At 72.4% G+C, this 57,671-nt stretch carries 48 protein-coding genes, 1 tRNA gene and 4 pseudogenes (2 of these 53 cut by a window edge); 36 read left to right on the top strand and 17 right to left on the bottom strand.

Translation table 11 applies throughout. The features are described 5' to 3' along the window. Window positions 1-554, bottom strand: the 5' portion of a protein-coding gene (locus CG747_RS06260; protein ID WP_100600621.1) for a methyltransferase domain-containing protein. Its footprint begins 184 nt before the window's first position; the window shows 554 of its 738 coding nt (coding positions 1-554); it begins with the start codon at window positions 552-554; the stop codon falls past the left edge of the window. A 200-nt stretch (window positions 555-754) separates the two neighbouring features. Between CG747_RS06260 and CG747_RS06250 the strand changes: the two are divergent. Further along, window positions 755-1,372 (top strand): annotated as a pseudogene (locus tag CG747_RS06250) (SDR family NAD(P)-dependent oxidoreductase); the annotation flags it as partial. A 4-nt stretch (window positions 1,373-1,376) separates the two neighbouring features. Here the strand turns inward: CG747_RS06250 and CG747_RS50940 are convergent. The 3 pseudogenes from CG747_RS50940 to CG747_RS50930 form a co-directional block, all read right to left on the bottom strand. After that, window positions 1,377-1,934, bottom strand: a pseudogene (locus tag CG747_RS50940) (transposase). Next, window positions 1,908-2,132: pseudogene (locus CG747_RS50935) on the bottom strand (transposase); the annotation flags it as partial. The pseudogenes CG747_RS50935 and CG747_RS50940, both read right to left, overlap by 27 nt. A 103-nt stretch (window positions 2,133-2,235) precedes the next feature. Further along, window positions 2,236-2,457, bottom strand: a pseudogene (locus tag CG747_RS50930) (transposase); the annotation flags it as partial. A gap of 138 nt (window positions 2,458-2,595) precedes the next feature. Here CG747_RS50930 and CG747_RS06235 point away from each other — a divergent pair. Together CG747_RS06235 and CG747_RS06230 are read left to right on the top strand one after the other, a co-directional pair. After that, a complete protein-coding gene (locus tag CG747_RS06235) occupies window positions 2,596-3,621 on the top strand; it encodes a hypothetical protein (protein WP_257980250.1) in 1,026 nt (341 codons plus the stop codon). Between the two features lie 101 nt (window positions 3,622-3,722). Then, complete coding sequence (locus tag CG747_RS06230; protein ID WP_180985412.1) at window positions 3,723-4,028, top strand: transposase; 306 nt, start codon at window positions 3,723-3,725, stop codon at window positions 4,026-4,028. Between the two features lie 392 nt (window positions 4,029-4,420). Here CG747_RS06230 and CG747_RS06225 read toward each other — a convergent pair. Then, window positions 4,421-4,494, bottom strand: a tRNA-Gly gene (locus CG747_RS06225). A 568-nt stretch (window positions 4,495-5,062) separates the two neighbouring features. On the opposite strand from CG747_RS06225, the gene dcd reads away from it, so the two are divergent. The 3 genes from dcd (at window position 5,063) to CG747_RS06210 (ending at window position 7,945) form a co-directional block, all read left to right on the top strand. Beyond that, the gene (gene dcd / locus CG747_RS06220; protein WP_100600909.1) at window positions 5,063-5,638 is read left to right on the top strand and encodes a dCTP deaminase; all 576 of its coding nucleotides are present in this window, start codon (window positions 5,063-5,065) and stop codon (window positions 5,636-5,638) included. Window positions 5,639-5,706: 68 nt separating this feature from the next. Next, window positions 5,707-6,204 (top strand): phosphoribosyltransferase, encoded by a 498-nt coding sequence (locus CG747_RS06215; RefSeq protein ID WP_018539917.1) that lies wholly within the window; start codon window positions 5,707-5,709, stop codon window positions 6,202-6,204. Window positions 6,205-6,358: 154 nt separating this feature from the next. Then, window positions 6,359-7,945: a ricin-type beta-trefoil lectin domain protein gene (locus tag CG747_RS06210; protein ID WP_100600617.1), complete on the top strand. Its 1,587-nt coding sequence runs from the start codon at window positions 6,359-6,361 to the stop codon at window positions 7,943-7,945. Between the two features lie 126 nt (window positions 7,946-8,071). On the opposite strand, the gene CG747_RS06205 is transcribed toward CG747_RS06210, so the two are convergent. Beyond that, the gene (locus CG747_RS06205) at window positions 8,072-8,998 is read right to left on the bottom strand and encodes a Yip1 family protein (RefSeq protein WP_100600616.1); all 927 of its coding nucleotides are present in this window, start codon (window positions 8,996-8,998) and stop codon (window positions 8,072-8,074) included. Window positions 8,999-9,258: 260 nt separating this feature from the next. Beyond that, window positions 9,259-11,529: a (Fe-S)-binding protein gene (locus tag CG747_RS06200; RefSeq protein WP_100600615.1), complete on the bottom strand. Its 2,271-nt coding sequence runs from the start codon at window positions 11,527-11,529 to the stop codon at window positions 9,259-9,261. A gap of 333 nt (window positions 11,530-11,862) precedes the next feature. On the opposite strand from CG747_RS06200, the gene dnaK reads away from it, so the two are divergent. From dnaK to CG747_RS06180, 4 genes are read left to right on the top strand one after another with little or no spacing between them, the layout of a single operon-like run. Beyond that, window positions 11,863-13,722 carry a molecular chaperone DnaK gene (dnaK, locus tag CG747_RS06195; RefSeq protein WP_100600614.1) on the top strand — a complete coding sequence of 620 codons (1,860 nt, stop codon included), beginning with the start codon at window positions 11,863-11,865 and terminating at the stop codon, window positions 13,720-13,722. After that, window positions 13,719-14,405 (top strand): nucleotide exchange factor GrpE, encoded by a 687-nt coding sequence (gene grpE / locus CG747_RS06190; RefSeq protein ID WP_100600613.1) that lies wholly within the window; start codon window positions 13,719-13,721, stop codon window positions 14,403-14,405. Before dnaK ends, grpE begins: the two co-directional genes overlap by 4 nt. 45 nt (window positions 14,406-14,450) lie before the next feature. Further along, window positions 14,451-15,629, top strand: a complete 1,179-nt coding sequence (dnaJ, locus tag CG747_RS06185; RefSeq protein ID WP_100600612.1) for a molecular chaperone DnaJ — start codon at window positions 14,451-14,453, stop codon at window positions 15,627-15,629. Between the two features lies 1 nt (window position 15,630). After that, window positions 15,631-16,086, top strand: a complete 456-nt coding sequence (locus tag CG747_RS06180) for a heat shock protein transcriptional repressor HspR (RefSeq protein ID WP_100600611.1) — start codon at window positions 15,631-15,633, stop codon at window positions 16,084-16,086. 78 nt (window positions 16,087-16,164) lie between these two features. Here the strand turns inward: CG747_RS06180 and CG747_RS06175 are convergent, their stop codons facing one another. The 3 genes from CG747_RS06175 to CG747_RS06160 all read right to left on the bottom strand — a co-directional run bounded on the left by CG747_RS06175 (window position 16,165) and on the right by CG747_RS06160 (window position 18,070). After that, window positions 16,165-16,569 carry a hypothetical protein gene (locus tag CG747_RS06175; protein WP_100600610.1) on the bottom strand — a complete coding sequence of 135 codons (405 nt, stop codon included), beginning with the start codon at window positions 16,567-16,569 and terminating at the stop codon, window positions 16,165-16,167. A gap of 481 nt (window positions 16,570-17,050) precedes the next feature. After that, window positions 17,051-17,455, bottom strand: a complete 405-nt coding sequence (locus tag CG747_RS06165) for a pyridoxamine 5'-phosphate oxidase family protein (protein WP_100600609.1) — start codon at window positions 17,453-17,455, stop codon at window positions 17,051-17,053. Between the two features lie 42 nt (window positions 17,456-17,497). Then, window positions 17,498-18,070, bottom strand: coding sequence for a Uma2 family endonuclease (locus tag CG747_RS06160; RefSeq protein ID WP_100600608.1), 573 nt, complete (start codon window positions 18,068-18,070; stop codon window positions 17,498-17,500). A 199-nt stretch (window positions 18,071-18,269) separates the two neighbouring features. Here CG747_RS06160 and clpB point away from each other — a divergent pair, with 199 nt between their 5' ends. Then, a complete protein-coding gene (clpB, locus tag CG747_RS06155; RefSeq protein WP_100600607.1) occupies window positions 18,270-20,921 on the top strand; it encodes an ATP-dependent chaperone ClpB in 2,652 nt (883 codons plus the stop codon). 122 nt (window positions 20,922-21,043) lie between these two features. Further along, window positions 21,044-21,580: a YbjN domain-containing protein gene (locus CG747_RS06150; RefSeq protein WP_180985411.1), complete on the top strand. Its 537-nt coding sequence runs from the start codon at window positions 21,044-21,046 to the stop codon at window positions 21,578-21,580. Window positions 21,581-21,667: 87 nt separating this feature from the next. Here the strand turns inward: CG747_RS06150 and CG747_RS06145 are convergent, their stop codons facing one another. Then, window positions 21,668-22,861 carry a pyridoxal phosphate-dependent aminotransferase gene (locus tag CG747_RS06145; RefSeq protein ID WP_100600605.1) on the bottom strand — a complete coding sequence of 398 codons (1,194 nt, stop codon included), beginning with the start codon at window positions 22,859-22,861 and terminating at the stop codon, window positions 21,668-21,670. A 200-nt stretch (window positions 22,862-23,061) separates the two neighbouring features. Between CG747_RS06145 and CG747_RS06140 the strand changes: the two genes are divergently transcribed. The 14 genes from CG747_RS06140 to CG747_RS06075 all read left to right on the top strand — a co-directional run bounded on the left by CG747_RS06140 (window position 23,062) and on the right by CG747_RS06075 (window position 37,694). After that, a complete protein-coding gene (locus CG747_RS06140) occupies window positions 23,062-23,415 on the top strand; it encodes a hypothetical protein (RefSeq protein ID WP_100600604.1) in 354 nt (117 codons plus the stop codon). 452 nt (window positions 23,416-23,867) lie between these two features. After that, a complete protein-coding gene (locus tag CG747_RS06135) occupies window positions 23,868-24,386 on the top strand; it encodes a DUF2617 family protein (RefSeq protein ID WP_100600603.1) in 519 nt (172 codons plus the stop codon). Window positions 24,387-24,519: 133 nt separating this feature from the next. Further along, complete coding sequence (locus CG747_RS06130) at window positions 24,520-26,217, top strand: polyamine aminopropyltransferase (protein WP_100600602.1); 1,698 nt, start codon at window positions 24,520-24,522, stop codon at window positions 26,215-26,217. A gap of 110 nt (window positions 26,218-26,327) precedes the next feature. After that, window positions 26,328-27,275, top strand: coding sequence for an SRPBCC domain-containing protein (locus tag CG747_RS06125; RefSeq protein WP_180985410.1), 948 nt, complete (start codon window positions 26,328-26,330; stop codon window positions 27,273-27,275). A gap of 94 nt (window positions 27,276-27,369) precedes the next feature. Next, window positions 27,370-28,215 carry an aldose epimerase gene (locus CG747_RS06120; protein ID WP_100600600.1) on the top strand — a complete coding sequence of 282 codons (846 nt, stop codon included), beginning with the start codon at window positions 27,370-27,372 and terminating at the stop codon, window positions 28,213-28,215. Window positions 28,216-28,268: 53 nt separating this feature from the next. After that, the gene (gene pyrE / locus CG747_RS06115; protein WP_100600599.1) at window positions 28,269-28,811 is read left to right on the top strand and encodes an orotate phosphoribosyltransferase; all 543 of its coding nucleotides are present in this window, start codon (window positions 28,269-28,271) and stop codon (window positions 28,809-28,811) included. A 250-nt stretch (window positions 28,812-29,061) separates the two neighbouring features. Further along, window positions 29,062-30,084: a class II fructose-bisphosphate aldolase gene (fbaA, locus tag CG747_RS06110; RefSeq protein ID WP_100600598.1), complete on the top strand. Its 1,023-nt coding sequence runs from the start codon at window positions 29,062-29,064 to the stop codon at window positions 30,082-30,084. 127 nt (window positions 30,085-30,211) lie between these two features. Continuing rightward, window positions 30,212-31,777, top strand: a complete 1,566-nt coding sequence (locus CG747_RS06105; protein WP_100600597.1) for an MFS transporter — start codon at window positions 30,212-30,214, stop codon at window positions 31,775-31,777. A gap of 171 nt (window positions 31,778-31,948) precedes the next feature. Beyond that, window positions 31,949-32,362, top strand: a complete 414-nt coding sequence (locus tag CG747_RS06100) for a DUF3151 domain-containing protein (protein ID WP_100600596.1) — start codon at window positions 31,949-31,951, stop codon at window positions 32,360-32,362. 201 nt (window positions 32,363-32,563) lie between these two features. Then, window positions 32,564-33,454, top strand: coding sequence for a tryptophan 2,3-dioxygenase family protein (locus CG747_RS06095; RefSeq protein WP_100600595.1), 891 nt, complete (start codon window positions 32,564-32,566; stop codon window positions 33,452-33,454). Continuing rightward, complete coding sequence (locus tag CG747_RS06090) at window positions 33,447-34,796, top strand: kynureninase (protein ID WP_257980249.1); 1,350 nt, start codon at window positions 33,447-33,449, stop codon at window positions 34,794-34,796. Before CG747_RS06095 ends, CG747_RS06090 begins: the two co-directional genes overlap by 8 nt. Beyond that, window positions 34,793-35,605, top strand: coding sequence for a S9 family peptidase (locus tag CG747_RS06085; RefSeq protein ID WP_100600594.1), 813 nt, complete (start codon window positions 34,793-34,795; stop codon window positions 35,603-35,605). The genes CG747_RS06090 and CG747_RS06085 overlap by 4 nt, the downstream gene beginning before the upstream one ends. A gap of 68 nt (window positions 35,606-35,673) precedes the next feature. Beyond that, window positions 35,674-37,041: a sensor histidine kinase gene (locus CG747_RS06080; RefSeq protein WP_257980248.1), complete on the top strand. Its 1,368-nt coding sequence runs from the start codon at window positions 35,674-35,676 to the stop codon at window positions 37,039-37,041. Beyond that, complete coding sequence (locus CG747_RS06075; protein ID WP_100600593.1) at window positions 37,038-37,694, top strand: response regulator transcription factor; 657 nt, start codon at window positions 37,038-37,040, stop codon at window positions 37,692-37,694. The genes CG747_RS06080 and CG747_RS06075 overlap by 4 nt, the downstream gene beginning before the upstream one ends. A gap of 110 nt (window positions 37,695-37,804) precedes the next feature. On the opposite strand, the gene CG747_RS06070 is transcribed toward CG747_RS06075, so the two are convergent. After that, entirely contained in the window at window positions 37,805-39,463 is a 1,659-nt protein-coding gene (locus CG747_RS06070) for an ABC transporter permease (RefSeq protein WP_100600592.1), read from the bottom strand. After that, window positions 39,460-40,437, bottom strand: a complete 978-nt coding sequence (locus CG747_RS06065) for an ABC transporter ATP-binding protein (protein WP_100600591.1) — start codon at window positions 40,435-40,437, stop codon at window positions 39,460-39,462. The genes CG747_RS06070 and CG747_RS06065 overlap by 4 nt, the downstream gene beginning before the upstream one ends. Before the next feature lie 92 nt (window positions 40,438-40,529). Here CG747_RS06065 and CG747_RS06060 point away from each other — a divergent pair, with 92 nt between their 5' ends. Then, the gene (locus tag CG747_RS06060; RefSeq protein WP_100600590.1) at window positions 40,530-41,090 is read left to right on the top strand and encodes a GbsR/MarR family transcriptional regulator; all 561 of its coding nucleotides are present in this window, start codon (window positions 40,530-40,532) and stop codon (window positions 41,088-41,090) included. Window positions 41,091-41,133: 43 nt separating this feature from the next. Here the strand turns inward: CG747_RS06060 and CG747_RS06055 are convergent, their stop codons facing one another. Next, entirely contained in the window at window positions 41,134-42,162 is a 1,029-nt protein-coding gene (locus CG747_RS06055; RefSeq protein ID WP_100600589.1) for a hypothetical protein, read from the bottom strand. Between the two features lie 237 nt (window positions 42,163-42,399). On the opposite strand from CG747_RS06055, the gene CG747_RS06050 reads away from it, so the two are divergent. Beyond that, window positions 42,400-43,686 (top strand): adenylosuccinate synthase, encoded by a 1,287-nt coding sequence (locus tag CG747_RS06050; protein ID WP_100600588.1) that lies wholly within the window; start codon window positions 42,400-42,402, stop codon window positions 43,684-43,686. Window positions 43,687-43,770: 84 nt separating this feature from the next. On the opposite strand, the gene CG747_RS06045 is transcribed toward CG747_RS06050, so the two are convergent. After that, window positions 43,771-45,339: a serine/threonine-protein kinase gene (locus CG747_RS06045; protein ID WP_100600587.1), complete on the bottom strand. Its 1,569-nt coding sequence runs from the start codon at window positions 45,337-45,339 to the stop codon at window positions 43,771-43,773. 364 nt (window positions 45,340-45,703) lie between these two features. Here CG747_RS06045 and CG747_RS06040 point away from each other — a divergent pair, with 364 nt between their 5' ends. The 4 genes from CG747_RS06040 to CG747_RS06025 all read left to right on the top strand — a co-directional run bounded on the left by CG747_RS06040 (window position 45,704) and on the right by CG747_RS06025 (window position 49,684). After that, window positions 45,704-46,504 (top strand): polyphosphate polymerase domain-containing protein, encoded by an 801-nt coding sequence (locus CG747_RS06040; protein WP_180985409.1) that lies wholly within the window; start codon window positions 45,704-45,706, stop codon window positions 46,502-46,504. A gap of 237 nt (window positions 46,505-46,741) precedes the next feature. After that, complete coding sequence (locus CG747_RS06035; RefSeq protein WP_100600905.1) at window positions 46,742-48,100, top strand: aspartate aminotransferase family protein; 1,359 nt, start codon at window positions 46,742-46,744, stop codon at window positions 48,098-48,100. A gap of 153 nt (window positions 48,101-48,253) precedes the next feature. Then, window positions 48,254-48,937, top strand: coding sequence for a GntR family transcriptional regulator (locus CG747_RS06030; protein ID WP_100600585.1), 684 nt, complete (start codon window positions 48,254-48,256; stop codon window positions 48,935-48,937). Window positions 48,938-49,033: 96 nt separating this feature from the next. Next, window positions 49,034-49,684: a hypothetical protein gene (locus CG747_RS06025; protein WP_100600584.1), complete on the top strand. Its 651-nt coding sequence runs from the start codon at window positions 49,034-49,036 to the stop codon at window positions 49,682-49,684. A 60-nt stretch (window positions 49,685-49,744) separates the two neighbouring features. Here the strand turns inward: CG747_RS06025 and CG747_RS06020 are convergent, their stop codons facing one another. Beyond that, the gene (locus CG747_RS06020) at window positions 49,745-50,557 is read right to left on the bottom strand and encodes an SLATT domain-containing protein (protein ID WP_100600583.1); all 813 of its coding nucleotides are present in this window, start codon (window positions 50,555-50,557) and stop codon (window positions 49,745-49,747) included. Window positions 50,558-50,845: 288 nt separating this feature from the next. Here CG747_RS06020 and purD point away from each other — a divergent pair, with 288 nt between their 5' ends. The 3 genes from purD (at window position 50,846) to CG747_RS06005 (ending at window position 56,128) form a co-directional block, all read left to right on the top strand. Continuing rightward, a complete protein-coding gene (gene purD / locus CG747_RS06015) occupies window positions 50,846-52,102 on the top strand; it encodes a phosphoribosylamine--glycine ligase (protein ID WP_100600582.1) in 1,257 nt (418 codons plus the stop codon). Window positions 52,103-52,534: 432 nt separating this feature from the next. Then, window positions 52,535-54,466 carry a hypothetical protein gene (locus tag CG747_RS47795; RefSeq protein WP_257980247.1) on the top strand — a complete coding sequence of 644 codons (1,932 nt, stop codon included), beginning with the start codon at window positions 52,535-52,537 and terminating at the stop codon, window positions 54,464-54,466. 180 nt (window positions 54,467-54,646) lie between these two features. Then, complete coding sequence (locus tag CG747_RS06005; RefSeq protein ID WP_100600904.1) at window positions 54,647-56,128, top strand: N,N-dimethylformamidase beta subunit family domain-containing protein; 1,482 nt, start codon at window positions 54,647-54,649, stop codon at window positions 56,126-56,128. A gap of 60 nt (window positions 56,129-56,188) precedes the next feature. Here CG747_RS06005 and CG747_RS06000 read toward each other — a convergent pair whose 3' ends face one another. Next, window positions 56,189-57,097: a LysR family transcriptional regulator gene (locus CG747_RS06000; protein WP_100600581.1), complete on the bottom strand. Its 909-nt coding sequence runs from the start codon at window positions 57,095-57,097 to the stop codon at window positions 56,189-56,191. Window positions 57,098-57,198: 101 nt separating this feature from the next. Here CG747_RS06000 and CG747_RS05995 point away from each other — a divergent pair, with 101 nt between their 5' ends. Further along, window positions 57,199-57,671, top strand: partial view of an MFS transporter gene (locus CG747_RS05995; protein ID WP_100600580.1) — the 5' end (the start) only. It continues 763 nt past the right edge of the window; the window shows 473 of its 1,236 coding nt (coding positions 1-473); its start codon is at window positions 57,199-57,201; the stop codon falls past the right edge of the window.

Genomic DNA, 57,671 nt, shown 5'->3' with positions numbered 1-57,671 from the left:
AGGTTGACGAGGTCGAGTTGGGTGTTGATGTCACTGCGGCAGTCGCGCTTGGCGTACCAGCGCTCGACCATCTCGTCGGCGGGGTTCAGCGGCCCGGGGTACTGGCTGAGGGCGAAGGCGGCGTCGGGGACGCCCGTGATGATCTGGCCGGCCGGTGTGAGTGCGCGGTGGGCCTCGCGGACGTAGCTCTTGACCGAGCGGGGGTAGTCGATGTGCTCCAGGAAGTGCTCGGAGAAGATCAGCTCGACGGTGTCGTCGTGCAGGGGGATGCCTTCGCGGACATCCCAGAGCAGGTCGGCCGGCGGGACGGCGTCGATGTTGAAGAAGTCCTCGATGCGGTGGGTTCCGCCGCCGATCTGGACCTTGGTGGGCTTTTGGTCGATGCGGCTGTCGGGCCAGGCCCGCTGGCTGGCGTGGTGATAGCGGTGGAGTTCGATCTCCCAGGCCGCTGTGCGGAGTGCTCGGGCCAGGCCGTGGGTGGTGGAGGGGTCGCTCAGTAGGGCGTCGATCTGCTCGCCGAGGAGGTCGACGGAGGGCAAGCCGAAGTAACTCATGGCGGGGCTCCTGGGAAGAAGAGGCAGCAGAGCAGCTGTTGGTGAAGGCGGCAGTGGTTACGCGGCGCTGGGTGCCGGGGCGGTCCACTGGTTGTTGCGCATGAGGGTGTACTTGATGTCCACCAGCCGCGGGGCGATGGTCAGGGCGAGCTGCTCGGCCGGATGGAGGTGGCCGGCGTTGTCCTGTTCGGCGCGCCAGCTCCCGCGACCCCGGGCGCGGACAGCGGGCCGTCGAGGAGATCGGCGCCGGCGCCCGCCTGCTGGTCCTCGACGTGACGGATCCCGACGGCATCGCACAGGCCGCGGCTCAGGTGGACCGCCTGGACGTACTGGTCAACAACGCCGGCATCTCAGCGTCACTCGCCCCGCCGGCCGAAACCGACGTCGAGGAGTTCCGGCGCACGTACGAGACCAACGTGTTCGGGGTGCTGGCGGTGACCAACGCCTTCCTGCCCGCCCTGCGCCGGTCCCCGCACCCCCGCATCGTCAACATCTCCAGCGGCACCGCATCGCTGACCTGGAGCACCAACCCCAACCCCCAGTTCACCCCCGGAAGCGGTGGCGCCGCCGCCTACCGGTCGTCCAAGGCCGCCCTCAACGCCCTCACCGTCTTCTACGCTCAGACGCTGGCCGAGGAGGGCTTCAAGGTCAACGCGCTCGCCCCCGGCCTGCGGGCCACCGACCTCAACCCCCGAGCCGCCGCTGCCGGCGGCGACCCGGCCGAGGCCGCCCAGGGAGCTCTCCGCCTGGCCCTGCTGCCGGACGACGGCCCCACCGGTGGCTTCTTCTCCTGGGACGGAGCGCCCGTGCCCTGGTGATCAGTCATGGGCAGCGTCGGGGACGGGCACCCCAGCGGTGGGTGGTCCAGGCTCGGCGCAGCAGGCTTCGGACGGTGATGATCATGTCTGCAAGGTCGAAGAAGGCGTTGATGACGGTCGCACGGCGCTCGTAGCAGCGGGCAAGGCGATGGAAGGCGTTCTACCAGGCGTGGGTGCGTTCGACGTGCCGCCGCTGACTGGCCTGGATCGGCGCCTTCTCGCCCCTGTGCGCGATGCGACCGTGCAGGTTGCGGGCGGTGAGGATGATCCGGTCCTAGGACTCCAGCGCGATCTGCTTGACCCGGGCGAAGAGGCCGAGCCGGATCCACTCGTCGCGGCGGTTGCGGATGGTGGTCGCCGAGCAGGTCGTGTCGGCGATCGCCTGGTAGGAGCAGCCGAAGCGCAGTAGCTGCAGCAGCTTGTCGAACACGATCCGGTCGCTGATGCGGGGCCGGTGGCAACCCAGCGGGTGAGACGGATCGATCGTCGGGCGCTCGGGCAGCAGCACCGTGAATTGGGCCCAGAGGTGATCGGCGGAGTAGTACGCCTTGTCCGCGCGGATCTTGGCCGGCCGTCTTCGGCGCAGTCCGCGCCTTGAGCGGATGGCGGGTATGCCGAGGATCAGCGGCTTGAACGCCTGGCTGTCGTGCACGTTCGCGCCCGAGACCGCGAGGGCCCGTGGGACGCCCTGGGCTTCGGACAGGACATGTAATGTGCTGCCCTTCTTGCCGCGATCGACCGGGTTCGGCCTGGTCAGCACCCCCCCTTTTCGCGCGGACGGAGGCTGCGTCGGTGATTGCTGAGGTCCAGTCCAGCTCGCCCCGGGCGCCGAGTTCGTCCAGGACTGCCCGGTGCAGTCGGCGCCACAGCCCGGCCTCGGTCCACGCCGTGAACCGGCGGTGCGCTGTTGCCGGGGAGACGTCGAACGTCGGCGGAAGACGGCGCCAGGCGCAACCGCTGGTCGGCACGTACACCACCGCCGTGAACAGCGCCCGCTCGTCCACCGGACTCGTACCCCCGCCCTGCGGGCGGGACGTGAACTTCGGCAGCAGCGGTGCCGCCAACTCCCACAACCCGTACGGCACAAGCCGACGGGACAGATCAACAGCCACAGTGCAGCATCATCCCGCATCAGCAACTCGCCACGTGAGACGTCCTCTTGGTCAGGAGGAATGTCCGGCCTTCTTACATTCTTCTCACAACTGTGCTGCACCGTGGGGTTCATGGCGACCAAGCGAATTGCTGTCGGTGTCGGAATTCTCGTGGCGATGGGCCTGACGGGCGTGGCCGCGGTGGCCTCTGGGGCTCCCGCTCCGGTGTCCGGTAAGGCTTCCGCCGCAGTGCCCGGAAAGAAGGCGAAGAACTATCTTTACGCCTCCATCGGTGATTTCGACGCAAATGTGATGCCATTGATCGATCGCCCCGATGTCGCCGGCGTGCAGCTGGTGGTGCCGTGGAAGGCGCTGGAGCGGGAGAGGAATCAGTACGACTTCTCTGAGATCGACCGGGCGCTGGACGTCCTGCAGTCCCGCCACAAGAAGCTGTTCATCCAGGTCCAGGACCGGTTCTTCGCGCTGCCGGCGAGGCTCCCGGACTATCTGTTGAAGGATCCGGAGTACAAGGGAGGCGCGGCTCCGACAAAGAACGAGAACGGCCTCGGCCCCGGTGAGCCCGGGGCGGTCGCGGCGCAATGGAACCCGCAGGTGCGGGGTCGTTTCCAGCAGCTGCTGAAGGCGATGTCACAGCGGTTCGACGGTCGCCTCGCTGGGGTGAACCTGCCGGAAACCGCTACCGAGGTGGACACCAAGAAGGACCACACCGGCTACAGCGACGACGCCTACTTCAAGGCAGAACTCGACAACATGGCCTACGGCAAGAAGGTCTTCACCAAGACGCCGTTCATCCAGTACGTCAACTTCTGGCCCGGTGAATGGAACAACAGCCGCAAGTACATGAGCCGCACCTTCGAGTTTGCCAAGGCGCACGGAATCGGCCTGGGGGGACCGGACATCCTGCCGGACCGCCCGGCGCAGATGGAGAACTCGTACCCGTTCTTCAAGAAGTACCGGGGGCAGCTCCCCATGGTGGCCATGGCCGTACAGGAACCCGACTTCCAGTACGAGAACCCCAAGACGAAGAAGCCGTACACCCGGAAGGAGTTCACCGACTTCGGCACGAACACCCTCGGAGCCGACGTCATCTTCTGGGCCACCAGCGCGCCCTGGCTCCACCAGCCGACGGCACGATAGAGCCCCCATCCCTCGCGGCTGGGGAAGGTGCCTTGTCACCTGAGGTCATGAGGTGACCTGACGCCCGTCGGCCAACCCACCCGGTGGGGCAAGTTGGGAAGGTGAGAAGGCGCGGACTGCGCCGAAGACGGCCGGCCAAGATCCGCGCGGACAAGGCCTACTACTCCGCCGATCACCTCACATGGCTCCGCGGCAGGCGGCTCGTCGCGCGGATCGCGCGCCCGGGCATCGAGTCCGGCGAACGGCTCGGCCGCCACCGCTGGAAGATCGAGCGGTCGATCTCCTGGCTGTTCGGCTACCGCCGGCTCACCGTCCGATACGAGCGAAAGGGCAACCACTTTCTCGCGTTCCTCGGCCTCGCGGCTGCCCTGGCCTGCTACAAGAAGCTTGCGAAACTCACCACGTGAGACACCCTCTAAGGCGTCGGTTTTCCCCAACCCAGAGGGCAATGCGCAGTGTAGGCAGGACCGTTCAGTAGCTGAACGGTCCTGCCTACACTGCGCTGTGTTTTAAGCGGAGTGCGTTCGCCGTCCGGAGCGCGGGCAGGGGCCCGACGAACTCCCTTGCCAAGAGCCCATTTTGCATCCGTAATCTCGCGACACCTCAGGAGTGAGTGACCCAAGTCACAGAAAATGCGTCTCGCTATTTGAGAAGGTCGACTCTCAAGGTGCCTGGCTCGGTGTGGGAGTGGGTGAAACTTACGCCTCGGCTGGCAGATGGGGCTGGTGGGGGGGCTGGTTGGCCCGAGAATGGTCTAGACAGCAATGAAGGCCCAAGTCTCTGACCTGGGCCTTCGCTATGGAGCGGGTGACGGGAATCGAACCCGCGCTCTGAGCTTGGGAAGCTCATGTTCTACCATTAAACTACACCCGCGTAACACCGCCCCAAATCTGGAGGCGGAGCGTCGTCGCACACTCTACCCCATCACCGCGTCGCGGTGTCTTCGGCATGTCCGGGGGTGGGTCGGGGTGCTTTTGAGGTGTCGCCGAGCGGGGCGCGCGGAGGTGTCCCTCGGGGCGGGACGCGGGTGCGCGGAACGGGAGTTGGGGCGTACGGTGGGGCACCGGAGTGCCGCCTGCGAGTGCACCCAGTTCATCCCCTAATGTGGCTTTTGTTGTCCACGCAGTTGGGAGAGGGACTTGATGGAGCGCACCGTCGTACGTTGTGCTGAGGGGCACGTCTTCAGCACCGCTTCGTTCCCCATGCAGACCACCGGCCGGCTCGGTCCCGGGCGTCTGCTGCGCTGCCCGCGCTGTGCTCGGCTGCGGCATTCGGTGCCGGTGGAGCACGCCAAGCGGTAGTGGCGGTCGCGAGGTCGCGGTGAAGGTCGGCGGTGATCTTCGGACGCGACGTCGAGGTGAGCGTGTTGTGGCCCGGTCCCTGATGGGGGCCGGGCCCTCGTCGTACGGCGGGGGGTGTGCGGGCGCGTATCCTCGTCTGCGTGCTTCTCTCAGACAAGGACATCCGGGCCGAGATCGACGCCGGTCGGGTGCGCATCGACCCCTACGACGCGGCGATGGTGCAGCCGTCCAGCATCGATGTGCGGCTCGATCGCTATTTCCGGGTGTTCGAGAATCACCGCTACCCGCACATCGACCCCGCCGTCGAGCAGGCCGACCTGACCCGCGAGGTCGTGCCGGAGGGCGACGAGGCGTTCATCCTGCACCCCGGTGAGTTCGTGCTGGCCTCGACGTACGAGGTCATCTCGCTGCCCGACGACATCGCCTCGCGGCTGGAGGGCAAGTCCAGTCTGGGGCGGCTGGGGCTGCTGACGCACTCGACCGCAGGGTTCATCGACCCGGGGTTCAGTGGGCACGTGACGCTGGAGCTGAGCAATGTCGCGACGTTGCCGATCAAGCTGTGGCCGGGGATGAAGATCGGTCAGCTGTGCATGTTCCGGCTGACCTCGCCGGCGGAGCACCCGTACGGCAGCGAGCGCTACGGCTCGCGCTACCAGGGGCAGCGCGGTCCGACCCCGTCCCGGTCGTTCAAGAACTTTCACCGTTCGCAGGTGTGAGGCACCTTTCGCAGGTGTGAGGCAGGGCCGGTGCGGGCCCGGAGACGAAGGGAAGGTCTGGGAGAGTCGTGGGTGACGTGCGGGAGAACCTGACGTACGAGCGGTTCGGCGGAGCCATCCGCGAGCTGGCGCAGACGATCGCGGATGACGGGTACGAGCCCGACATCGTGCTGTCGATCGCCCGGGGCGGCGTGTTCGTGGCCGGCGGACTGGCGTACGCGCTGGACTGCAAGAACATTCACCTGGTGAATGTCGAGTTCTACACCGGGGTGGGCACCACCCTGGAGATGCCGGTGATGCTCGCGCCGGTGCCGAACGCGATCGACTTCTCGGACAAGAAGGTGCTGATCGCGGACGACGTCGCCGACACCGGCAAGACGCTCAAGCTGGTGCACGACTTCTGCCTGGGCACCGTCGCCGAGGTCCGCAGCGCGGTGATCTATGAGAAGTCGCACTCGCTGGTGAAGTGCGAGTACGTCTGGAAGCGCACGGACGACTGGATCAACTTCCCGTGGAGCGTCGAGCCGCCGGTGGTCCGGCGCGAGGGCCAGATCCTCGACGCCTGAGGCACCGCCCCACGGTCTTTTCCGCGAGCCCGCGCTTTCTGCGGGCTCGCGGCATTTTGTGGCACGCCTTTCGGCCAGTTCTGTTCCGGGTGTTCCACCGGTCACTACCTCCGAGTAGAAACCGGCGGTAACAGCAGACCGGAGGGGAGCCCCAATGGTGCGTGCGAGACGCGGGCCGCGGTGGAGCGGACGTGGACGAGGGCGGCGGTTGCGGGCCGCCGTGGCGGTGTCGGCGGCGGCGCTGACCGCCGCTTTCACGGTGACGGCGGCCGGTGCGAGCGCCGTCGGCGTCGGAAGTCCGGCGGCGGGAACCGCAACGGCGGCCGGGCGGCCGGCCGCCCAGCCGCTGTCGCCGGAACTGGAGCGGATCCGGGCGCAGCAGGCGACGAAGCTCTACGGCGACTCCGCCGTGCGGCCGCTCGACGAGCGGAAGACCTCGCTGATCTCGCTGGGCGACAGCGAGATCTCCGGGGAGGGCGTCGGGACGTACGAGGCGGGGACCGACGGGCCCACCAACTGGTGCCACCGGTCGCCGGATTCGGCGATCCACCGGACCGGTATCGCGGCGGACGTGACGTACAACGTCGCGTGCTCGGGCGCGTACACCGGCAACATCCGGATCGGCGGCAGCAAGCAGTACCCCGATGAACTGGTGCAGAGCGACAGCCTGGCCGTCGCGGCGCGCAACACCCGGCTGAAAATGGTGCTGCTGGTCGCCGGGGCCAACGACGACCTCCAGTTCGGGCCGGTGATAACCGACTGCGTGGAGCGCTGGTTCCTGCTCCAGGGGACCTGCGAGCCCAAGTACCAGCCGGGCTGGCAGTCCCGGGTCGACGGACTGGTGCCGAAGGTCGAGGCGACGGTGCGGGACCTGCGGACCGTGATGCGGGGCGCCGGGTACGCCGACGGCGACTACCGGTTCGTGGTGATGTCGTACCCGAGCCCGATCGGCCCGGACGTCGAGGACAATCCGAACTTCCCCGGGAAGATCCCGGGCGGGTGCACCGGGTACACCTCGGACTCCGGCTGGGGGCGCGACTCGGCGGTGCCGGCCTTCGAACGCGGTGTGCGCAAGATCGCGCAGGACACCGGTGTCACCTACCTCGACTCCTCGCGGCTCTTCCACGGGCACGAGGTGTGCATGCCGGAGACCTGGGCCCGCGGGCTGTACGTCAACGTCTCCAACCCCTTCCCGCCGGACGCCAATTCGGTCCGCCAGTCCTTCCACCCCAACGTCCGCGGGCACGGCGCGTTCGCGTCCTGCCTGACGCAGCTGTACGCGGCGCCGCAACTGCGGGAGGCGTCCTGCGCCGATCCGGCGAACACCGGGCAGCCCAAGCTGTACCCGGGCGCCTGGGACGACGCCTACCGGCCGCTGAAGAACGCCGCGACCGGTACCTGCGTGGACGCCACCGGCGGGCTGTCCCGCAACGGCACCGCGGTCGGCGGCTGGGACTGCAACGGGCAGCGCAACCAGGGCTGGTGGTACGACCAGGACCGGCAGTCGCTGCACGTGGAGCTGAGCCAGGCGAGGTGCCTGGACGTGCCGGGCGCCCGCTACGAGGCCGGCGCCGCGCTGGTGCTGTGGAACTGCTCGGGCGGGGCCAACCAGCAGTTCGCCCGGGACGGCGGCACCCTCCGCCCGACCGCGGCCCCGTCGCTGTGCCTGACGCTGGGCGCGGCGAAGGACCCGCTGCGGCTCCAGAAGTGCGACGGTTCGGCGGGCCAGCGGTTCGCCTGACCGGCCGCCGGAAGCGGTGACCGGGCCCGCCCCCGGTACGGCGAGGGGCCCGTTGCGGGAGGTACGTCGTGGACGTCTCCCGCAACGGGCCCCTCTTCCGTGGGCCGGACCGCGCCGCGCGCTCGGCTACAGCGTGCCGAGCTTCACCAGCGCCAGCAGCGCGACCAGTTGGATCGCGGCGGCGCCCAGGGCCTTGGGCCACGGCAGGTCGTGCGACTTGCTGACCATGGAGGTCAGCAGGTAGCCGGTGGCGAGCCAGGTGGCCCACCCCAGCACCTGGACCAGCGGACTGTCGCCGCCCAGGAAGATGGCGAAGAGCAGCCGCGGCGCGTCCGGGATCGTCATGATCAGCATGGACAGGCCGATGGTCGGCTGCCAGGCACCGTCGCCGCCCAGCTGGCGGGCCATGGTGTGGGTGACCGCGCCCAGGATCAGGCTGCCCAGGATGAACATCGCCGAGGTGATCAGCACCCAGGGGATGCTGTTGCCGATCGTCTGGTTGAGCACGTCCTCGCGGGCCTTGTCGAAGCCGAAGACCGCGAGCAGGCCGTAGACGAAGGTGACGATCAGCGCCGGGGCCCACAGCGCGTGGTCCCGCATCTGCCAGAACGTGGGTGTGGGCCGCAGCACGATGCCGGACAGCAGCTGCTTCCACGGCAGCCGCGGACCGGCCGGGGGCGCGCTGCTCTGGCCGGCGCGGTAGGTGCCGCCCTGCGCGTACTCGCCGTCGCCCGCCCCGTCCCCGTACGGGCCGTAGGCGTCCGCCTCGTTGACGCTGAACTGCTGGGTGTGCCCCGGTGCGTTGTTGCGGTTGTCGTAGGGCGCGTACGGGGGCTCGGACGCCTGGTAGCCGCCGTCGCCGTCGCCGAAGTACTCGGGCTGCCCCTGCGGGCTCGGCCCGCCCTGGGGAGCGCCGTACGCCGGCGGCGCGGGCTGCCACTGCCCCTGCGGGGGCTGCTGCCCGTACGACGGGGGCGGCCCGTACCCGTGCGGCCCCTGCTGCCCCACCTGCTGTCCGTCCTGCGCGGGACGGGCATCCCGTCCGCGACCCATCCTGAATCCAGCCACGCTTTCGAAAGTACCTGGTCCCGTGGCATGGGTGGGGCCGCGATGGAGGAGTGGTGGCCCTTTGGAGCCGAGCTGTGACATCCCCTAGGGGGTATCCCCTGGGGGTCCTCGCACGTCGCCGGGCGTCCCGCCGCGGGGTTGCCGTATCCGCGCCCGCAGCCCCGGCCCCTCCCGTTGATGGCCGGAAAAAAGGCGAAGACGGCCGGTCCCCGAGGGGACCGGCCGTCTTCCTGGTGTGGCGAGGGTTACTTCACCGGTGCCGGCTCCGGTGCGTCCGCCGGCTCCTCCTCGTCCGCCGGCGGGTCCAGCGGGGTCTTGACGGAGTCCAGCAGCAGCTGGGCGACGTCGACGACCTGGATGGACTCCTTGGCCTTGCCGTCGTTCTTCTTGCCGTTGACGGAGTCCGTCAGCATGACGAGGCAGAACGGGCAGGCCGTCGAGACGATGTCGGGGTTGAGCGAGAGGGCCTCGTCGACGCGCTCGTTGTTGATGCGCTTGCCGATCCGCTCCTCCATCCACATCCGGGCGCCGCCGGCGCCGCAGCAGAAGCCGCGCTCCTTGTGGCGGTGCATCTCCTCGTTCCGCAGGCCCGGGACCTTTTCGATGATCTCGCGCGGCGGCGTGTAGATCTTGTTGTGGCGGCCCAGGTAGCACGGGTCGTGGTACGTGATGATGCCCTCGACCGGGGTGACCGGGATGAGCTTGCCCTCGTCGACCAGGTGCTGCAGCAGCTGCGTGTGGTGGATCACCTCGTAGTCGCCGCCGAGCTGCGGGTACTCGTTGCCGAGCGTGTTGAGGCAGTGCGGGCAGGTCGCGACGATCTTCTTCGACGCCTTGGGCTTCTTCGTCGACTCGTCCTCGCCGTCCTCGCCGAAGGCCATGTTCAGGGCCTCGACGTTCTGCTGGCCGAGCTGCTGGAAGAGGAACTCGTTGCCCAGGCGGCGGGCGGAGTCACCGGTGCACGCCTCGTCGCCGCCCATGATCGCGAACTTCACGCCCGCGATGTGCAGCAGCTCGGCGAACGCCTTGGTGGTCTTCTTGGCGCGGTCCTCCAGGGCGCCGGCGCAGCCGACCCAGTAGAGGTAGTCGACCTCGGTGAGGTCCTCGATGTCCTTGCCGACGACCGGGATCTCGAAGTCGACCTCCTTGGTCCAGGCCAGACGCTGCTTCTTGGCCAGGCCCCAGGGGTTGCCCTTCTTCTCCAGGTTCTTGAGCATCGTGCCCGCCTCGGACGGGAACGCGGACTCGATCATGACCTGGTAGCGGCGCATGTCGACGATGTGGTCGACGTGCTCGATGTCGACCGGGCACTGCTCGACGCAGGCGCCGCAGGTGGTGCAGGACCACAGGACGTCGGGGTCGATGACGCCGTTCTCTTCGAGGGTGCCGATCAGCGGGCGCTCGGCCTCGGCGAGGGCGGCCGCCGGGACGTCCTTGAGCTGCTCCTCGGTCGCCTTCTCCTCGCCCTCCATGTCCTTGCCGCCGCCGGCGAGCAGGTACGGGGCCTTGGCGTGCGCATGGTCGCGCAGCGACATGATCAGCAGCTTCGGGGAGAGCGGCTTGCCGGTGTTCCACGCGGGGCACTGCGACTGGCAGCGCCCGCACTCGGTGCAGGTGGAGAAGTCCAGCAGGCCCTTCCACGAGAAGTGCTCGACCTGGGAGACGCCGAACTGGTCGTCCTCGCCCGGGTCTTCGAAGTCGATCGGCTTGCCCGCCGACGTCATCGGCTGGAGCGCGCCCAGCGCCGTGCCGCCGTCCGCCTCACGCTTGAACCAGATGTTGGGGAAGGCCAGGAACCGGTGCCAGGCCACGCCCATGTCGGTCTTGAGGGCGACCGTGATCATCCAGATGAACGAGGTGGCGATCTTCAGGCCGGCGAAGAAGTAGGTGAGGTTCTGCAGCGTGCCGACGCTCATCCCCTTGAAGGCCGCGACCAGCGGGTACGAGAGGAAGTACGCGGGCTCGTAGTGGTCGACGCCGTGCTGGGCGCCCTCTAGGGCGTGCAGCGTGACGATGCAGATGCCGACGATCAGGATGACGGTCTCGACGAAGTACGCCTGGCCGGTGTTGGACCCCGAGAAGCGGGACTTGCGGCCCGCCCCGCCAGGACGGTTCAGCTGCCGGATGACGATCAGGACGACGATGCCGACGGTCGTCAGGGTGCCCATGCCCTCGACATACAGCTCCCAGGGCAGCCAGTTGCCGATGACGGGCAGGAGCCAGTCGGCCTTGAAGAGCTGGCCGATGGCGTTGACGATCGTCAGCAGCAGCGTCAGGAAGCCCACCGCCACGAACCAGTGCGCCACGCCGACGACGCCCCAGCGGTTCATCCGGGTGTGGCCGACGAACTCCTTGGCCAAGGTGACCGTGCGCTGCACGGGCTCGTCGGTGCGGGAGCCGGCGGGCACGGGCTGACCGAGCCGGACCTGGCGGAAGATCTGCAGGATGGCACGGCCGAACAGCGCGACGCCGACCGCGATTAGGACCAGCGACACGATGATCGCGGCGAGTTGCATTTGGGGGCTCCTCGGACCTGCGAGAGCGGGCGAAAGACGGAGGGAACCGCGCGATCGGAACGGCCGGGCGCGGAGATCTGAGCGGAATTACTAAGCGGTAACTTTTTGGGTCTGCGCTGAGGTTACCCAGTATTCCGGGCCCCATGAAGGCGCCCGGCCGGTGATCTGTGTCGCGCGGGCAACCGCCCGCCCGTCCCCAGCGTCCTCCGGAATGGCCTGGTGACGATAAGGGCGACATAAAAGTTGAGCGGCCCCGACTCAGGTCTGTTGACAGGTCCGGATCGGTGTTGCACCCTTGAGCCTGTTCCACTCAAGTCAGCTGGAGGAATCGAAATGGCACGTGCGGTCGGCATCGACCTGGGCACGACTAACTCCGTCGTCAGTGTTCTCGAAGGCGGTGAGCCCACCGTCATCACCAACGCCGAGGGCGCCAGGACCACGCCGTCCGTCGTCGCCTTCGCCAAGAACGGCGAGGTGCTGGTCGGCGAGGTCGCGAAGCGTCAGGCGGTGACCAACGTCGAGCGGACGATCCGTTCGGTCAAGCGCCACATGGGCACTGACTGGAAGATCAACATCGACGACAAGGACTTCAACCCGCAGCAGATGTCTGCGTTCATCCTGCAGAAGCTGAAGCGGGATGCGGAGTCCTACCTCGGCGAGAAGGTCACCGACGCGGTCATCACCGTCCCGGCGTACTTCAACGACTCCGAGCGCCAGGCCACCAAGGAGGCCGGTGAGATCGCGGGCCTCAACGTCCTGCGCATCGTCAACGAGCCCACCGCCGCCGCCCTGGCCTACGGCCTGGAGAAGGAAGACCAGACCATTCTCGTCTTCGACCTCGGTGGCGGCACCTTCGACGTGTCGCTGCTGGAGATCGGCGACGGCGTCGTCGAGGTGAAGGCCACCAACGGCGACAACCACCTCGGTGGTGACGACTGGGACCAGCGCGTCGTCGACTACCTGGTCAAGCAGTTCGCAGGCGGCCACGGCGTGGACCTCTCCAAGGACAAGATGGCGCTCCAGCGCCTGCGCGAGGCCGCGGAGAAGGCGAAGATCGAGCTGTCGTCGTCCAGCGAGACGACGATCAACCTGCCCTACATCACCGCCTCCGCCGAGGGCCCGCTGCACCTGGACGAGAAGCTCACCCGCTCTCAGTTCCAGCAGCTCACCGCGGACCTGCTCGACCGCTGCAAGACCCCGTTCCACAACGTGATCAAGGACGCCGGCATCCAGCTGGCCGAGATCGACCACGTGGTCCTGGTCGGCGGCTCGACCCGCATGCCCGCCGTCGCCGAGCTCGTCAAGGAGCTGACCGGCGGCAAGGAGGCCAACAAGGGCGTCAACCCGGACGAGGTTGTCGCCATGGGCGCCAGCCTCCAGGCCGGTGTCCTCAAGGGCGAGGTCAAGGACGTCCTCCTGCTGGACGTCACCCCGCTGTCGCTTGGTATCGAGACCAAGGGCGGCATCATGACCAAGCTGATCGAGCGCAACACCACGATCCCGACCAAGCGCTCGGAGATCTTCACCACGGCCGAGGACAACCAGCCGTCCGTGCAGATCCAGGTCTACCAGGGCGAGCGCGAGATCGCGGCGTACAACAAGAAGCTCGGGATGTTCGAGCTGACCGGTCTGCCGCCGGCCCCGCGCGGCGTCCCGCAGATCGAGGTCTCCTTCGACATCGACGCCAACGGCATCATGCACGTGACCGCCAAGGACCTGGGCACGGGCAAGGAGCAGAAGATGACCGTCACCGGCGGCTCCTCGCTGCCGAAGGACGAGGTCAACCGGATGCGTGAGGAGGCCGAGCGGTACGCGGAGGAGGACCACAAGCGCCGCGAGGCCGCCGAGACCCGCAACCAGGGCGAGCAGCTGGTCTACCAGACCGAGAAGTTCCTCAAGGACAACGAGGACAAGGTGCCCGCCGAGGTCAAGACCGAGGTCGAGTCCTCCGTCGCCGAGCTGAAGGAGAAGCTCAAGGGCGAGGACACCGCCGAGATCAAGACCGCCTCGGAGAAGGTCGCGGCCGTCTCCCAGAAGCTGGGCCAGGCCATGTACGCCGACGCCCAGGCGGCCCAGGGTGCGGCCGGTGCCGAGGGTGCCGCCGCCGGCGGCCAGCAGGCCAAGGCCGAGGACGACGTCGTCGACGCCGAGATCGTCGACGACGAGAAGCCGAAGAAGGACGGTGCGGCGTGACGGAGGAGACCCCGGGCTTCGACGAGAAGCCCGACGTCCCTTCCGATGCCGCTTCCGAAGACGCGGCACAGGCCGAGTCCGCCGACAAGGCGGGCTCGGCCCCGGCCGGGGACGTCCAGGACGTAGCGCTCCAGGCCCAGTTGGACCAGGCGCGCACCGCAGTCAACGAGCGCACCGCTGATCTCCAGCGGCTCCAGGCGGAGTACCAGAACTACCGCCGCCGGGTGGAGCGCGACCGCGTGACCGTCAAGGAGCTCGCCGCGGCGAACCTGCTGTCCGAGCTCCTGCCCGTGCTCGACGACATCGGTCGGGCCCGGGAGCACGGCGAGTTGGTCGGCGGCTTCAAGTCGGTGGCCGAGTCGCTGGAGACCGTGGCCGCCAAGCTCGGTCTGCAGCAGTTCGGCAAGGAGGGCGAGCCCTTCGACCCGACGATCCACGAAGCGCTGATGCACTCGTACGCGCCCGATGTCACGGAGACGACATGCGTCGCCATCCTGCAGCCCGGGTATCGCATCGGTGAGCGCACGATCCGCCCCGCGCGGGTCGCGGTCGCCGAGCCGCAGCCGGGCGCGCAGAACGCCAAGTCCGCCTCCGAGGAGGAGACCAAGGGCGCCAAGGGCGGCAAGGGAGCCAAGGGTGCCAAGGGTGCGGACAAGGAGAGCGGTGGCCCGGACAAGGGCTGACGTACGGGCCGACGAGAGAACCGCCCGGAAGGAGGGACGTCGAGGATGAGCACCAAGGACTTCGTCGAGAAGGACTACTACAAGGTCCTCGGCGTCCCCAAGGACGCCACCGAGGCGGAGATCAAGAAGGCGTACCGCAAGCTCGCCCGCGAGTTCCACCCGGACGCCAACAAGGGCGACGCCAAGGCCGAGGAGCGCTTCAAGGAGATCTCCGAGGCCAACGACGTGCTCGGCGACGCCAAGCGCCGCAAGGAGTACGACGACGCCCGCGCACTTTTCGGCAACGGCGGCTTCCGGCCCGGCCCCGGCGGCGGGGGAAGCTTCAACTTCGACCTCGGCGACCTCTTCGGGGGCGCCGGGGGCGCGGGCGGAACCACCGGGTCCGGTGGCTTCGGCGGCGGGATCGGGGACGTCTTCGGCGGCCTCTTCAACCGCGGCGGCGCCACCACCCGCACGCAGCCGCGCCGCGGCCAGGACATCGAGTCCGAGGTGACGCTCAGCTTCACCGAGGCGGTCGACGGGGCCACGGTCCCGCTGCGGATGTCCAGCCAGGCGCCCTGCAAGGCGTGTTCCGGCACCGGCGACAAAAACGGTACGCCTCGGGTCTGCCCGACCTGTGTCGGCACCGGCCAGGTCAGCCGGGGCGCGGGCGGCGGCTTCTCGCTCACCGACCCGTGCGCCGACTGCAAGGGCCGCGGCCTGATCGCCCAGGAGCCCTGCGAGGTCTGCAAGGGCAGCGGGCGCGCGTCCAGCGCCCGCACGATGCAGGTCCGCATCCCGGCGGGCGTCTCGGACGGGCAGCGCATCCGGCTGCGCGGCAAGGGCGCCCCGGGCGAGCACGGCGGCCCGGCCGGCGACCTGTACGTGGTCGTCCACGTCGACGAGCACCCGGTCTTCGGCCGCAAGGGCGACAACCTCACCGTCACGGTGCCGGTCACCTTCCCGGAGGCCGCGCTCGGCGGCGAGATCAAGGTGCCGACGCTGGGCGGCCCGCCGGTCACGCTGAAGCTGCCGGCCGGCACACCCAACGGACGCACGATGCGGGCCCGCGGCAAGGGTGCGGCCCGCAAGGACGGCACCCGCGGTGACCTGCTGGTCACCATAGAGGTGGTCGTTCCCGGGGACCTCGGCGACAAGGCGAAGGAAGCGCTGGAGTCCTATCGCGAGGCGACCGCGGGCCCGGACCCGCGGGCGGAGCTGTTCCAGGCCGCGAAGGGAGCATGAGATGGACAGCCGGGGCGGGCAGCGTCGTAACCCCTATGAACTGACCGACGAATCACCGGTGTACGTCATCTCCGTCGCGGCCCAACTCTCCGGCCTGCACCCGCAGACCCTGCGGCAGTACGACCGCCTGGGCCTGGTCTCCCCCGACCGCACGGCCGGGCGGGGCCGCCGCTACTCCGCCCGCGACATCGAACTGCTGCGCACCGTCCAGCAGTTGTCGCAGGAGGAGGGCATCAACCTCGCCGGCATCAAGCGCATCATCGAGCTGGAGAACCAGGTCGCGGCGCTCCAGCAGCGGGTCGCCGAGCTCCAGGGCGCCCTGGAGGGCGCGGCCAGCGCGATGCGGCAGCGGGAGGCGGCGGTGCACGCCTCCTACCGCCGCGACCTGGTGCCGTACCAGGACGTGCAGCAGACCAGCGCGCTGGTGGTCTGGCGGCCCAAGCGGTCGCCGGAGTGACGCCGTAGCGGACGCGGCGAAGGGCCGGGGTGGGCGGACCACCCCGGCCCTTCGTGTGCCGTTGCCCGCTGCGTGCGGTCAGCAGCCGTTGTACCCGGCCGTCGGCATCGAGAGCCGGCGGTGCACATGCGACTTCATCGCCAGGGTGTAGACCGGCTCGTCCAGGTCGGCGGTCTCCAGCCGGACGCCCGCCGCCGCGCACCGCGCGGTGAACTCGTCGGCGCCGTCGATGGCGTACTCCAGTGCCCGGCGGTTGGGCGTCACGAACACGTCGACCAGGCCCTCTTCGACGTCGTGCCACAGCGCGCTGTGGTCGGCGCGCAGCTGGTGCAGGCTGAGCTGGCAGGTCAGGCGGTAGTCACGGGCTGCCGCCCACTGCTTGCACATGGCGTGCTGGCTGCGGTCGTCGACCAGGAACGGATCCTCGTCCAGCTCGGACAGCGGCATCAGGCAGGCGATCGCCGTCACTCGGACCGGGTTCATCGTGCCCTCCGGGGCGTGGCGACTGTGGGGGCGACGATACCCCCGCGAAGGGCCCGGGGAGGAGGGGCTGCGCCGGGCGGCGACGCATATCCGCAGGCATGGCAGATCTTCCAGCCGTCCTGGTTCACGGCCAACTGGCCTCCGCACCGCGGGCAGTTCTCGGCGGACGGGCGGGGGCGGGCCGTCCGTTTCCGGGGCAGGCGGCGCGGAACGGTCGTCGTGGTGCCCATTGCCGACGCCATGCGGCCTCCAGCTGCCGTCTTTTTGCCCGGGACAGGGCCGATGCCGCTCGCCGATGCGCGGAGGTGTTCGGTTCCTGCCGTTCTTGAGTACCAGGTGGGCGCCGGATGACGGATCCGGAGGATGCGGTTTCGGCCAGGTCCGGACCTGTCGGGGGCGGTAGCCGTACGGGCGGTGAACGGGGCCTGGGTACGGGCGGTACGGCGCCGGTGGCGCGGGCGTGGCGTCGGCGGGCGGGCGCTCAGGCCCGGCCGAGGGCCTTGGTCACCGCGATCTCGATCATCACGCGGTCGGGGTTGGGCTCCGGGGTCCGGCCGTACCGCTCGGCATACCGGCGCACCGCGTCGGCCACCGTCTCCGCGTCCGTCCGCACCCGGGCGACGCCCTCCAGGGTCGCCCAGCGGCCGCGGTCCACCTGGCACACCGCCACCCGCGCCCCGCCGGGGCCGGCGGCGAGGATGTTCTTGACCTTGGTGCTGTCCTTGCGGGTGATGATCCGCGCGATCCGCTGCCCGGCGTCGAAGGTGACGCCGACCGGGACGACGTGCGGGGTGCCGTTGGCCCGCAGGGTCGTGAGGGTCGGCATCTGGTACTCGCCCCAGAAGGCGAGGTACTCGGGGGGCAGCGCGCTCAGGTCGTGGGCCATGGGGGCCAGGGTAGTTGGCGCGGTCCGCGGCCCGGCAGGCGCTCAGAGGAAGTCGGTGGTCTCCAGGTCGAAGGAGAAGGGGGCGGGGAGGGGGAGGGGATCGCCGAAGGGGGCGGTGTGCGTGGTGAGGTAGTCGTCGCCCTTCGGCTCGCTGAAGGCCGTGACTGCGGACTTGCCGCGGTCGACGAGAAGACAGAGGGGGATGGCGGCACGTGCGTAGGCGTGGCGCTTGGCGACCCGGTCGTTGCGGGGCCTGCTCGATGTCACCTCGACGACCATGGCGACGCCCTCGCTGGGCATCCACGGCTCCGCACCCCGGAAGAGACGCAACGCGTACGGGGCGATGGTGGCGTCGGGGATCACGTGGTCCGCGGGCTGGCCGTCCGCACGGGAAAGGACGAGTCCCTTGTACCCCGAGATCTGCATGTCGGTCGCGGGCCTTCGTGTCACCTGCCTGCCGACGATGCCCAGGTAGTCCTCATGGCCGCCATCCGTCGGCGGTGTCACGACGATCTCTCCCTCGATGGGCTCGGCCCGGAAGCCGGTCGGAGTTTCCAGGGCCAGGAAGCCCTTGAGGAGGGAGTCGTCCTGCGTGGGCATCGGCTCGTGTGCCATAGCCGTCATGCTGCACCTCCTTGTGGTCGAAGGCCAGCGTTGTCGGCGCGGCCAATGACAGGGGCATATTCACGGCCGGTTTCGCTCGCACGAGTGGACATTGAGTGGAGTAGACTCAACTTATTGCACGTTGAGCAAGGCAGGATTGGATAAGGGGAGCGCGCGGAGCGCCGGAACGCACGAGGAGGACCAGGCAGACGTGGACGCCGAGCTGACCAACAAGAGCCGGGAGGCGCTGAGCGCCGCCAGTGAGCGGGCGGTCGCCGCCGGGCACGCGGACATGACGTCCGCGCATCTCCTGCTCGCACTGCTCGCGGGGCAGGACAACGAGAACATCATGGATCTGCTGGCGGCCGTCGAGGCGGACGCCGCACAGCTGCGCTCCGGCGCGGAGCGGCAGCTCGCCGGGCTGCCCAGCGTCCAGGGCTCGACCGTGGCCCCGCCGCAGCCGGACCGCGAGCTGCTCGCCGCCATCGCCGACGCCGCCCAGCGCGCCAAGGACCTGGGCGACGCCTACATCTCCACCGAGCACCTGCTCATCGGCATCGCCGCCAAGGGCGGCCGCACCGGTGAGCTGCTGGAGCAGCAGGGCGCCACCGCCAAGAAGCTGCTGGCCGCCTTCGAGGCCAGCCGCGGCGGGCAGCGGGTGACCGGTCCGGACCCGGAGGGCACGTACAAGGCGCTGGAGAAGTTCGGTACGGACTTCACCGCCGCGGCCCGGGAGGGCAAGCTCGACCCGGTCATCGGCCGGGACCAGGAGATCCGCCGGGTGGTGCAGGTGCTCTCCCGCCGGACGAAGAACAACCCGGTGCTGATCGGCGAGCCGGGCGTCGGCAAGACCGCGGTCGTCGAGGGGCTGGCCCAGCGCATCGTCAAGGGCGACGTGCCCGAGTCGCTGCGCAACAAGCGGCTGGTCGCGCTGGACCTGGGCGCGATGGTCGCGGGCGCGAAGTACCGGGGCGAGTTCGAGGAGCGGCTGAAGACCGTCCTGGCCGAGATCAAGGCCAGCGACGGCCAGATCATCACCTTCATCGACGAGCTGCACACCGTCGTCGGCGCGGGTGCCGGCGGCGACTCGGCGATGGACGCGGGCAACATGCTCAAGCCGATGCTGGCCCGCGGCGAGCTGCGGATGGTCGGCGCGACCACCCTGGACGAGTACCGCGAGCGGATCGAGAAGGACCCGGCGCTGGAGCGGCGCTTCCAGCAGGTGCTGGTCGCCGAGCCGACCGTCGAGGACACGGTGGCGATCCTGCGCGGCCTCAAGGGGCGCTACGAGGCGCACCACAAGGTCCAGATCGCCGACTCCGCGCTGGTCGCCGCGGCCACCCTCTCCGACCGCTACATCACCTCCCGCTTCCTCCCCGACAAGGCCATCGACCTGGTCGACGAGGCCGCCTCCCGGCTCCGGATGGAGATCGACTCCTCGCCGGTCGAGATCGACGAGCTCCAGCGCGCCGTGGACCGGCTGAAGATGGAGGAGCTGGCGCTGCGCAACGAGACCGACGCCGGCTCCGTGGCGCGGCTGGAGAAGCTGCGCAAGGACCTCGCCGACAAGGAGGAGGAGCTGCGCGGTCTGACCGCGCGCTGGGAGAAGGAGAAGCAGAGCCTCAACCGCGTCGGTGAGCTCAAGGAGCGCCTGGACGACCTGCGCGGCCAGGCCGAGCGCGCCCAGCGCGACGGCGACTTCGACACCGCCTCCAAGCTGCTGTACGGGGAGATCCCGTCCCTGGAGCGGGAGCTGGCGGAGGCCGCGGAGGCGGAGGCCGAGCAGGAGGCGGCCAAGGACTCCGGCGGCGCCAAGGAGTCGATGGTCAAGGAGGAGGTCGGCCCGGACGACATCGCGGACGTGGTCGGCGCCTGGACGGGCATCCCGGCCGGGCGGCTGCTGGAGGGCGAGACCCAGAAGCTGCTGCGCATGGAGGAGGAGCTCGGCAAGCGGCTGATCGGCCAGACCGAGGCGGTCCGCGCGGTCTCCGACGCGGTGCGCCGCACCCGCGCCGGGATCGCCGACCCGGACCGGCCCACCGGCTCGTTCCTCTTCCTCGGCCCGACCGGCGTCGGCAAGACCGAGCTGGCCAAGGCGCTGGCGGACTTCCTGTTCGACGACGAGCGGGCGATGGTCCGGATCGACATGTCGGAGTACAGCGAGAAGCACAGCGTGGCCCGGCTGGTGGGCGCGCCCCCCGGCTACGTCGGCTACGAGGAGGGCGGCCAGCTCACCGAGGCGGTCCGCCGCCGCCCGTACAGCGTCGTCCTGCTGGACGAGGTGGAGAAGGCGCACCACGAGGTCTTCGACATCCTCCTGCAGGTGCTCGACGACGGGCGCCTCACCGACGGCCAGGGCCGCACCGTCGACTTCCGCAACACCATCCTCATCCTCACCTCCAACCTCGGCTCGAACTTCCTGATGGACCCGCTGCTGAAGGAGGAGCAGAAGAAGGAGAAGGTGCTGGAGACGGTCCGCAGCGCGTTCCGCCCCGAATTCCTCAACCGCCTCGACGACCTGGTCGTCTTCCACCCGCTCGGCACGGAGCAGCTGGAGCGGATCGCCCGGATCCAGCTGGACCACCTCCAGAGCCGCCTGAGCGACCGGCGGCTCACCCTGGACGTCACCGACCGGGCCCTGGCCTGGCTCGCCTGGCTGGGCCAGGAGCCGGCCGCGGACGCCCCGGCCCCGGACCTCTCCTACGGCGCCCGTCCGCTGCGCCGCCTGGTCCAGAGCGCCATCGGCGACCAGCTGGCACGCGCCATCCTGGCCGGCGACGTGCTCGACGGGGACACCGTCCGGGTGGACGTGGCCGGCGACGGGGAGAGCCTCACGGTCGAGGCGGTCCGCCCCACCGGCTGAGAGACCGGCACCGCGCGGTCCGCCCGCCGACCCCCGTACGCGCCCGTCCGCCGGTCCGGGGTTGCCAGGACCGGGCGCGTATGGGGGAGGATGGGCAAGGACCATACGAAGGGAATTCCACGGTGAGCATCGACCCGTCCTCGATTCCGAATTTCGGGGGCCAGCCCGAACCGCAGCCGTCGGGGCCTGATGGTCCCGTCGTCCCCGACCAGGACCTGGTCAAGCAGCTCCTTGAGCAGATGGAGCTGAAGTACGTCGTCGACGAGGAGGGTGACCTCGCCGCCCCGTGGGAGCAGTTCCGCACGTACTTCATGTTCCGCGGTGAGGAAGAGCAGGAGATCTTCTCCGTCCGCACGTTCTACGACCGCGTCCACGGCATCGACGAGAAGTTGAAGCTGCTGGAGGCGATCGACGACTGGAACCGTCGGACGCTCTGGCCCAAGGTGTACACCCACACCCATGACGACGGCAGCGTCCGTCTGATCGGTGAGGCATCGATGCTGGTCGGCACCGGTGTCTCGCTTGAGCACTTCGTGTCGAGCACGGTCAGCTGGGTACGTGCCTCGATCGAATTCGACAGGTGGATCGTCGAGCAGCTCGGCCTGGAGGCCGAGATCGAAGGCGACTCCGACGAGAAGCCGGGCGACGACGAGGCCTGAAGCCCCGTCCGTGCCCCGGCTGCCCGGGCCCCGAACCGACCATCGGTTCGGGGCCCGGGTCGTGTCAGCGGCCGGCAGCGGCGGCGGTCACAGCCGCTTCAGTCGTCCCGCCGCCTCCTCCAGGACGGCGACGCTCTTGCAGAAGGCGAAGCGGACGAAGGGCGCGCCCTGGTCCTGGTGGTCGTAGAAGACGGCGTTGGGGATGGCGACGACGCCGGCGCGCTCGGGGAGGGCGCGGCAGAAGGCGAAGCCGTCCCCGTCTTGGGACAGCGCAGCGCCGAGCGGGCGGATGTCGGTGGTGATGAAGTAGGTGCCGGCAGGGCGGAAGACCTGGAAGCCGGCGTCGGTGAGGCCGGCGGCGAGGATGTCGCGCTTGGCGCGCAGGTCGTCGCGGAGCCCGGTGAAGTAGGAGTCGGGCAGGGCCAGCGCCTCGGCCACCGCGTACTGGAAGGGGCCCGCCGAGACGTAGGTGAGGAACTGCTTGGCGGAGCGGACCGCGGTGATCAGCGCGGCGGAGGCGGTGACCCAGCCGACCTTCCACCCGGTGAACGAGAAGGTCTTGCCGGCCGAGCCGATGGTGACGGTGCGCTCGCGCATGCCGGGGAACGACGCCAGCGGCAGGTGCTCGCCCTCGAAGACCAGGTGCTCGTAGACCTCGTCGGTGACGACGAGGAGGTCGTGCTCGACGGCCAGCGCGGCGATGGCGGCGAGCTCGTCACGGGAGAGCACGGTGCCTGTGGGGTTGTGGGGTGTGTTGAGGAGGATGAGGCGGGTGCTGTCGGTGATGGCGTCGCGGAGCTCGTCGAGGTCGAGGTGGTACGTGCCGGTCTCCGCGGACGGGCGCAGGGTCACCGGCACGCGGCGGCCGCCGGCCATCGCGATGCAGGCGGCGTACGAGTCGTAGTACGGCTCCAGCGCGATGACCTCGTCGCCCGGTTCGAGGAGGGCGAGGAGCGAGGCGGCGATGGCCTCGGTGGCGCCGGCGGTGACCAGGACCTCGGTGTCGGGGTCGTAGGACAGTCCGAGGTGCCCGTAGAAGCGCTGCTGGTGGGCCGCGACGGCGGTGCGCAGCTCGGGGATGCCGGGGCCGGGTGGGTACTGGTTGCCGCGGCCGTCGCGGAGGGCGCGCACCGCGGCCTCCCGGACTTCCTCCGGGCCGTCGGCGTCGGGGAAGCCCTGGCCCAGGTTGATGGAGCCGGTGCGTTGGGCGAGCGCCGACATCTCGGCGAAGATCGTGGTGCCGAATGCGGCGAGGCGTCGGTTGAGCAGCGGTCGGTCCATGCGCGCCATCCTCCGTCGAACCTCTGGAGTTCCTCAACTGTGCTTTGCGCCGCCGGAGTGCCGGGCATCAGCCCCGAACCAAGGACGAGGGCGGCCGCCGGCCAGGGCGGTCTTGCGGCGCGGACGGCGCCGCGGCGGCGCACGGGGCGCCGACCGAGCGATGCCTCGCTTCGGGGGAACGAAAGGAGAGTGGGGCGAAGATGCCGGGATTCGGGGTGTTCGCGGTGCTGGCGGTCGTCGTGCTGCTGGTGGTGGCCGCGGTCGTACGGGGCCGCTCCCGCAAGGGGAGCCGGGGCCGCTCCCGCAAGGGGAGCCGCTCGTACAGCAGGTACAACGGGTACAAGGCGTCCCGTCGCGTCGGCAACAGCGGCGGCGCCGGGGGGAGTTGGTGGGTCGCCGGCGGTGGCGACGGGGGCTCCGTTTCGAGCGGCGGGCACCACTCCCACCACTCCCACCACTCCTCGTGCGGCGGCGGGGGCGGCCATCACGGCGGACACTCCTGCGGCGGGGGTTCTTCCTGTGGCGGCGGGGGTGGCTGCGGCGGCGGTTCCTGAGAGGGACGCCAGGGGGCGCTGAGACGCCCCGACAGGCGCTCGCACGCATGTGCCCACGACTGCGGAACGCATCCGTCCGCGGTCGTGGGCACGCCGCTTTCCGCGCCCCGTCCGGCCGTCGCGCGACGGCCGTGCGCCCCCTGTGCCGGCACACATGCGGCCAGCTCATGCGGCCTCGCATATGCGTCCGGGGGGTGGCGTGAATTGATTCAACGCTCCTTGTGCGATGGGGTGTTGAACAGGTGAACTGCATGGCCCTCTAGGGGATGGAAACCAGGGCGAAGATGGGTAAAAACGCTGTGGGCGCCACACCATCCGTGATTCCCTCTCCCTTGAGAATCCCCCAGTTCTCGGACCCCGCGTGGGCACGAGCCGGCAGGCAGTCGTTCATCCCTGATCCCCATCTCGGGCGGGCTGGCCCACCATCCACTGCGTGCTTGCGGAGCCGACCCATGCTCACCACTCTGAAAACGGCGTACACCGATACCCGCGCGTCCGACCTGGCCTGGGCGCTGGGCAGGGAGCCCCTGCCGGCGCTGGCCGTACTGGACCTCCAACTCGACGACGCCCGCGTGCAGTTGAGACTGCTCGGGGCTTCGCATCAGGTGCTGCTCGAAGAGGAGCACGGCAATTGTTCCGAGACCGTCGCCTGTATGCCGGGCAGCAGCACGCCGCTGCCGCTCGGCGTGGCCAAGCGGCTGGGCGACTGGGAGTACGAGTTCGCCGCGCACGTCGAGACGCTCTCCCGCGGCTCGTTCGCCGGCCGGGCACAGGAGTTGCTGGCGCTGGTCGCCGAGCATCCGCACGGCCTCGCCGGCACCTTCCCCGGTTCGCCGCACGCCTTCACCGCGATGCTGGCGCAGCGGCAGCAGGGGCAGGTGCGGTGGCGCACCTGGCACGCGTATCCCCAGGAAGGGCGGCTGGTGGTCACCCGTACGCGGGTGGGCGTGCGGGCGGCGGTCGCCGTCTGACGGCGGTGGCACCCGGGGCTCGGAAGGGTGCGGGGCGCCCTCTCCGTGGACGTTTCAACTGGTGTGTACCGCACGCAGACTGCACTCGTGTGGGTGACCGAGAGCCACCGGAACGTCACGTAGCGTTCATGTCATGATCGACCCGCCAGAGTCTCTCGTCGCCGGCGCCCTCGGGTCACCGGGGACGCTGACGCCGGCGCGACTGCCGGTGCCGTCCGGGCTCGGCCGGCTGCTGGTGCTCGCCGCGGTCTTCGTCTGCGCGGCCTGCGGCCTGGTCTACGAGCTCGAACTGGTCGCCCTGGCCAGCTACTTGATCGGCGATTCGGTCACCCAGGCGTCGGTCGTGCTGTCCTTCATGGTCTTCGCGATGGGGGTCGGGGCGCTGCTGGCCAAGCGGCTGCGCTGCCGGGCCGCGGTCGGTTTCGGTGCGGTCGAGGCGGTGCTGGCGCTGGTCGGCGGCGGCTCCGCGATGGCGCTCTACGCCTGCTTCGCCTGGCTCGGCCAGTCCCGGATCGCGCTCGTCGGCTTCTCGCTGGGCATCGGCGTGCTCATCGGCGCCGAGATACCGCTGCTGATGACGCTGATCCAGCGGGTGCGCCGGCAGGACGCGGGCGGTGCGGTGGCCGATCTGTTCGCCGCGGACTACATCGGCGCGCTGGTCGGCGGACTGGCCTTCCCCTTCCTTCTGCTGCCCGGCTTGGGGCAGTTGACGGGGGCGCTGGTCACCGGGGCGGTCAACCTCCTCGCCGGTGCGGTGCTGGTGCTGTGGCTCTTCGGCCGCGATCTGACCACCCGGGCCCGCTGGGCGCTGTTCGGCGTCAACGCCCTGGTGCTCGCGCTGCTGGGCGCGGGGATCGCGCTGGCCGGGCCGTTCGAGCAGGCCGCCCGCCGGGCGGTGTACGGGGCGCAGGCCCGGGTCGCCGAGCAGACCGGCGTCCAGGAGGTGGTGCTGAGCGGCGGCGTGGGCGGTGCGCACGACGGCGGAGCCGCCTCCGGACGGGGGAGGAAAGGTTCCGGCAGACCGCTGGAGCTGTTCCTCGACGGACGGCTGAAGGTCAGCTCGGAGAACGAACGCGTCTACCACCAGGCCCTGGTCGGCCCCGTGATGTCCGGCGGTCCGCACGGCCGGGTGCTGGTCCTGGGCGGCGGCGACGGCCTGGCCGTGCGCGAGCTGCTGCGCTACCGCACGGTCCGGTCGGTGACGGTCGTCGAGATCGACCCCGAGGTGGCGCGGCTGGCGCGCACCGACCCGGGGCTGTCCGCCCTCAACCAGCACGCGTTCAGCGATCCCCGGGTGCGGGTGGTCGCCTCCGACGCCTTCGACTGGCTGCGCCGGCAAGGCCCTTCGGGCGGCCGGCGGCCGGCGCCCTACGACGTGATCGTCTCCGACCTCCCCGACCCCGGGATCACCGCCAGCACCAAGCTGTACTCCCAGGAGTTCTACGGCCTCACCGCGCGGGTGCTGGCCGCCGACGGCCGGCTGGTGGTGCACACCGGGCCGCTGCGCACCCGGTCGCGGACGTACTGGACGGTGGTGGCGACGCTGCGCTCGACGGGCCTGGCGACCCTGCCGTACCGGATCCCCGGCCGGTGGGCGGACTTCTCCGGCGGCCCAGACCGTTCGGTCGCACAGGTCCCCCCGTCGGACGGGGAGCGGTACTGGGGCTTCGTCCTGGCCGCCCGGCGACCGCCGCGGCTCGGCACCGCCCCGGACGCCCCGCCCACCGTCGTCCCCCTGAGCGAGCTGCGGGCCGGCTGGCGGCGGCAGATGCGGGAGTGGATCCCCGGGCTGCCGCCCTCGACGCTGATGCATCCCCGGTATCTCCGGTGAGCGGGGGCGGCGCCCACCGCGCCGGGGTGCGGTGCGGTCCGGGACCGCCGGTGAAAAGTTCCCGCCGCGGCGGGCACGGGCGCCGCGGGTGCTGGGTAGGCTCCCATGCCATGGAGCATGAGGTGTACGTTCCGTTTCCCGTCGGGACCGTGCGGCAGGCGCTCACCGAACCGGAGCGCGTGGCGCGCTGTGTCCCAGGAGTCCAACTCGACGCCGATGCGGCCCCGAACCGCCCCGAGGGGCGGCTGCGGCTGCGCGTCGGAGGCTCCACCATCACCTACCGCGGCACGCTGACCGTCGCCGGCGGCTCGGCCGACGGCCCGGGGGACGGCTCCCCGGCGACCGGCGACGAGGCCGCCCCGGTGACCGTCGAGGCGAGCGGCACCGAGACCCGGGGCGACGGGACCGTGACGCTGACGCTGACCGTGCGGCTCGCCCCGGCCTCCGAGCCCGGCCCCGGCACGACCTTGGTGTGCGCCGGCACGGTGCGCAGCGAGGGCCGGCTGGCCGCCGCCGACGACCAGTCGGTGGCGACCGCCGGGCGGCGGCTGCTGGACCGCTTCGCGGAGAACCTCGCGGCGGATCTGACGGACCGGCCGGTCGCGGAGGCGTCGGAGGAGGCCCCCGGGCCGGTGCCGCAGAGCGTCTTCGACACCGAGGTGCCGCCTCCGTCGCTCGATCCGCTCAGTGACGCGGAGGACGACGTCAGCGTGGTGGCGGACCCCGACGAGCCGGCCGAGCTCGCGGCGGACGACGTCCCCGAGGTGGCTCCCTTCGATGCCGACGCCGACGACGAGGACGAGGACGGGCTCGGTGCCCTGGGCGGTCCGGAGGAGGTGCCCGGGGTGGTGCCGGCGGAGGCCGCGCACGCCCGTCGGACGATGATCGGGCGCAGCGCGGAGGAGGTCGACCACGCTCCGCCGCGCGGCCGGTACGCGCCGGTGCCGGCGCCGGAGCCCGGCGGGAGTTCGGTGCCGCTGCGCTGGGCGGCGCCCGCCGCCGCGGTGGTGCTGGCCTCGGCGGTGGTGGTCGGGCGGGTGCTGCGGCGACGCCGGTGACCGGGCGGCCCGCGGGCGCGGCCGGGGCACCGGCGCGGTCCGCCGGGCGCCCGGGTCCCGGCGTGCGGGCCGTCGCACCGTTAGGGTCGCTTCCGTGAGTACCGAGAACACCACGCAGAGCGCGGCGCGGCAGCGCGGCGCGGACGGCGTACGGCTGTCCGCCGGGGACACCGAACTGACCGTTCACCCGGACCACGGCTGCCGGCTCGGCAGCCTGCGCGTCGGCGGCACGGAACTGCTGCGGCAGGGCGCTAAGTACGGCTGTTTCCCGATGGTCCCGTGGTGCGGCCGGATCGACCACGGGCGGTTCCGCAACGGCGGCGAACTCCACCAGATGCCGGTCAACTCGCCGCCGCACGCCATCCACGGCACCGGCCGCGACCTCCGCTGGCGCACCGCGCGGACCAGCGGCACCGCGGCGGCCTTCACCTACGAGCTGACCGACCCCGCGGCCCCCTGGCCCTACCCGGGGACCGTCACCCAGCTCGTCGAACTGGCCGAGGACGGCGGTTCGCTCACGCTCACCATGGGCGTCGAGGCGGTCGGCGACTCCTTCCCGGCGCAGGCCGGCTGGCACCCGTGGTTCCTGCGCAACCTCGGCGAGGGCGAGGACGTACGGATCGACTTCAACCCCGAGTGGCAGGAGGAGCGGGGGCCGGACCACCTCCCGACCGGCCGCCGGATCACGCCGCGGCCCGGACCGTGGGACGACTGCTTCGGCATGCCGCGCGGCGTCGAGGTGACGCTCACCTGGCCGGGACGGCTCCAGCTGACGGTCGCCAGCCGCGCCGAATGGGTCGTGGTCTACGACGAGCAGCAGGAGGCGGTCTGCGTCGAGCCGCAGTCCGGCCCGCCGAACGGTCTGAACACCGCCCCCCGCCTGGTCACCCCGATCGACCCGCTGGAGGTCTCGACGACCTGGAGCTGGCGCGCCCTGTAGCCGGCGGACGCCGTGGTGAGGGCTGTCTTGGAGCAGGCCCTAAGCTCGTGCGCATGACTGACGACGTGCGCGGCGAGCTGCTGCAGCAGATCAAGGACAAGGCCGTGGTGCACGGCAAGGTGACGCTCTCCTCCGGCAAGGAAGCCGACTACTACATCGACCTGCGCCGGATCACCCTCGACAGCGAGGCGGCGCCGCTGGTCGGTCAGCTGATGCTCGACCTCACCGCGGACCTGGACTTCGACGCGGTCGGCGGGCTGACGCTCGGCGCCGACCCGGTGGCCACGTCGATGCTGCACGCCGCCGCCGCCCGCGGCCGCCGGCTGGACGCCTTCGTCGTCCGCAAGGCGCAGAAGGCCCACGGCATGCAGCGCCGGATCGAGGGCCCGGACATCACGGGCCGCCGCGTCCTGATCGTCGAGGACACCTCCACCACCGGTGGCTCGCCGCTGACCGCCGTCGAGGCGGCGCGGGAGGCCGGCGCCGAGGTGGTTGCGGTTGCGACGATCGTCGACCGGGGTGCCGGTTCGGCCATCGCCGACGCCGGGCTGCGGTACCTCACCGGCTACCAGCTCGACGATCTCGGCCTGAGCTGACGACCCGATCGGGTCGTTCTCACTGACCTGCGGCGTTGTCCCGGGCTCGGTGTTTCACGTGAAACCTGGGGCAGGTTTTCCCGTGAAACACCGGGCCCGGTTTCACGTGAAACCGTGCGCTCTTCGCGGGCAGCGGCCGTACGGGCGATGTGGAGCAATCCAGTGAGTCTGGGAGGATGTGCCACGGCGAAGTCGTCGCCCCCTGGTCAGGGCCAAGAACGCACACCCCGCACACACAAGGAGCGGACAGATGCCCATCGCAACCCCTGAGGTCTACAACGAGATGCTGGACCGGGCGAAGGCAGGCAAGTTCGCCTACCCGGCCATCAACGTGACGTCCACGCAGACGCTGCACGCGGCGCTGCGCGGTTTCGCCGAGGCTGAGAGCGACGGCATCATCCAGATCTCCACCGGTGGTGCGGAGTTCCTGGGCGGTCAGTACAACAAGGACATGGTCACCGGTGCGGTGGCGCTCGCCGAGTTCGCGCACGTGGTCGCCGAGAAGTACGGCGTCAACGTCGCCCTGCACACCGACCACTGCCCCAAGGATAAGCTGGACGGCTACGTCCGCCCGCTGATCGCGGTCTCCGAGGAGCGCGTCAAGGCCGGCCGCAACCCGCTCTTCCAGTCGCACATGTGGGACGGCTCGGCCGAGACCCTCGCCGACAACCTGGCCATCGCCCAGGAGCTGCTGCCCCGCGCCGCCGCCGCCAAGATCATCCTTGAGGTCGAGATCACCCCGACCGGTGGCGAGGAGGACGGCGTCACCCACGAGATCAACGACGAGCTCTACACCACGGTCGAGGACGCGCTGCGCACCGCCGAGGCACTGGGCCTGGGTGAGCAGGGCCGCTACCTGCTCGCCGCCTCCTTCGGCAACGTCCACGGCGTCTACAAGCCGGGCAACGTCGTGCTCCGCCCCGAACTGCTGAAGGACCTCCAGCAGGGCGTCGGCGCCAAGTACGGCAAGGCCGCCCCGTTCGACTTCGTCTTCCACGGCGGCTCCGGCTCCACCGAGGAGGAGATCGCCACCGCGCTGGAGAACGGCGTGGTCAAGATGAACCTCGACACCGACACCCAGTACGCCTTCACCCGCCCGGTCGCGGACCACATGTTCCGCAACTACGACGGTGTGCTGAAGGTCGACGGCGAGGTCGGCGACAAGAAGACCTACGACCCGCGCAGCTGGGGCAAGCTGGCCGAGGCCGGCATGGCCAAGCGGGTCACCGAGGCGTGCGCCAACCTGCGCTCCACGGGCACCCGGCTCAAGTAGGCACCGGGCCGCTCGGCGGCTTCCGAAGGGCCCCGCAGCCGTACCGGTCGCGGGGCCCTTCGGCGTCCGGTTCGCCGTCGTCGCCGATCGGGGAGCGGGCGGCCGCGGAACGGGGCATGCTCACCGTATGGATGATCCGGCCAGGAGTGAGCCGGGCGGGGCGGTGTCCGGCAGCGCGCCGGGCCGGGTCCGGCTGGCCTCGTCGCAGGGCCGCTGGGTGCTGACCACCACCGTCCTCGGCTCGGGCATGGCGATGCTGGACAGCACGGTCGTCAATGTCGCGCTGCCGAGGATCGGCGCGGACCTCGACGCGGACCTGGCGGTGCTCCAGTGGACCGTCACCGCCTACATGCTCACGCTCTCCGCGCTGATCCTGCTGGGCGGGGCGCTGGGCGACCGGTTCGGCCGGCGCCGGGTGTTCGTGATCGGCGTGGTGTGGTTCGCGGTGGCCTCGCTGCTGTGCGGGCTGGCGCCGGGCCCCGGGATGCTGATCACCGCCCGTGCGCTCCAGGGCGTCGGCGGGGCGCTGCTCACCCCCGGCTCGCTGGCGCTGATCCAGGCGGTGTTCCACCCCGACGACCGGGCCCGGGCGGTCGGCGCCTGGTCGGGTCTGGGCGGGGTGGCCGCGGCGATCGGCCCGTTCGTCGGCGGCTGGCTGGTGGACGGCCCCGGGTGGCGCTGGGTGTTCTTCCTGAACGTGCCGGTGGCGGCGGCCTGCGTGCCGATCGCGCTGCGGCACGTCCCCGAGACCCGCGAACGGGGGGCGGGCGGGGTGCACGGCTTCGACGTGGCCGGGGCGGTCCTGGGCGCGCTGGCACTGGCCGGGGTCACCTACGCGCTGATCGCGGCACCGGGGCGGGGCCTCGCACCCGGGGTGATCGTGCCCGCGGTGGCCGGGGTGCTGCTCGGGGTGGTCTTCCTCCATGTCGAGCGGCGGCGGGCCGACCCGATGCTGCCGCCGAAGATCTTCGCGATCCGCCAGTTCAGCGCCGTCAACGCGGTGACGGTGTGCGTCTACGCCGCGTTCGGCGGGTTCTTCTTCCTCTCCGTGCTCCAGCTCCAGGTCGTCGCCGGCTACTCGGCGCTCCAGGCCGGCACCGCGCTGCTGCCCACGACCGTGCTGATGCTGCTGCTGTCGGCCCGCTCCGGCGAACTGGGCCAGCGGATCGGACCGCGGATCCCGCTCACCGTCGGCCCGGTGCTCTGCGCGGTCGGCATGCTGCTGATGACCCGGGTGGGCCCCGGCGCGTCCTACTTCACCGACGTGCTGCCGGCGCTGGTGGTGCTGGGCGCCGGAATGGTGACCCTGGTCGCCCCGCTCACCGCCACCGTGCTGGCGTCGGTGGACGTCGACCGGGCCGGTCTGGCCAGCGGCATCAACAACGCGGCGGCCCGGGCCGCCGGACTGGTGGCGGTGGCCGCACTGCCACTCCTCGCGGGGATGGGCCCGGAGGCGTACCGCTCGGCCCCGGCGTTCGCCGCGGCCTTCCACCGCGCCATGCCCCTGTGCGCCGCGGTACTGCTGCTCGGCGCCCTGATCGCCTGGCTGACCGTCCGCAGCGACGTCCTCCACCCCACCGAACCCGAGACCGCCGAGCCCTGCCACGCCGAGTGCACCTACCACTGCGGCGTGTCCGCCCCACCCCTGGACCCGGGCGAACACACCACGGACCACCCCCCTCCACCTCCGTAACCACCCGCACCGACCCACTCCCCCAAGCCCCCACCCACCTTCCATCCCCACCACAACGGGAGGGGGCGCACCCGACAGCCCCGCGCCGCAGGCGCAAACAGCGAACCCCCACGGCGGGAAAGCCGACCACGTGGGACGCAGCCAAGCGCAGCGAACGGGCAGACTGGGTACATGCCCATTCACGAGAACCTGCTCGGGGGACCGCCCCCGACCCACCTGCCCGACGACCCGGAGCCCCGTGCGCTGCTCGCCTCGGGCACCGCGCCGACCGATGTCGCCGCAAAGTACCCGGCGTCCTCCCTGGCCTGGGCCCAGCTCGCCGACGACGCCTTCGAGGGCGGCCGGGTCGTGGAGTCCTACGCCTACGCCCGCACCGGCTACCACCGCGGTCTGGACGCGCTGCGCCGGGCCGGCTGGAAGGGCCACGGCCCGGTGCCGTTCGAGCACGAGCCGAACCGCGGTTTCCTGCGCGCCCTGCACGCCCTCGCCCGCGCCGCCCAGGCGATCGGCGAGCAGGAGGAGTACGAGCGCTGCGCGAGCTTCCTCCGCGAATCCTCGCCGACCGCGGCCGACACGCTCAGCTGAGCCGCCGCGACGGCCCGCCCCGGTCTCCCGGGGCGGGCGCAAGGGCCGGCCGCAAGATCGCCGCCGGCCCTTGCGCGGTCGTGGTGCAGCACCGATGATTTCAGTGGGCCGGGCCATCCCGCGCCCGAGGGGACCGGGGCTCCCGAGCCGACAAGGAAGGGGCGGACCGCTACCCGGTAGTTCGCACCTGAGGAGTCCCTCATGTCGCAGCCGTCTCCCACCCATTCCGCGGACCGCGCCCCCGCGCCGGACCCTGCGGCCGCCGAGCCGGACCCGCCGTTCGGCCCTGATCTGAGCATCGGCGCCGGCACCACCACCCCGTACGAGGACTACGTCCGCGCGAGCGTCCTCACCCATCTCCAGCAGCTCCAGTCCGACGACCCGGGCGAGATGGTCTTCCTGGTCACCACGCAGGTGATGGAGCTGTGGTTCACGGTCATCGTCCATGAGTGGCACACCGCCGCCGAGGCGCTGCGCCGGGACGACCTGCCGGTGGCGATGGACGCGCTGCGCCGTTCCACGTGGGAGCTGGAGGCGCTGAACGCCGCGTGGAAGCCGCTCGCCCGGCTGACGCCGGCACAGTTCAACGCCTACCGCGACGCGCTCGGCGAGGGCAGCGGCTTCCAGTCCGCGATGTACCGGCGGCTGGAGTTCCTGCTCGGCGAGAAGTCCGCGTCGATGCTGGTGCCGCACCGCGGCAACCCGGAGGACCATGCCGCGCTGGAGAAGGCGCTGCAGGAACCGAGCCTGTACGACGAGGTGCTGCGGCTGCTGGCCCGCCGCGGCCATCCGATACCGGAGGCCGTCCTGCGGCGCGACCCGTCCCGGCGGCACGAACCGGACCCGGCCGTCGAGGAGGTCTGGGCCGCGGTCTTCACCGGCCCGCAGGACTCCGAACTGGTGCGGCTCGGCGAGCTGTTGACCGATGTCGCGGAACTGGTCTGGCGCTGGCGCAACGACCATCTGGTGGCGACCCGACGGGCGATGGGAGCGAAAATGGGTACCGGCGGATCAGCGGGGGTCGCCTGGCTGGAGAAGCGGGCCCGCAAGAACGTCTTCCCCGAGCTGTGGACGGCGCGCAGCCATGTCTGAGAGCCGCGAAACCCCGCAGGGCCCCGGTCCGACCGCCGCCGGGACGCGCAAGCAGGCGGTCCGCGCCGCGGAACTGGACGCGGTCGGGCCGCTGGCGGCGACCCGTGACCGCTTCGTCCTCGACGACACCGTCTACCTCGACGGCAACTCGCTCGGCGCGCTGCCCCGGTCGGTGCCCGGCCGGATCGCCGAGGTGATCAACCACGAGTGGGGCGAGCTGCGCATCCGCTCCTGGACCGAGAGCGGCTGGTGGACCGCGCCCGAGCGGATCGGCGAGAAGATCGCCCCGCTCATCGGGGCCGCCCCGGGCCAGGTCGTGGTCGGCGACTCCACCAGCATCAACGTCTTCAAGGCGGTGACCGGCGGCATCCGGATGGCCGGAAAGGGCTGTACGGAGATCCTGGTCGACGCCACGACCTTCCCCACCGACGGCTACATCGCCCGCTCCGCGGCCCGGATGGCCGGTCTCGCGGTCCGGCCGGTGGAGCCCGCGCGGATCGCCGACGAGGTCACCGAGCGGACCGCGTTGGCGCTGGTCAACCACGTCGACTACCGCACCGGCGAGCTCAACGACATGGCCCAGATCACCGCCGCGCTGCACACCGCGGGCGCGCTGGCGGTCTGGGACCTGTGCCACAGTGCCGGGGCGCTGCCGGTCGCGCTGGACGCCTGCGGGGTGGACCTCGCGGTGGGCTGCACCTACAAGTACCTCAACGGCGGCCCGGGTTCGCCCGCGTACCTCTACCTCCGCGAGAGCCTCCAGGGGCGGTTCGAGTCACCGCTGCCCGGCTGGAACTCGCACGCCGACCCGTTCGGCATGGAACCCGGCTACGCCCCGGCCGACGGCGTCCTGCGCGGCCGTGTCGGCACCCCGGACATCCTCTCGATGCTGGCCCTGGAGGCGGCGTTGGAGGCGTGGGAGGGCGTCGCCATCGAGGACGTGCGCACCAAGAGCCTGGCGCTGACCGACTTCTTCCTGGAGTGCGTGGCCGAGTACGCGCCGCCCGGGTGGGTCCGCTCGGTCACCCCGGAGGAGCACCGGCGGCGCGGCAGCCAGGTGTCGCTGGCCTGTTCCCGCAAGCGCTCCGCGGCGGTCGAGCCGGGCGGCACCCCGCTGGCCGGCACGGTCATGGCGGAGCTGATCCGGCGCGGAGTGGTCGGCGACTTCCGCCACCCCGACGTGCTGCGCTTCGGCTTCACCCCGCTGTACACCACCTTCGCGGACGCGGAGCGGGCGGCGTGGGTGCTCGGCGAGGTCCTGCGGGAGCAGGCCGCGGCGGAGTCGGCGCCGGACCCGGCGGGGCCGGGCGCGGGAGCCGCGGCGGACGGCGCCGCCGGGTGAGTGCGGCGGACGAGGAGGCGGCGCTGCTGGGGCTCGCCCCGGTGGCGCCGGACCGCACGGTCCCCTACGGCCCGCACCCCGACCAGGTCGTGGACCTGTACGGGCGGTGGCCGGGGACCGGGCCCCTCGTCGTCCTGCTGCACGGCGGGTTCTGGCGGGCCGCGTACGACCGGCGCCACCTCTCGCCGTGCGCGGCGGAGCTGGCCCGGCACGGCCTGCCGGTCGCGCTCGTCGAGTACCGCCGGGTCGGCGCGGGCGGCGGCGCGCCCCAGACGTTCGAGGACGTTCCGGCGGCCGTCGAAGCGGCGGCCGCGGCCGGGGCGGGTCCCGCGGACCCGCCCCGCGAGGTGGTGCTCGTCGGGCACTCCGCGGGCGGCCACCTCGCGCTGCTCGCCGCCACCCGCCCCGGCACGCCGGTGACCCGGGTCGTCGCGGTGGCCCCCGTCGCCGACCTGGCGCGCGCCCACGCGCTGGGCCTCAGCGACGGCGCGGTCGCGGAGCTGCTCGGCACCGGGCCCGGCTTCGCCGGCCGGCTGGCCGCCGCCGACCCGGTCCGCCGGCCGTCCGCCGGCGTCCCCGTCACGCTCCTGCACGGCACCGACGACCCCGACGTCCCGCCGGACCTCTCCCGCCGCTACGCCGCCGCCCACCCCGCCACCGCGCTGCACGAACTGCCCGGCACCGGCCATTACGCGGCACTGACACCCGGCACCGGGGCCTTCCGCACCCTGCTGGGGCTGCTGAGGGACGGCGGACCGGCGCCCGGGGAACCGCCCGGTACGCACCCCGCCGCGCCGCGTAGTACTTGAGACGGACGCCCGCAGATCCCCTTCGGTGAGGACGCCCGGAGGGGCCGTCGCTGTTTACCGTGGTGTGCGTGAACGAGACGACCCAGACGCAGGGCCACCTGCGCTCGGAGGCGCGGATAGTCCACGGCGTGCTGCACACCTTGCGCCAGGACCTGTTCGTCGGTGCCTTCGCCTTCCGCCCGCTGCCGCCGGTGGACGACGCCAAGCTCTCCCGGTGGCTGCCGTGGCTGCCCGCCCGGGCCGGGCGGTTGGCCCGCTGGCTCCCCCACTCCGCCGTCGCCTTCCTCTCGGCCTGCGTCTTCCTGGGGTCCGCCGGCCCTGGGAACGGCGGCAGCTCGGCGCGCCAGATGCTCGACGTCATGCTCGCGCTGCTGATGGCGGTGCCGCCGGTGCTCGTCCTCTTCCGGCCGGTGGGCGCCTTCTGGCTGTCGGTACTGGCGTTCGCCGTGGAAACGGTCGGCGTCCGGTTCCTCTCGCCCTATGCCTCTGTCTGGGGCAGCGCCTTCGTCGTCCACCTCATCGTGATGGCGCTGGTGGTGCTGCGCACCCGGCCGCGGCTGGCGGTGGAGATGTGGGTGGTCACCTTCGGGCTGGGGACGGTGGTGGCGGTGCTCGCCGGCGTCGGCGGGCTGAGCGACATGCCGCCGGTGGCGTTCTTCTCCGGGGTCGTACTGGTCTCCGCCGCCGCGGTCCGGGCCTGGCGGGAGGAGCGCCGGCAGGTCGTGGTGACCCGCAGCGTCACCGCCGAGGAGCGGTCCCGCCGCACCCTGCTGGAGGAGCGCGCGCTGATCGCCCGGGAACTGCACGACGTGGTGGCGCACCATATGTCGGTGATCGCCATCCAGGCCGAGGCGGCGCCCTACCGGGTCGCCGATACGCCGCCCGAGCTCGCCAAGTCCTTCGCCACCATCCGGGAGAACGCCGTCGCCGCACTCACCGAACTCCGCCGCATCCTCGGCGTGGTCCGCTCCGAGGACCCCGAGGCGTTCGCCGAACGTGATCCGGAGGCCCCGCAGCCGACCCTGGCCAGCCTCGACGCGCTCATGGAGAGCGTCCGGGGCGCCGGGCTGACCGTCGAGTCGGTGATCACCGGATCCGTCCGGCCGCTGCCGCAGGGCGTGGAACTGTCCGCGTACCGGATCGTGCAGGAGGCGCTGAGCAACGCGCTGCGGCACTCGCCGGGGGCGGACGCGCAGGTGGAGATCTCCTACGTCCTGGGCGGGATCGGGCTGCGGATCGTCAACGGTCCCCCGAGCCGGCTCGCCAAGCCGTCGCCGGGCGCCGGCCACGGGCTGCTCGGCATGCGGGAGCGGGTGCAGATGCTCGGTGGTGAGATGACGGCCGACCGCACCGCGGACGGCGGCTTCGAGGTCGCGGCCTTCCTCCCGGTGGCGAACACGGCGGGGGACACCGCACAAGGGAGGAGCGCAGCATGATCCGGGTGTTGATCGTCGACGATCAGGTGATGGTCCGCGAGGGCTTCTCCGTGCTGCTCAACGCCATGCCGGACATCGAGGTGGTCGGGGAGGCCGTCGACGGCCGGCAAGCGGTGCAGAAGGTCGCGCTCCTCAAGCCGGACGTGGTCCTGATGGACATCCGGATGCCGGAGATGAACGGCCTGGAGGCGACCCGCGAGATCGTCGCCGCCGACGCGGACGCCAAGGTGCTGGTGCTGACCACCTTCGACCTGGACGAGTACGTCTACCAGGCGCTGCGGGCCGGGGCCAGCGGCTTCCTGCTCAAGGACGCCTCGGCCGGCCAGCTCGCCGAGGGCGTGCGGATCGTCGCCGCCGGTGAGGCGCTGCTCGCCCCCACCGTCACCAAGCGCCTGATCAACGAGTTCTCCCGGCTGGGCTCGCCGCGCGCCCCGGCCCAGGAGCGGATCGGCGACCTGACGGAACGGGAGACCGAGGTCCTGGTGCTGGTGGCCCAGGGGCTGTCCAACGGTGAGATCGCCGCCCATCTCGTCGTCGCCGAGTCGACGGTGAAGACCCACGTCAGCCGGATCCTGGTGAAGCTGGGGCTGCGCGACCGCACCCAGGCGGCGGTCTTCGCCTACGAGGCGCGGCTGGTGACGCCGGGCGGCTGACCCGCGGCGCCATCAGCCCCCGGTTGTCCACACCCTGTGGACAACGTCGCGCGCCGAGCGGAGTGCGCCGCCGGAGTCCGCTGCGGCTCCGGCGGCGCACGACCGAAGGATCAGCCGATGTCGCGCCGCCGGAGTCCGGCGAGACCGGCGGATATCAGCACCACCGTCAGGGCCGTCAGCCAGAGGAACGGCGCGGCCGTCGCCGCCCCGCCGGGCAGCTTGGGCAGGTGCCCGTACGGCGAGAGGTCCATCGCCCACCGGGGGAGCCGCAGCACCGGGCCGAGCCAGCCGAGGGCGAGGCAGCCGCCGGTCAGCGCCCAGACCGCACCGCTCGCCCCGGGCAGCAGGCCGAGGACGGCCATCGCCACCGCGGCGAGCGTCCACACCGCCGGGACCTGGGCGAGCGCGGCGGTCAGCACCCGGCCGGTGCCGCCGGCCACATCGCCGACCGAGGCGCCGTAGGTGATCCCCAGCGTCAGACCGCCGGCGGCCAGCACCACGGCCGTGCCCACCAGCGCGACGACCAGGTGGCCGCCCGCCCAGCGGAGCCGGCCCACCGCGCCCGCCAGGACCGGTTCCGCGCGGCCGCCGGTCTCCTCGGTGCGCATCCTGAGCACCGCCCCCACGGCGTAGAGCGCGGCGACCATGCCGAGCATGCCGGTCATCGAGGCCAGGAAGGCGTCGGTCAGGGACTGCTGCCCGCCGAGCCGCTCGAAGATCTCCCGGGTCTGCCGATTGCCGCCGACCATGCTCGCGGCGCCCTTGGCGATCCCGCCGAACACCGCCCCGGCGAGCGCGAACCCGGCCGTCCAGCCCGCCAGGGTGGTCCGCTGGAGCCGCCAGGCCAGGCCGGCGGGGCCGCCGAGCGAGCGGGGTGCGCGGGCCGGGCCGGGGCGGGCCGGCAGGAAACTCATCCCCAGGTCGCGGCGGGCGGTCAGGGCGTACGCCGCCGCGGTCGCCAGTGCGGTCGCGGCGGCGAACAGCAGGACCACCCACCAGCGCTCGCCGGCGAAGGCGCGGAGGTTCTGCGCCCAGCCGACGGGGGAGAGCCAGGTGAGCGCGGAACCGGCGCCGCTCCCGGGCGCGCCGCTCCCGTCGGACGCGTCGCCGGCGGCGCGCAGTGCGAAGGCGGCGCCCAGGGCCGCGCCGGTCAGCCCCTTGGCCAGCCGGGCGCTCTCGGTGAATTGGGCGGCGATCGCGGCCAGGGCGGCGAAGAGCAGGCCGGTGCCGCCGATCGCGAGGCCCAGCGCGAGCGATCCGCCCACCGGCCGGCCGGCGGCGGCGAGCCCGGCGGCGGTCAGCACGGCGACCCCCGCATCGGCGATCAGGGCGGCCAGCAGGGCCGCGGTCAGCGGCGCCCGCCGGCCCACCATGGCGGCGGAGAGCAGCTCCTGACGGCCGGTCTCCTCCTCCTCGCGAGTGTGCCGGACGACGATCAGCAGGCTCATCACGGCCGCCAGCACCGCCCCGAACCCGGCCATCCGCCAGGCGACCAGCCCGCCCAGGGAGTCGTCGAAGACCGGTCCGTACAGGGCGCGCAGCGAGCCGTTGGCGTTCATCGACGCGGCCAGCCGGGCGCGTTCGGCGGCGGTGCCGTAGAGCGAGGCGAAGGACGAACCCGTGGCGGCCACGGACAGCCCGAGGGCCAGTACCCAGACCGGGATCATCAGCCGGTCGCGGCGCAGCGCCAGGCGCAGCAGGGTGCCGGTGCCGGCCAGGTGGCGCGGACCGGCGGGGCGGGCGGCGGCCGGTGCGGCCAGGGTGCTCATCGGGAGACCGCCCCTTCGGTCCGGACGCCGTCCCGGCGGCGGGCGTCGGGGCGGAGGTCGTCCTGGTAGTGGCGGAGGAAGAGCTCCTCCAGGGTGGGCGGGGTGCTGGTGAGGCTGCGCAGGCCGGCCGCGCCGAGCGGGCCGAGCACCGCGCCGAGCCGGTCGGTGTCGGCCTGGAGCCGGACGCGGCAGGCCGGGCCGCCCTGGAGCGGCTGGACGGTGAGGCCGTGGACGCCGGGCAGCCCGTCGAGTCCGGCGGGCGGGCCGGCCAGCTCGGCGACCACGGCCGTCCGGGTCAGGTGGCGCAGCTCCCCCAGGGAGCCGGATTCGACGGTGCGGCCCTTGCGGATGATGCTGACGCGGTCGCAGAGCGCCTCGACCTCGGACAGCACGTGGCTGGAGAGCAGGACCGTGCGGCCCCGGTCGCGCTCCTCGGCGACGCAGCTCTGGAAGACCTCCTCCATCAGCGGGTCCAGTCCGGAGGTCGGCTCGTCGAGGATCAGCAGATCGACGTCGGAGGCGAAGGCGGCGACCAGCGCGACCTTCTGGCGGTTGCCCTTGGAGTAGGTGCGCCCCTTCTTCGTGGGGTCGAGCTCGAAGCGCTCCAGCAGTTCGTCCCGCCGGGCGGGGTCCAGTCCGCCGCGGAGCCGTCCGTAGAGGTCGATGACCTCGCCGCCGGAGAGGTTGCGCCACAGGGTGACGTCGCCGGGGACGTAGGCGACGCGGCGGTGGATCTCGACGGCGGCCTGCCAGGGGTCCTTGCCGAGGACCTGCGTGGTGCCGCGGTCGGCGCGCAGCAGGCCGAGCAGGACCCGGATGGTGGTGGACTTCCCGGCGCCGTTGGGCCCGAGGAAGCCGTGCACCTCACCGGCCTCGACGCGGAGGTCGAGGCCGGTGAGCGCGTGGGTCCGGCCGAAGGACTTGTGGAGGCCGGCCACCCGGATTGCGGGGACGGGGGAGAACGCCTTCGTCATGGTTCCGAAGGTACGCTGGTTTCATAAATTTGTGAAGTTAAGAAACCGTATAAAGTTGAGGGACGGCTCTGAACAGGGGAGATGATGCGGGGATGAGCGAGCAGCGACAGCAGGACACGGGCCGTGGGGCGGCCCGCGACGACGAGGCGGTCCTGACGTTCGTCGAGCGGTTCGCGGCGCAGATGGTCGACGCGGGGATGCAGCGGATGCCGGCCCGGATCTTCTCCTGCCTGCTGGCGTCCGACTCCGGCGTCCTGACCTCCGCCGAGCTGGGCGAGCGGCTCCAGGTCAGCCCGGCGGCCGTCTCCGGCGCGATCCGCTACCTCTCGCAGGTCGGCATGGTCAGCCGGGAGCGCGAGCCCGGCTCCCGCCGCGACCGCTACCGCGTCCACAGCGATCAGTGGTACGAGGCCCTGACCCGCCGGGACAGCGTCCTGACCCGCTGGGAGGACGTGCTGCGCGAGGGCGTGGAGAGCCTCGGCCGGGACAGCGCCGCCGGCCGCCGACTCGGCGAGACGCTGGCCTTCACGGAGTTCATGCAGCAGGAGCTCGTGGCCATGATGGACCGCTGGCGCGACCACCTCGAAAAGCTCCGCACGGACGACGAGTCCGGCCCGGCGGCCCGGGAGACCGACCCGGCCCCGCGCCGCTGACCCACGGACCCCGCCGACCCGGCCGGGGCCCGAAGGCCCCGGCTCACCCCTGCCGGGGCAGCTGCAGCCGCCAGGCCCCCGGCTGCACCGTCCAGGTCCGGGTCCGCACCGGCCCGCCGACGAGCACGTCCGCCCGGTAGTGGAAGTCCGCCCCGGACACCGTCACCGCCCGCGCCCGGACCCGGACGGGCCGCTCCCCGCCCGCCCAGTGCACGACCACCTCGACCAGCCCGCCGGGCCGCCCCACCGGGCCATCGGCGCCGACGCCGTCGTCCCCGGCGCACGGCACCACCGACACCCCGCGCACCGGCCGGTCCAGATCCGCCAGCAGCGCCCCGTCGGCCTCGACCCGCAGCCGCAGCCGCTGCGCGGGCACCCGCCCGCGCCGGCCCCCGCCGACCTCGGCCGCGCCCGGCCGCGGCGCGCCCCACCGCCCGGCCGCGGGCGTGGCCAGCAGCGACAGCGCCGTACGGGCGGTGCGCGCCGCCGGCTTCCACCAGGGCCGGTGCCCGCTCGCCGGATCCGCCGTGCCGGGCCCCGCGTCCCCGGGGGCCGCGGCCCGCTCCGGCTGATCGGCGGCCCCCCGCGCCCCGCCGACGGCGCGCCCGCCGCGCTCCCCGGAACCGCCGTACGCCCCGTACTCCGGCAGCGCCCCGGCCATGTCACCGCACGGGATCCGCAGCCCGCCCAGCACGATGCCGTCGCTGTCGTCGGTGAGCAGGTCCATCGGCCGCTCCCCGCCGTCCAGGACGGTCCGCGCGGCGGCCACCGCGTCCGTGGGCACGCCCAGCGTCCGGCTCAGCGCGACCGTTTCCGGTGGGCCCACCGGGACCATCGACAGCGGCACCCCGGCCAGCTCGCGCTCCTTGTGGAGCAGGGCCACCGCCCGCAGCAGCGCCCGGTCGTCGCCGATCACCACCGGGCGGCGCCGGCCGCGCCGGGCCAGTGCCTGGGCGAACTCCTCCGGCCCCTCCGGGAGGCAGATCTTCGCCCCTGCGCCGGCACACAGGACGTCCTTCGCGATCCGCACGGACTCGCCGTCCGTCCTGCGGGCGATCGGGTCGATGACCACAAGCAGGGGGCACCCCCGAACGGGGTCCGCGGGAGAGTGCCCAGAAGACTGCGCCGACACCTCGGTCCTTCCTCAGGTAGCATCTCGGTGCAAGAGCCCCTTGCGCTATTGCGCCAGGGGCTTCGTCTATTCCGGGGCACCGGTCCGACGGCTCCGGCGACGACGTACGCGTGAACACGCGGGCGTCGCGCCGTCCACGCACGTTGGACATGCCCCGCCCGGAAGGGGTGTACGCCTGTGCCCGCACTTGTGCTGCTCGGTGCTCAGTGGGGTGATGAAGGCAAGGGAAAGGCCACCGATCTGCTCGGTGGGTCCGTGGACTACGTGGTGCGTTACCAGGGCGGCAACAACGCCGGCCACACGGTTGTCGTGGGTGACCAGAAGTACGCACTGCACCTCCTCCCTTCCGGAATCCTCTCGCCGGGGTGCACCCCGGTCATCGGCAACGGTGTCGTCGTCGACCCGGCGGTCCTGCTCTCCGAGCTGAGCGGACTCAACGAGCGCGGCGTCGACACGTCCAAGCTGCTGTTGAGCGGTAACGCGCATCTGATCACGCCGTACAACATCACCACCGACAAGGTGACGGAACGGTTCCTCGGCAAGCGGAAGATCGGCACCACCGGCCGGGGCATCGGCCCGACCTACGCCGACAAGATCAACCGCACCGGCATCCGGGTCCAGGACCTCTACGACGAGTCGATCCTGACCCAGAAGGTCGAGGCGGCCCTCGACGTCAAGAACCAGCTGCTCACCAAGCTCTACAACCGCCGCGCCATCGAGGCCGGGCAGGTCGTCGAGGAGCTGCTGGGCTACGCCGACCAGATCAAGGGCTACGTCGCCGACACCACCCTGATCCTCAACAAGGCCCTGGACGACGACAAGGTCGTGCTCTTCGAGGGCGGGCAGGGCACCCTGCTCGACATCGACCACGGCACGTACCCCTTCGTGACGTCCTCGAACCCGACCGCGGGCGGTGCCTGCACGGGCGCGGGCGTCGGCCCCACGAAGATCAGCCGGGTCATCGGCATCCTCAAGGCGTACACCACCCGCGTGGGCGCCGGTCCGTTCCCGACCGAGCTGTTCGACGAGGACGGCGAGGCGCTGCGCCGGATCGGCGGCGAGCGCGGTGTGACCACCGGCCGGGACCGCCGCTGCGGCTGGTTCGACGCGGTCATCGCGCGCTACGCGACCCGGGTCAACGGCCTGACGGACTTCTTCCTCACCAAGCTCGACGTCCTCACCGGCTGGGAGCAGATCCCGGTCTGCGTGGCCTACGAGATCGACGGCAAGCGCGTCGAGGAGCTGCCCTACAGCCAGAGCGACTTCCACCACGCGAAGCCGGTCTACGAGATGCTGCCGGGCTGGTCCGAGGACATCACCCAGGCCAAGACCTTCTCCGACCTGCCGAAGAACGCCCAGGCGTACGTCAAGGCACTGGAGGAGATGTCGGGCGCCCCGATCTCCGCGATCGGCGTCGGCCCCGGCCGGACCGAGACGATCGAGATCAACTCGTTCCTGTCGTAGGGAACTCGCTACGGCCCCGGCGGTTCGCTCCCGCCGGGGCCGTCTGCCGTCCGGGGTGGCGGCGGGGGCAGCACGCCCTCGCCGTCACCCCGTCTTCGCGTACAGCAGCGGCGCCAGGCCGCCCGCGTCGTCGAAGGTGCGCCGCAGCTGGCCGCCCATCAGCTCCAGGGTGCTGGGGGAGCCGGCGCGGCAGGTGTCGGGCGGGCCGGAGACCACGGTGGACGGGCCGAGGCGCACCGGCGGGCCGGCGCTCTTGAGGGTGGCCGCGAACCGGCAGTCGTACGTGGGCCCGGTGGCCTGCATCCGCAGCACGATCTCGCCGGGCTTGCCCTGGACGAGGGTGAAGCGGCGGACGTCCAGTCGGGAGTCGCCGACCGTCGTCGACCAGATGCCCAGGTAGGCGGCGGGTATGTCGCCGGTGGCCTTGGGAGGCTGGTCCGGCTTGCCCGCGGAGACGGCGCCGCTCTCCGGTTCGGTCAGCAGCGCGTACGCGGCGGTGCCCGCGCCGAGCAGCAGCAGCGCGGCCGCGGCCAGCAGGATCCGGCCGGTGCGGCGGCGGCGCGCCGGGGCCTTGGCGGCCGGCGGTGCCATGGTGGCGGGCGGCGCGGCGGCCGGGTCCGTGCCGGGCGTCCGGTGAGTGGGGACGGCGGTCGTGGCGGCGGGCTCCCGGTCCGGGCCCTCCTGCGGGTTCTCCGCCTCCAGCAGCTCCACGGCGTGCCGCCCCAGGCGGGCGATCAGCGCCCCGGGGAGCCACGGTTCGTCGTCGGCCGCGCCGGGGGCGTCCGGGCCGTCCTCCAGCCGGGCCACCAGGTCCTCGGGCGTGGGGCGCCGGGCCGGGTCCTTCGCCAGGCAGGCGGTGACCAGGTCGTGCAGCCCCTGGGGGAGCCCGGTCAGGTTCGGCTCCTCCTCCGCGATGCGGTACATCATCGCGTGCGGCAGCGTCGTCGCGGAGCCGAACGGCTGCCGGCCGGTGGCCGCGTACACCAGGACCGAGCCGAGGCAGAAGACGTCGCAGGCCGGTGTGAGCGGCTCGCCGCGGACCTGTTCGGGCGCCATGAAGCCGGGGGAGCCGACCGCGGAGCCGGTGTGCGTCACCGCGCTCGTGCTGAGCCCCTCCAGGGCCCGTGCGATGCCGAAGTCGATGACCCGCGGGCCGTCGAGGGTCAGCAGGACGTTGGACGGTTTGAGGTCGCGGTGGATGATGCCGGCGGTGTGGACGGAGCGCAGCGCGCGGGCCAGTCCGGCGGCCAGGATCCGCACCGTGCGCTCCGGCAGCGGACCACTGCCGCCGACGGTCTGTTGGAGCGAGGGGCCGGCGATGTAGCCGGTGGCCACCCACGGGGTCTCGGCCTCGGTGTCCGCGTCCAGGACGGGCGCGGTCCACTCCCCGCCCACCTTGCGGGCGGCCCGCACCTCCTGGCGGAAGCGGGCCCGGAACTCCTCCTGGTGGGCCAGTTCCGTACGGACCAGTTTGACCGCGACGGTCCGGCCGCGGTCCGAACGGGCCAGGAACACCCGCCCCATGCCGCCCTCGCCGAGCCGTGCCAGCAGGCGGTAGTCGCCGATCCGCTGGGGGTCGTGCGCGCCGAGCGGTGCCAACCCGCCGGGCCGTCCGGCCTGCCCCCGCTGCCCCGCTCGTCCCGGCTGTGCCATGATCCGCCGCCCCTTTGCCCCGGATTGCCCCCGCCTCCGCCCTGTGGGAGCGGTCGCTCGTCCGCGGTGAGGATATCGAGGCCGGATGTCCGGCCGGTGGGGCGGTATTCGGTCAAGCCGTGCGCCTGCGGGAGCGGGTCGGGTCGCCGCCGGTACCGAGGGGCCGGGTTCCGGGCGGCGAGGTGTGCGGACGGGCTGATGTGCCGTCAGCGCGGTGCCCCTGTCCGGGAACTGACGCAGTGGATGGCTGATTCCGCGTCCCGGAACTTTCCAGGGTTATCGATCGTAAAGAAAGGAGAAAAACCGCAGAGAGCGACGACAGGACCCGCACGATCCCCCGTCCCCCATTCTCCAAGGAGACCGTGTGATACCCGCCGTACGAGCCCTTGCGCGGGCAGCCATGGCCGCCCGCCCCGTCCCGCTGGCCGAGGTCCAGGCCCGCGCCGAACTCCTGGCTCGCTTCAGTACCACCTACCTCGTCCCGGTCGACGTGTTCGCCGCCTTCGCGGCCGAACTCACCGACCGCCGCCGCCCCGGCGGCCCGTTCGCGGCGCTGTGCATCAACGGCCGCCGCTGGTTCCGCTACCAGTCCGTCTACTACGACACCCCCGACCTGCGCTCCTTCCACGACCACCGGCAGCACAGCCTGCTCCGCTTCAAGATCCGCGAGCGGCTCTACGCGGACACCGGCGAGCGGCAGTTCGAGATCAAGCTCAAAGGGGAGCACGGCCGGACGGTCAAGCACCGCCAGCCGCTGATGCCCGGCGACCAGGCCCTGGGCGAGGCCCCACGGGACTTCCTCGCCACCGTGCTCGACCGCTCCTACGGCATCGAGGCCCCCACCGAACTGGGCCGCTCCATCGAGACCGGCTACCAGCGGGCCACCTTCGTCGCCGACGGCCAGCGCGTCACCTGCGACGCCGCGCTGGTCTGCCGCGACCTGGAGACCGGTCGCACCGTACGGGCCGACGGCGGGCTGGTCGTCGTCGAGACCAAGACCGCCGGCCGGCTCACCGAGGCCGACCGGCTGCTGACCGAATACGGCGTTCCGGCCGCGGACTTCACCAAGTACTGCGGCGGGCTGTCGGCGCTCCGTCCGAACCTGTACGCCAACCACTGGCGCGGGCCGGTCCGGACCGCCTTCCCCACCGCCGCGGCGGCCTGACGCGTGCGCGGGGCGACCAGCCCTGAGCGCCGCGGATCCTGACGATGCCCGGGGGCAGGTACCCCCACCCCCGGGCATCCCTGGAGTTTCCTACAGGACCGTAGACATTCTGTCCGCGCGCGTGGTGAGCGCCATACACAGTGTCGGTACCGGTCAGCGGATCGTGATCCCTAGGCTGGGAGCCGTTCGCCGTTCCTGTCCAGCGGCGGACCCCGCGACCGATCCGAGGTAGTGACCGTGACCACGAAGCACCCCGACCCCGCCGCCGGCGCCGCTGTGAAGGCTGCCGACCGCGCGCACGTCTTCCACTCCTGGTCCGCGCAGGGCCTGATCGACCCGCTGCCGGTCGCCGGTGCCGAGGGCTCGTACTTCTGGGACTACGACGGCAACCGCTACCTCGACTTCTCCTCCCAGCTGGTCAACACCAACATCGGCCACCAGCACCCCAAGGTCGTCGCGGCCATCCAGGAGCAGGCCGGCAAGCTGTGCACGCTCGCCCCGGGCTTCGCGGTGGACGTCCGCTCCGAGGCCGCCCGGCTGATCGCCGAGCGCACCCCCGGCGACCTCGACAAGATCTTCTTCACCAACGGCGGCGCCGAGGCCGTGGAGAACGCCGTCCGGATGGCCCGGCTGCACACCGGCCGCGCCAAGGTGCTGTCCACCTACCGCTCGTACCACGGCGCCACCGCCGCCGCGATCAACCTCACCGGCGACCCGCGCCGCTGGCCCTCCGACACCGCCTCGGCCGGCGTCGTCCACTTCTGGGGCCCGTTCCTCTACCGCTCGCCGTTCCACGCCGAGAACGAGGCCCAGGAGTGCGAGCGCGCCCTGGCCCACCTGGAAGAGGCCGTCGCCTTCGAGGGCCCCCAGTCGATCGCCGCGATCATCCTGGAGACCGTGCCCGGCACCGCCGGCATCATGGTCCCGCCGCCCGGCTACCTCGCCGGCGTCCGCGAGATCTGCGACCGCTACGGCATCGTCTTCATCCTCGACGAGGTCATGGCGGGCTTCGGCCGCACCGGCCGCTGGTTCGCCGCCGACCACTTCGACGTCACCCCCGACCTGCTCACCTTCGCCAAGGGCGTCAACTCCGGCTACGTCCCGCTCGGCGGGGTGGCGATCAGCGCCGAGATCGCCGCCACCTTCGACCAGCGGCCCTACCCCGGCGGCCTGACCTACTCCGGTCACCCGCTGGCCTGCGCCTCCGCCGTCGCCACCCTCAACGCGATGGCCGAGGAGCGGATCGTGGAGAACGCCGCGGAGATCGGCGAGAAGGTCATCGGCCCCGCGCTGCGCGAGATCGCCGAGCGGCACCCGTCGGTCGGCGAGGTCCGCGGCCTGGGCGTCTTCTGGGCCCTCGACCTGGTCCGCAACAAGGAGACCCGCGAGCCGCTGGTGCCCTACAACGCGGGCGGCGCCGACAACGCCCCGATGGCCGAGTTCGCCGCGGCCTGCAAGAGCCGCGGCCTGTGGCCGTTCGTGAACATGAACCGCACCCACGTCGTCCCGGCCTGCACCGTCACCGAGGCCGAGGCCAAGGAGGGCCTCGCCGCCCTCGACGAGGCCCTGAAGGTCGCGGACGCGCACACCGTCTGAGCGCGTCCCCCGGGCAGCACCTCCGCGCGGCCCCGCCCCTCGTGGGCGGCGGCCGCGTGCGTGGTTTCACGTGAAACCACGGCCATCCCCTCGCCTATGGTGGGGGAGGGCCGCTCCCACCTGCGGTCATGGACGTCGAAGGAGACGCACCGAATGGCCCCGGGCTCGGACAGCTCCAGCTCCGTGATACGGCGCAGCACCCTGCGCGAGCAGATCGCCGACGCGCTGCGCGACGAGATCCTGGCGGGCCGCCTGCCGTCCGGCCATCCCTTCACCGTCAAGGAGATCGCCGACCAGTACGGCGTCTCCGCGACACCGGTGCGCGAGGCGCTGCTCGACCTCTGCGCCCAGGGCCTGCTCGACATCGAGCAGCACCGCGGCTTCAAGGTGCACGCCTTCACCACCGGCGACTTCCGCGCCATGGTCGAGGCCCGCACCCTGATCATCGAGGGCATCTTCCGCAGCAACGCCGAACGGGCGCTGCTGGCCACCCCCGCCGAGGTGCTGATCTCCATCCGCCGCCGTGCCGAGGAGGCCGAACGCGCCGCCCGGGCCGGCGACCTGGACGTCCTCATCGGCTACGACCTGCGGTTCTGGCGCGAACTGAGCGGTATCGTCCAGAACCCCTACATCAGCGACTTCCTGGACCGGATCCGCGTCCAGACCTGGATGTTCGCGGTGCCGCTGCTGCGCCGCGAGCCGCGCCTGGCGGGCCGCCTCTGGCACGGCCACAGCGAACTGGCCGACGCACTGCTGCGGCACGACCTGCCGGACGCCCAGCGGCTGATCGCGGATTACAACGAGCACTCCCTCGCTCTCGTCGGAACGGCCGGGTAGCACTACGCTGTCCCGACCATCGGCCGTAATGGGCCGTACCCGTGGCTGTACGTGCGCCGGTGCCCTACGTCCCCGACCGGAAGCGAGCCCCCACCCGTGGCATGTGACCTGTGGCTGGTACCCCTCGTCGATGTGCTGTGCCACAGCCCCGACAACCCGTTCTCCGAAGAGATCGCCACCTACAACGACGCCCTGGTGGGCGCGGGCCTGCCGGAGGTCCCGGTCTTCACCTACATGCCGGGCCTCTCCGGCGACGTGGCACCGGTCGCCGGCTTCGACTACGACGCGCTGCACTTCCTGCGCCGCGCCTACCTCCTGCAGCTGTGCGGCCTGGAGGTGACCCCGGTCGACGAACTCGGCGGCGACTACGAGCAGTTGCTGGAGATGTTCGAGACCACCGCGCAGCAGTCCCACCTGGTCTGGCACTACGACCACGCGGGCGCCTACGTCCCGGTCGACTTCCCGCACCCGCTCGCCACCGAGGAACTGCTGGCCGGCGGCGGCCCGCTGGGCTCCTCCCACGGGTTGCTGCGGGACCTCGAACTGGTCGCCCCGGCCCTGGGCATCGACCCGGCGAACCCGCCGGCCGCGCCCGCGCCGCCGGCCGGTCCCACCTCCCTGGAGGAGCGGGCCACCGGGGTCCCCCTGGAGGACGGTCCGTTCGCCCGGGAACGGCACGTCTGGCTCGGGCTGCACGCGGCCGCCACCCGGAGCCTGGGCCAGGGCTCCATGATCGTCTTCAGCTGAGCGGTCCGGACCGGCGGGAGGTCCGCCCCCGGCCCCGCCGGGCTCCCGGCCGGTCCACGCTCAGCGCGGGGCCTCCGGCGGCCGCTGCCGCGGCATGTTCGGCCGCGAACCGGGCGGCCTCAGGAACCGCCCCGGGTGCCCCGGGCCCTCCGGCCGCGGCGCCGCCCACGGCAGCACCGCATGGGTGGCCTGCGGCACCGGAGCGGACCGGAACTCCACCATCCAGTCCGTCGTCTCCGTGCGGACCAGCTCCCCGATGTCCTCGTTGAACCGCCGCAGCACGCCCAGGCAGCGCTCCGCGGCCTCGCTCGCGGTGCCCTCCGCCGGTCCGAGCACCTCCCGCACGCTCTCCGCCGCCCAGTCGAACTGCAACGCCTCCAGCCGCCGGTGGATCGCCTGCGCGGTGGCCAGGTCCCGCATCCAGCCCGCGGTCATCCCGAAGTACCGGTCGCAGCCCACGCACACCGCGGCCAGCAGCAGCGTCAGCGCGCCCCAGGGCGCCCCGTGCTCCCAGACCCCGGCGAGGTCGAGCAGCGGCAGCGCCCCGCCCGCGGTCACCCCGGCCGCGGCCCCCAGCCGCAGCGCCCGCGCCCCCCGGCGCTTGGCCAGCCGGTCGCGCAGGTACCAGTCGGCGGTGCGCAGCGCGCCCTCCTCGCTCCACAGGTACAGCGCGTCCAGCCGGTTGCCCGGCTCCCCCCAGTCGCCGTGCGGGAACGCCCGCCCCACGAGGTCGCCGCGGCCCCGGAGCGGGCCGGCGGGGCGGCGCTCCGGCCGGCCCGGCTCCCGGTGGCGGTCCGGTGACCGCCCGCGGCCCCGGTCGGGCCCGCCCTCGCCCCGAGGGGGCCCCTCGGGTTGCATCTCCGGCTGACTCACCCGTGCTCCCTCGTACGCGGATCCGTGGGGTGCGCGCAGGGCCTACGGAAGGGCCGCGCACCGCCCCCTTTCCTACCGCCGAACGGCTGGCCTCTGTCCCAAGATCGCCCGTTTTCCGCCCGGAAGTGGTGCGGGATCCGGTATAGGACGCACGCCCATCTCACCCGAAAGAGTTGCCGCCGCGCGGGCGGACGACGGCGCCGGCGGTTCCCGCCGGGGCCCGGCCCTTGTGCGATCGGGGCATGCCCGGCGACCGGCCGCTTGGTGCATTCGTCTAGGCTGCACCCCGTGAAGGTCCTCGTCATCGGCGGCGGCGCCCGCGAACACGCCCTGTGCCGCTCTCTGTCCCTCGACCCCGACGTCAGTGCGCTGCACTGCGCCCCCGGCAACGCCGGCATCGCCGAGGTGGCCGAACTCCACGGCGTCGACGCCCTCGACGGCCGGGCGGTGGCGGACCTCGCCACGGCCCTGGCGGCCGACCTCGTCGTCGTCGGCCCCGAGGCCCCGCTGGTGGCGGGCGTCGCGGACGCGGTCCGCGAGCGCGGCATCCCGGTCTTCGGCCCCTCGGCGCAGGCCGCCGAACTGGAGGGCTCCAAGGCGTTCGCCAAGGACGTGATGGCCGCCGCGGGCGTGCCCACCGCCCGCAGCTACGTCTGCACCACCCCGGAGGAGACCGACGCCGCGCTGGACGCCTTCGGCGCGCCGTACGTCGTCAAGGACGACGGTCTGGCGGCCGGCAAGGGCGTCGTGGTCACCGAGGACGTCGAGGCGGCCCGCGCGCACGCCAACGCCTGCGACCGGGTGGTCATCGAGGAGTTCCTCGACGGCCCGGAGGTCTCCCTCTTCGCCGTCACCGACGGCGAGACCGTCGTCCCGCTCCAGCCCGCCCAGGACTTCAAGCGCGCCCACGACGGCGATCAGGGCCCCAACACCGGTGGCATGGGCGCCTACAGCCCGCTGCCCTGGGCCGACCCCAAGCTGGTCGACGAGGTGCTCCGGACCGTCCTGCAGCCCACCGTCGACGAACTGCGGCGCCGCGGCACCCCCTTCTCCGGGCTGCTCTACGCGGGCCTGGCGATCACCTCCCGCGGGGTCCGCGTGATCGAGTTCAACGCGCGCTTCGGCGACCCGGAGACCCAGGTCGTGCTGGCCCGCCTGAAGACCCCGCTGGCCGGCCTGCTGCACGCCGCCGCGACCGGCGCCCTCGCGACCTTCCCGCCGCTGCGCTGGAGCGACGGGGCCGCGGTCACCGTCGTCATCGCGTCCCACAACTACCCGGATGCCCCGCGCACCGGCGACCCGATCGAGGGCCTGGCCGAGGTCGCGGAGCAGGACGCCCCCGACGCCTACGTGCTGCACGCCGGCACCCGCCGCGACGCGTCCGGCGCGGTGCTCAGCGCGGGCGGCCGGGTGCTGTCCGTGACGGCCACCGGCGCCGACCTGGCCACCGCCCGCGACCGCGCCTACCGCGCCGTCGGCCGGATCTCGCTGGACGGTTCGCACCACCGCACCGACATCGCCGCGAAGGCGGCGGCGGGGGAGTAGCGCACGGCGGCTCCCCACCGCGTCCGCGGCCGGCGCGGAACCGAGGCACGACCGAGGCATACGTCATTTCTTTGACATATGCCTCGGTCGCGTTGTGGGGCATGCCGCCGTCGGGAAGCAGCCCAGAACCGGGCGTTTCCGGCCCGCGGCTTTACCCAAAGCCATTCCATCGAGTGACCACGCGAGTATCCAGCTGACGAACCCCGCACCCCCAACTAGGGTGCGGCGCAAGCGTCCTGCGGTCGCGGTGCCGGATTTTCGGCACCGTCGCCCCGGCGGCGTCCGGCAACTGGCCCACCGACATTGCGATGTCAGTGGCCGGTGCCACAGTGGTGGGGAGTGGGCTCGCTCGCTCGCCCGCACACCGCATGACCGTCCGTCCCGTGTTCTCTCCGTCCCGCTCCAGCAGGACCGCAGGGGGTGTACAGGCTCGTGGCAAGTCCGGAAACAGGCGTCCTGGCGGCGCGTGGCCGCGCCCTGGCGGTGCTCCGCGTCCGCGGTGCGGCGCTGGCGGTGGCCCTGCTGCCGGCCGCGGTCGCCGTGGTCCTCCTCGTGGGTGGCGCCACCGGTCGGCTCGGCACCGAAGGCGGCTGGGCGGTGGCCCGCTGGACGATCGGCGGGCTCACCGTGCTGAGCCTCCTCCTGGCGACGCTGGTCTCCGTCGTCGTCGCCCGCGCCCGGCCCGCGCTCAGCCCCTCCGTGCCGATCGCCGAGGAGGCCGCCCCGGACCTCTACCGCCTGGTCCGCGACCTCGCCGACCGGCTCGACGTCCCCGCCCCCTCGGCGATAGCCCTCACCCCGGACTGCGACAGCTGGCTGGAGGACCGCACGCACCGCGCCCACGGTCCGCCGCGCCCCGCCCGCCGGGCCGGCCGCCGGGCGCCCGAGGCCCCGGTCCTGGTCATCGGTTCGCCGTTCCTGTGGTGGATGCGGGTCGCCGAGCTGCGCGCCCTGCTGGCCCCCGTAGTCGCCGGCACCGGCCCGTCCGCACACCCGGACATAGCCGCCGCCCGCCGCTTCATCCGCGGGCTGGACGCGGCCGCCGCGGTCGCCGCCCGGGCCCGGGGCCCGTTGCGAGCCCTCCCGCTCCGCTTCGTCGGCCGGGTCGCCCGGCTGCTGCTGCGCGCCGTCGGCGAGCACGTCGTGCTCATGGAGCGCGGGGTCGCGGCCGCCGCCTCCGAGCGCGCCCAGGAAGTCGACTACGGCCTGCGGATCGTCGCCCAGGAACAGGTCGGCCTGGCGTACGCCGGCTGGGACCGGCTGCTGACCAGGGTCGCGCTGCCCGCCTGGCGGATGGGCCGCTGGCCCTCCCGGCTGGACGCCGGCGTGGTCTCCGCGCTCACCGAGCTCTCCCGCCGCGACCGCCTCGCCGAGGGGTTCGCCTCCCGCCTCGGCGAGCGGCCCGCCTGCGACCTCCTGGAGGAGCCCGGCACCATCGACCGCGCCGCCTCCCTGCTGGCCGCCCGGCTCTTCCACGGCGGCCCGGCCGAGCCCGGCCCGGACTGGTCGCCGGTCGGCTGGCAGCAGTACCCGCAGGAGATCGTCGACCGGAAGTGGCGGCTGGAGGCCGCCCGGCTGCACCGGGTCCTCGACGAGCTGCCGGCGGTCGGCCCGGCCGACCCCGACCAGGAAGCGCCGGAACCGTCCCGCGCCCCCGACCGCTCCACCACCCCCGCGGACGCCCCCGGCGCCGCCCCCGCCCAGCCCTTGACGTACGCCGGCGCCCGCGCCCGTACGTCCGCCGCCCACCCCGCGAGCCTTCCGCACGCCCTCGACCCCGCCCCCGCGGCTGCGGCCTCGCCCCCGAGCCCGCAGCTGCGTGCGCGCCGCGAGGACCCCCGCGCGCAGGGCGGACCCCCGTCCGCGGGGGAGGCCCCGCTCGCCGAAGAGCCCGCCGCCTCCGCCGCCCCGACCCTGGCCCGGGTCATCGACCGGCTGGCCCGCGACACCCGCGCCGGCGATCTGGTCGCCGCCCGGCTCGGCGCCGAGGTCGCCCGCGAGGAGCGCGAGCAGGCCGCCCGCCAGGCGGCCCGCTCCGCGCAGGCCGACACCACCGACTCCACCTGGGGCGACGGCCCGGCCGACGGCGGCCTCCCGCTCTTCCCGCTGCAACCGCCGCGCACGGCCCGCGAGTTGCTCGCCGACCACGTCACCGCCATGGTCTGCTGCGCCGCCGTGGACACCGCCGGTGCCGCCCCGGGCCTGGACTGGCTCGACGGCCCGGCCCTCCTGGTGGACGGCACCCGCCGTGCCGACCTGGGCCGCCCGGTGCTCAGCCTGGTCGACGACGGCGACGCCGAACCGCTCCGCGGCTGGCTGCACCGGGTCGGCGTGCGCCCGGAGAAGCCGGTCCGGCTGGGGTGAGCCCCGGCGTGCGGGGCGCCCGCCGGACCGGCTGAATGTTCCCTTCCAGTTCGCGCTTCGGGGCAAGGGCACCTAAATTCACGACGAAGGGTGACGAAGTGAGTGCGTAATGTGATGTGCTGGGGGATGGGTAAGGCCCGGTCGGCCGCGGCCATGGGGGACGCGGGAGGGGAGTGGAAGGTGGCGACGCAACAGATCAGGCGATGGGAGTCGGGGGCGCTCGCCCACGCGGTCACGGATCCGTTCGGCCAGGGCCCGCTGCCCTGGCTGCGCGGCAGCGAGACCTACTTCGACTCCGGCCGGATCATCCCTTGGTACGTCGATCCGGCGGTCGCCCACGGGGACCTGCGGCTGCCCGTGCTCCGAAAACACAACGGCCCCCGCACCGCCGACGACGTCCACCGCCAGATCAAGGGCTTCACGGTCCCCGGCGCGGTGGCCCCCGGCGAGGCCATCGACTTCCGGGTCTCGGTCGACCCGCCGCAGCCCTTCAGCATCGACGTCTACCGCATCGGCCACTACGCCGGCACCGGCGCCGCCAAGATCACCACCAGCCCGCGCCTCGCCGGCATCGTCCAGCCGGCCCCGCTGCTCGTCGACCGCACCGTCTCCTGCCACCACTGGTGGCTGTCCTGGCGCCTCCAGGTACCCACGTACTGGCGGCTCGGCGCCTACGTCGCCGTCCTGACCACCGCCGACGGCCGCTACCGCTCGCACATCCCCTTCACGGTCCGCGACGACCAGCCCGCCGACCTCCTGCTGCTGCTCCCCGACATCACCTGGCAGGCGTACAACCTCTACCCCGAGGACGGCCGGACCGGCGCCAGCCTGTACCACGCCTGGGACCAGAAGGGCGCCCTCCTCGGCGAACGGGACGCCGCCACCACCGTCTCCTTCGACCGCCCCTACGCCGGCGCCGGCCTCCCCCTCCACGTAGGCCACGCCTACGACTTCATCCGCTGGGCCGAGCGCTACGGCTACGACCTCGCCTACGCCGACGCCCGCGACCTGCACGCCGGCCGGGTCGACCCCACCCGCTACCGCGGCCTGGTCTTCCCCGGCCACGACGAGTACTGGTCGGTGCCCATGCGCCGCACGGTCGAGGCCGCCCGGGACGGCGGCACCTCCCTGGTCTTCCTCTCCGCCAACACCATGTACTGGCAGGTGGAGCTCTCCCCGTCGCCGGCCGGCCCCGACTCCCTGCTCAACTGCCGCAAACGCCAGGGCCCCGGCCGCCCCGCCCTCTGGCGCGAACTCGGCGACCCCGAGCAGCGGTTGATGGGCATCCAGTACGCCGGCCGGGTCCCCGAGCCCGCCCCCCTCGTCGTCCGCAACGCCGACCACTGGCTGTGGGAGGCCACCGGCGCCCACGAGGGCGACGAACTCCCCGGCCTGGTCGCCGGCGAGGCCGACCGCTACTTCCCGCGCACCAGCCTCCCCGCGCACACCCGCCGCATCCTGCTCTCCCACTCCCCGTACCGCGACGGCGAGGGCGTCCGCCGGCACCAGGAGACCTCCCTGTACCGCGCACCCAGCGGCGCCCTGGTCTTCTCCTCCGGCACCTTCGCCTGGTCGCCCGCCCTCGACCGCCCCGGCCACATCGACCAGCGCGTCCAACGGGCCACCGCCAACCTCCTCGACCGCATCTGCAAACGCGACTGAGCCCGCGTCGCACCCGCCGCCCGGCCCGACCGCACCGCACGGCCCTGCACCCGGCCCGCGCTACCGCGCCGCGTACTCCCCCAACTCCCGCGCCAGCGCCACCGTCAGCGCCCGGAAGATCCGCACCTCCGGATTCGGGTCCCCGGACCGCGTCGCCAGCACGCTCTGCGCGCTCGGCGCGTCCAGCACCGGTACGAACACCGTCCCCGGCCAGGGGTAGTACCGCGCGAAGGACTTCAGCCCCGACCCCGCCCCGCGCCCCGCCGCCACGCTCGTCAGCACGTCGTGCGGGTTCAGCGCGCAGTCCGGCGCCCGCCGCTCGCCTTCCTGGAAGTAGAGGTAGTCGACGAACGGCCGCGGGGTCCGCGCCGGCAGCCGCAGGAACGGCAGGTCGAGGACGTCCGCGACCCGCAGCCCGTCCCGCGCCGCGTCCGCCAGCGGCGACCGCGCGGAGACCGCCACGATCCGCTGCTCGGTCGTCAGGACGTCCACCTCGATGCCCTCGGCCCGCACCAGGGGCCGGACGAACGCCACGTCCACCCGGTCCTCGCGCAGCGCACTGCAGTGCTCGGTGAAGTCCAACTGCACCAGCGACACCGGCACGTCCGGCCGGGCCCGCCGGAAGGCGCTCACCGCGGCCGGGGTCACCTCCGCCGACCCGTGGCTCATCACCCCGACCCGCAGCCCGCGCCCCGGCGCCGTGCGGCCCCGGACGGCCTCGGTCACGTCCTCCACCGCGGCGTTCGCGGCGGCCAGCAGCGTCCGGGCGTGCGACACCAGCCGCTGCCCGGCGACGGTCGGCACCACCGGGCCCCGGCCGCGGTCCAGCAACCGCGTCCCGAACTCCCGCTCCAACTGCTGCACATGCTGGGTGACCGCGGCCGGCGACAGGAACAGCCGGGCCGCCGCCCGCCCGAAGTGCTGCTCCTCGACCACCGCCAGGAACGAAGACAGCCGCCGAAGATCCATATGCGCCACGATAGGCCGGGGCCAAGGCTTCCGCCCCGGGCCGTTCACATTTCCTGAACGGAGGCGGCGCGCCCGCCCGCCCGCGCCGTACAACGTCTCCCATGCCCCTGTCACACACCCCGACGGCCCGGGTCGGCGCGGCCGCCACGGCGGCCCCGGCGCCCCGCCACTGGCTCCGCGCCGGCTGGCTGATGACCGCCTCAGGGTGGAGCGCCAACCAGTACTCCTCCCTCCTCGGCGCCTACCGCGCTCACCTCGGTCTGACCGCCGCCACCACCACCGCCCTCTTCGCCGTCTACGTCGTCGGCCTGATCCCCGGCCTCCTCGTGGGCGGCCCGCTGGCCGACCGCCACGGCCGCCGACGGGTCGCCTTCACCGCACTGGGCCTCTCAGCCCTGGCGACCAGCCTGCTGATGGCCGGGCCGGCCGCCCCGCCGCTGCTGTGGCCCGGCCGCTTCCTCACCGGCGTCGGCGCCGGCACCCTGCTCACCGCCGGCAGCGTCTGGATCAAGGAGCTCTCCACCCCGCCGTACGGCACCGCGCCCTCCGCCGGCGCCGCCGCCCGCCGCTCCGG

It is taken from the genome of Streptomyces sp. CB02959, from assembly GCF_002803155.1.
GTDB lineage: Bacteria > Actinomycetota > Actinomycetes > Streptomycetales > Streptomycetaceae > Streptomyces.
Note: the sequence above shows the minus strand (reverse complement) of the source record. Positions and strands in the feature narration are given on the sequence as shown.

Coding starts and splice junctions, on each gene's coding strand:
- CG747_RS06180 (WP_100600611.1), top strand. CDS start 15,631: ATGGACAGCCGGGGCGGGCAGCGTCGTAACCCCTATGAACTGACCGAC.
- CG747_RS06140 (WP_100600604.1), top strand. CDS start 23,062: ATGCCGGGATTCGGGGTGTTCGCGGTGCTGGCGGTCGTCGTGCTGCTG.
- CG747_RS06100 (WP_100600596.1), top strand. CDS start 31,949: ATGCCCATTCACGAGAACCTGCTCGGGGGACCGCCCCCGACCCACCTG.
- CG747_RS06060 (WP_100600590.1), top strand. CDS start 40,530: ATGAGCGAGCAGCGACAGCAGGACACGGGCCGTGGGGCGGCCCGCGAC.
- CG747_RS06200 (WP_100600615.1), bottom strand. CDS start 11,529: ATGCAACTCGCCGCGATCATCGTGTCGCTGGTCCTAATCGCGGTCGGC.
- CG747_RS06165 (WP_100600609.1), bottom strand. CDS start 17,455: ATGGCCCACGACCTGAGCGCGCTGCCCCCCGAGTACCTCGCCTTCTGG.
- fbaA (WP_100600598.1), top strand. CDS start 29,062: ATGCCCATCGCAACCCCTGAGGTCTACAACGAGATGCTGGACCGGGCG.
- dnaK (WP_100600614.1), top strand. CDS start 11,863: ATGGCACGTGCGGTCGGCATCGACCTGGGCACGACTAACTCCGTCGTC.
- pyrE (WP_100600599.1), top strand. CDS start 28,269: ATGACTGACGACGTGCGCGGCGAGCTGCTGCAGCAGATCAAGGACAAG.
- CG747_RS06175 (WP_100600610.1), bottom strand. CDS start 16,569: ATGAACCCGGTCCGAGTGACGGCGATCGCCTGCCTGATGCCGCTGTCC.
- CG747_RS06090 (WP_257980249.1), top strand. CDS start 33,447: ATGTCTGAGAGCCGCGAAACCCCGCAGGGCCCCGGTCCGACCGCCGCC.
- CG747_RS06160 (WP_100600608.1), bottom strand. CDS start 18,070: ATGGCACACGAGCCGATGCCCACGCAGGACGACTCCCTCCTCAAGGGC.
- dnaJ (WP_100600612.1), top strand. CDS start 14,451: ATGAGCACCAAGGACTTCGTCGAGAAGGACTACTACAAGGTCCTCGGC.
- CG747_RS06030 (WP_100600585.1), top strand. CDS start 48,254: ATGGCCCCGGGCTCGGACAGCTCCAGCTCCGTGATACGGCGCAGCACC.
- CG747_RS06135 (WP_100600603.1), top strand. CDS start 23,868: ATGCTCACCACTCTGAAAACGGCGTACACCGATACCCGCGCGTCCGAC.
- CG747_RS06235 (WP_257980250.1), top strand. CDS start 2,596: ATGGCGACCAAGCGAATTGCTGTCGGTGTCGGAATTCTCGTGGCGATG.
- CG747_RS06070 (WP_100600592.1), bottom strand. CDS start 39,463: ATGAGCACCCTGGCCGCACCGGCCGCCGCCCGCCCCGCCGGTCCGCGC.
- CG747_RS06045 (WP_100600587.1), bottom strand. CDS start 45,339: ATGGCACAGCCGGGACGAGCGGGGCAGCGGGGGCAGGCCGGACGGCCC.
- CG747_RS06130 (WP_100600602.1), top strand. CDS start 24,520: ATGATCGACCCGCCAGAGTCTCTCGTCGCCGGCGCCCTCGGGTCACCG.
- CG747_RS06145 (WP_100600605.1), bottom strand. CDS start 22,861: ATGGACCGACCGCTGCTCAACCGACGCCTCGCCGCATTCGGCACCACG.
- CG747_RS06095 (WP_100600595.1), top strand. CDS start 32,564: ATGTCGCAGCCGTCTCCCACCCATTCCGCGGACCGCGCCCCCGCGCCG.
- CG747_RS06105 (WP_100600597.1), top strand. CDS start 30,212: ATGGATGATCCGGCCAGGAGTGAGCCGGGCGGGGCGGTGTCCGGCAGC.
- CG747_RS06075 (WP_100600593.1), top strand. CDS start 37,038: ATGATCCGGGTGTTGATCGTCGACGATCAGGTGATGGTCCGCGAGGGC.
- CG747_RS06205 (WP_100600616.1), bottom strand. CDS start 8,998: ATGGGTCGCGGACGGGATGCCCGTCCCGCGCAGGACGGACAGCAGGTG.
- CG747_RS06065 (WP_100600591.1), bottom strand. CDS start 40,437: ATGACGAAGGCGTTCTCCCCCGTCCCCGCAATCCGGGTGGCCGGCCTC.
- CG747_RS06210 (WP_100600617.1), top strand. CDS start 6,359: ATGGTGCGTGCGAGACGCGGGCCGCGGTGGAGCGGACGTGGACGAGGG.
- CG747_RS06000 (WP_100600581.1), bottom strand. CDS start 57,097: ATGGATCTTCGGCGGCTGTCTTCGTTCCTGGCGGTGGTCGAGGAGCAG.
- CG747_RS06125 (WP_180985410.1), top strand. CDS start 26,328: ATGGAGCATGAGGTGTACGTTCCGTTTCCCGTCGGGACCGTGCGGCAG.